This window comes from Hahella sp. NBU794, assembly GCF_050749805.1.
Taxonomy (GTDB): Bacteria; Pseudomonadota; Gammaproteobacteria; order Pseudomonadales; family Oleiphilaceae; genus Hahella.
Genome location: NZ_CP192738.1, coordinates 1565912 through 1622468 on the forward strand (window position 1 = coordinate 1565912; position 56557 = coordinate 1622468).

The window sequence follows — 56557 nt, forward strand, 5'->3', positions numbered from 1 at the left end:
GATCATGCAGCTTAAAAGCATCATGCGTCAGCCTGTCGCCGCCGCGCGTCCGGAAGAAAATCCCGGCCATCGCGAGCTGATCGAACGCATGCAGGAAATGGGTATCTTCCGTGAGCTGCAAAACGCGCTCACCGCCAAGGCGGACCCGCGCAAAGGCGCTCAAGAACAATGGCGCAACCTGATGGCGCGCCTGGCGCATGGCTTGAAGGCGGAAAATGAAGAACTGATTTATCAGCGTGGAGTCTGCGCGCTGCTGGGGCCGACCGGCTCCGGCAAAACCACCACTCTCGCCAAACTGGCGGCGCGTTTCGTGGTTCACTACGGCGCCGAAAAACTGGCGCTGGTCACCACCGATCGTTTCCGGGTGGCCAGTCAGCAGCAATTGCAGTCCTTTGGACGCTTGCTGAATGTGCCTGTGTACGTGGTGGATGAAGAGAACAGCCTGGACGATCTGCTTGACCGTCTCGCCAACAAACGTCTGGTGCTGGTGGACACCGCAGGATTGACGCCCCAGGACCCGAATTGGGAGCGTCAGCAGAAAGACCTGAAAGTGACCCGTCACCGCATCAGAAATTATCTTGTATTGTCGGCAGTTAACCAACCGCAGGTCATGAAATCCACCTATCATTACTATAAGATGTTGGGGCTTTCCGGCTGTATCATGACCAAACTGGATGAAGCGTTCAGTCTGGGTGAAGTGTTGAGCATGGCCATCCTGAACCGGCTTCCGGTCGCCTATGTCACCGACGGACAGAAAATACCCGATGACATTCATCCGGCGAAAGCGCATGCCCTGGTGGCGCGCGCGGACGCTTTGTGGCGGCGGACCCGGCGGGAGACCGAACAAACTAATAACACCAGTCGCTTCGCTGCGGAACTGGTGGTCTAAACTATTGAGTGCGGGGTCAACGCCGCGCCGTCTAATAACAGGAGATATCTACCGGTATGAGTAAAGTACATCCGGTTCAAGTTATTGCAGTCACCGGAGGAAAGGGGGGTGTCGGCAAGAGCAATGTTTCCATAAATCTGTCCCTCGCGTTAGCGGACCTGGGACGTCGCGTCGTGCTGCTGGATGCGGACCTCGGACTGGCGAATATTGATGTGTTGCTCGGCGTCACCGCCTCGCGCAATATCGGGGATGTGCTGGCGGGGGATTGCACCCTGCGGGAAGTGATGATTGAAGGACCGGGGGGGATAAAGATCGTCCCGGCGTCATCCGGCACCCAGCACCTTACTCATCTGTCTCCTCTTGAACATGCGGGTCTGATCAACGCCTTCAGCGATATCAGCGACGACCTGGACGTGCTGGTGATCGACACGGCGGCGGGTATCTCCGAACAAGTGCTTTCCTTCGTGCGCGCGGCCCAGGAAGCCCTGGTGGTGGTGTGCGACGAGCCCACCTCCATTACTGACGCCTATGCCGTCATCAAACTGCTCAACAAGAACCACGATATGTACCGTTTTCGGGTGCTCGCCAACATGGTTCGCTCCGAGCAGGAAGGGCGGCATTTGTTCGGTAAATTATCCAAGGTCACCGAACGCTTTTTGGAAGTTGCGCTACAATATGTAGGAAGCATTCCATTCGACGAAGCCGTACGCAAATCGGTGCAACGGCAACGTCCTGTGTACGAAGCCTATCCGCGCGCCAAAGCGTCGTTGGCGTACCGCCAGCTGGCGCAAAAAGTGGACAACTGGCCGTTGCCGACGGCGCCGAGAGGCAATTTGGAATTCTTTGTGGAGCGTCTGGTGCACAGTTAGACACGCGCCGGACGGAATGCGAGGGCTCGCCCGGCGGCTATATCCCGGGCGCTTGCGATAAGGCGTGATGGTTGCGCCGGACATATCCTCAAACACCCATGAGAACGTTTTTGTTGAAATCATCCGGTTTATTGCAGGCCTTGCGCGCAAATTCATGTCATTGGCGAACACTTATATGATGTATAGCGAGACGCGGGCGGAGCGCGCCGACACTTTGGTCAGGCAATACGCGCCTCTGGTCAAGCGCATCGCGCATCACCTGATCGCCCGTCTGCCCGCCAGCGTGCAGGTGGATGATTTGATTCAGGCGGGCATGATCGGACTGCTGGAAGCCGCGCAGAAATATGACGCCAGCAAAGGCGCCAAATTCGAAACCTATGCAGGCATCCGCATTCGCGGCGCCATGGTGGACGAAATTCGTAAAGGCGATTGGGTGCCGCGCTCCGTGCACCGCAACGCCCGCAATATCGCGGACGCGATACACACTATTGAAGCCCGCACCGGCCGAGATGCGTCGGATGCGGAAGTGGCGGCAGAGCTGGGCATACCCCTGGAGCAATACCACGCCAGCCTGCGCGACGCCAGTTCGGGGAAGCTGTTCAGCCTGGAAGAGCTGGGCGTTCACGGGGAGGGCGGCTCTGACGACGAAACGTTAACCACCGACAATCCCCTCAGCGACATCGAACAAAACGCCTTTCTGGAAAAATTGAGCGCCGCGATAGACGGTTTGCCGGAACGGGAGAAGCTGGTGCTGTCTCTCTACTATGACGAAGAACTCAACCTCAAGGAAATCGGCCAGGTGCTCTCAGTCAGCGAGTCCCGGGTCAGTCAGATTCATTCCCAGGCGACCTTGCGACTGCGATCCCGTCTCTCAGACTGGAAAAACAGCTAAATCAAGCCATTGCCTGCGCAGGTTAATGTTTTTTCGAAATCAGCATCCTGCGGTCATGTTTTCTAAAACAACTTGTATCAAAAAACTGGATAGTACGGCGCGACCAGCTAGACTTACTCAGTAGAGTAATGAAATCAAAGGGTTTCCAGCGTCGCCATTGTGGAGGTTACATTGGACAAGAACATGAAAATCCTCGTTGTAGATGACTTTTCAACAATGAGGCGGATTATTAAAAACCTGCTTCGGGATTTGGGCTTCACCAATACCGATGAAGCGGATGACGGGTCCACCGCGCTGCCGATGTTAAAAACCGGGAAGTTTGATTTTCTGGTCACTGACTGGAATATGCCCGGAATGACGGGAATCGAATTACTCCAGGCTGTTCGCGCTGATGATAGTCTGAAAAACCTGCCGGTGCTCATGGTGACGGCGGAAGCCAAACGGGATCAGATTGTCGCAGCGGCGCAGGCGGGTGTTAACGGGTATGTGGTGAAGCCGTTTACTGCGGCCGTGCTGAAGGAAAAGATAGAGAAAATCTTCGAGCGGATCGACTCATAATAAAACCGCAGGAATTACTATGACCAATGAACAGCAGCCACCATCCTCCTCCCAAGAGGAAATTGAGACGCGCTTGAGCGAGCAGGCGGCGAGCTTGATGGAGCACGTTAGTAAGGGGGACTTTGGCGAAGCGTTGCGGGTAATTTCCGACCTTAATGACACTCGGGACCGTACGCTGTACCACGAAGTGGGCAAGTTGACCCGTTCGTTGCACGAAGCCATACGCAATTTCAATATCGACATGGGCAATGTGAGGATGAATCAGGAGGAGGAGCTGTCGAAAATCGCTGACGCCTCTGATCGCCTTTCCTATGTGGTCGATATGACCAACAAAGCCGCCAACAAGACCATGGATATGGTGGAAGCGAGCATGCCTGTGGCGATAGAGATGAAGCAGGAGGCCCATGAGCTGAAAGAAGCCTGGGGACGACTGCGCCGTCGGGAAATGGACCCCTCTGAGTTCCGTGAGCTGTATAAGCGCATTGATAAGTTTTTGGTGGATCTGGCCGCTAACAGCGACAAGGTGTACACCAATCTGTCGGAAATATTATTGGCTCAGGACTTTCAGGATCTCACGGGACAGGTCATCAACAAGGTTACCGGTCTGGTCAAGGAAGTAGAAGTGAATCTGGTCAAACTGGTCGCCATGGCGGGCAAGGTTGACCGCATAACAGGCATTCAGCATGAGATGAAAGCCGAAGAAGAGTCTATTACAAAAGGGCACGGCCCGCAGATCCAGACCGAAGGACGCTCAGATGTCGTCGCCAGCCAGGACGACGTGGACGACCTTCTTTCCAGCCTTGGTTTCTGAGGAGCACATGAATGGGGTTTGAAGCGGACGAAGAAATCCTGCAGGACTTTCTAGTCGAAGCGGGAGAAATTCTTGAACAGCTCTCAGAGCAGTTGGTGGAACTGGAGCAGAACCCGGACGACCGCGATCTGCTGAATGCCATTTTCCGTGGGTTCCACACCGTCAAAGGCGGCGCCGGTTTCCTTCAGTTGGACGCCCTGGTGGAATGCTGCCATGTGGCGGAAAACGTCTTCGACCTGTTGCGTAACGGTCAGCTCAGTGTCGACTCCGAATTGATGGATGTCGTGCTGCAGGCGCTGGACGCCGTCAACGAAATGTTTTCCCAGGTGAAAATGCGGGAAGAACTGACCCCCGCCGCGCCCGAACTCATGGCCGCCCTGGAGCGACTGGCCAGCGGCGAATCCGCCTCTGTGGCGGAAGAAGCTGACGAGCCTGCCGAAGAAGCCGTTGAAGAGCACGAAGAAGACGCGGCTGAAGACGTTGAAGAGCCTGTGGCGTCGGCGGAAGGCGATATCACCGACGACGAATTCGAGAATCTTCTCAACGCCTTGGACGATGAAGACGGCGGCGAGAAAGCGGAGGCGTCGGAGTCGAAAGGCGAAGGCGATGAAATCACCGAAGACGAGTTCGAGAAACTGCTGGATCAACTGCATGGTCCCGGCAAGTTTGGAGGTCCTCAGGAAGGCAAGCCCGCCAAGGCTGCTCCCGAACCTGCTCCGGTTCCTCAGGAAGAAGCGGCTGAAGCCGTGTCCGCCGGCGACGGTGATGAAATCACCGACGATGAATTTGAAGCCTTGTTGGATGAACTGCACGGCAAAGGCAAGTTTGACGGCGCCGTCTCTGACGGGACTGAGCAGAAGAAGGCCCCTGCCGCGGAGAAGAAAGGCAAACCTGCGGCGAAAGCCGAGCCTGAAAAGCCTGCAAAGAAAGTAGAGAAAAAAGAGGAAGCCGCCGCTGGCGACTCCGAACTGATTACCGACGACGAATTCGAAAAACTGCTGGACGAGTTACACGGCTCCGGCAAGGGACCGAGTCCTACCGGGGGCGCCAAACCTGCCGCGGCAAAACCGGCGGAAAAGGCGGCTGTGAAAAAAGAGCCCGCCAAGAAGGAGCCGGTCAAGAAAGAGCCGCCGAAAGTCGTCAAGCCCGCCCCAGCTCCAGCCCGCGCCGAGCCGGACGAAGAACGGCGTCAGCCTGCGGCGAGCGCCGCCGCCGGGAAAGACGCCCAGGCCAGCATCGCCACGGAAACCACGGTGCGGGTGGACACCAAGCGCCTCGACGACATCATGAACATGGTCGGCGAACTGGTGCTGGTGCGTAACCGTCTCAAGCGTTTAGGCGAAGAGTTCGCCGACGAGAACATGAGTAAAGCCGTGTCCAATCTGGACGTGGTCACCAGTGACTTGCAGTCCGCCGTCATGCAGACGCGGATGCAGCCCATCAAGAAAGTATTTGGCCGTTTCCCCCGCGTGGTGAGGGATCTGGCGCGCAACCTGCGCAAAGAAGTCAATCTGGTGTTGCGTGGGGAAGATACCGACCTGGATAAGAACCTGGTCGAAGCTCTGTCCGACCCACTGGTCCACTTGGTGCGTAACGCAGTGGACCACGGTATCGAATCTCCCGAAGCGCGCGAGCAAAAAGGCAAACCGCGGGTAGGGCGTGTGGTGCTGGCGGCGGAGCAGGAAGGCGACCATATTCTGCTGTCCATCGAAGATGACGGCGCGGGTATGGACCCGGTGGTCTTGCGTCAGAAAGCAGTAGAAAAAGGCATCTACGATGTGGACGCCGCAGAGCGTCTCACCGATAACGAAGCGTATAACCTGATATTCGCGCCGGGATTCTCCACCAAGACGGAAATATCCGATGTGTCCGGGCGTGGCGTCGGGATGGACGTGGTCAAAACCAAGATCACCCAGTTGAACGGCACCATCCATATTGAATCAGAGTTGGGGCGCGGTTCGCGCATTGTAATCAAAGTGCCGTTGACCCTCGCCATCATGCCGACCTTGATGGTGATGCTGGGAGATCAGGCGTTCGCATTCCCATTGGTGAGCGTGGTGGAAATATTCCACCTTGACCTGACCCAGACCAATATCGTCGATGGGCAGGAATGTATTGTGGTGCGCGAGAATGTGTTCCCGCTCTTCCACATCAAACGCTGGCTGGTGAAGGGCGCGCAATTCGAACCTACGGAAGAGAACGGTCATGTGGTGATTGTCTCTGTCGGCACCAAGCGCGTGGGCTTTGTGGTCGATCAGCTGGTCGGCCAGGAAGAGGTGGTCATCAAACCCTTGGGCAAAATGCTGCACGGCACGCCGGGAATGGCCGGCGCCACTATCACCGGAGACGGGCGCATTGCGCTGATACTGGACATTCCCAGCATGCTTGGACGCTACGCCAAGTCCAGCAAAGTATACGGTCGGCCGACGTTCAGGAAGAGTCAGTTGGTGGCGGACTCGGATGAAACGGAGCCCGCGGCTTCCGCAGGCTGAGCGCCTGTCATAAGGCGCAGCGGCGGAGTGATTTCCAAAAACGGGAGACCGATGAATGGCCTTAAAGGTCCTGGTAGTAGATGATTCGGGATTTTTCAGACGTCGCCTTTGCGAGATCCTGAACTCCATCAGCGATGTCGATGTCGTCGGCACGGCCAGCAATGGCCGCGAAGGCGTGGACATGGCGCTTAAACTGAAGCCCGACGTCATCACCATGGACTACGAGATGCCGGTCATGGACGGCATTACTGCGGTTAGGGAAATCATGCGGACTCAGCCCACGCCGGTCTTGATGTTTTCCTCTCTTACCTACGAAGGCGCACGAGTGACCTTTGACGCCCTGGAAGCCGGCGCGGTGGATTTTCTACCGAAGAGCTTCGAGGCGATGTCCGGCGACGCCTCCAAGATCAAACGCCTGCTGCACGACCGCATTAAAGAAGTTTCGCGAGCCAAATATCGTATGTCCGGGGCCTCCGCTCCAGCGCCGGAGCCGGCCAAACCCGCGCCGCCGACGCCCGTACGCGAGCCGCCCAAGCCTGCCGCGCCGACGCCGCGCGCCGCTGAACCACGCGCCAAGGCGCCGCCGGCCAAACCGGAACCGAAGGTAGAGCCAAAACCGGAAGTGAAGGCGGCGAAAACCCGACGCACGCCGCGTCAGGACTATAAAGTGGTGCTGATCGGCACTTCCACTGGCGGTCCGGTTGCGCTGCAAAAAATTCTCACCCGCTTACCGGGCGCGTTTCCAGCGCCGCTGGTGCTGGTGCAGCATATGCCGGCCTCTTTTACGCCGGCGTTTGCTGAACGTCTGAATCGTCTGTCGCAACTGTCCGTCAAACAGGCGGAGAACGGCGAGATCCTTAAGCCCGGATGGGCCTACATCGCCCCTGGCGGCAAACAGACTTTGATCGAACGCGTCGGCGCTCAGGCTCGGGTCAAAATTCTCGACGGAGACGAGCGCTTGCACTACAAACCCTGCGTGGACGTCACTTTTGGCTCCTGCGCCAAGATGTTTCCCGGCAAAGTACTGGGCGTCATCTTGACCGGCATGGGCGCGGACGGCCGCGAAGGCTGCCGCATGCTGAAAGAAAGTGGTTCTGTGGTCTGGTCTCAGGATGAAGCGACCAGTGTGATTTACGGTATGCCGATGGCGGTGGCCACCGCCGGTCTGTCGGATGAAGTCTTAGCCCTGGATGAATTTGCGCCGCGGTTGATTGACGGTGTCGGATAATGGACTTACTCAGCATCGTGGGCGTCCTGATCGCCCTGGTGGCGATCATCGGCGGCAACCTGATCGAAGGCGGCGATGTTTCCTCCTTACTGAATCTGCCGGCGGCGCTGATCGTCATTGGCGGCACGTTCGGCGCTATCGTGCTGCAGCACTCCGGCAAGGTGTTGAAGCGTTCCTTTAAGCAGTTTCTCTGGGTTTTTCTCCCTCCCTATCTTAGTTTTGAAGACGACATCCAGAAGGTCATCTCCTGGAGCATGGTGGCGCGCAAGGAAGGGCTGTTGGGATTGGAGTCCGTGGCGGAAAAAGAGCGCGATCCGTTTTCCCGCAAAGGGCTGCAACTACTGGTGGACGGTGCCGAGCCGGAATCCATCCGCAGCATCATGGAGCTGGAGCTTAACAGCCGCGAGCAGCGTGATCTGGACGCCAGCAAAGTCTATGAAGCTATGGGCGGCTACGCGCCTACATTGGGGATTCTCGGCGCCGTGCTTGGGTTGATTCAGGTCATGAGCCATTTGGAGGACCCTTCCATGTTAGGGCCCGGCATCGCCACGGCCTTTGTCGCCACTATCTACGGGGTCGCGCTGGCCAACCTGTTCTACTTTCCCATCGCCAATAAATTGAAAGGCATTGTGCACGAGCAATCGCTGCTGCGTGAAATGATGATCGAAGGCATCGTCGCTATCGCCGAAGGAGAGAATCCCAAAGCAATAGAATTGAAGCTGAAAGGGTTTCTGTAATGAAGCCTGTTGTTACCCCTTCATGTCGATAAGCGGGAGTCGCCAGTTATGAGAAAGCGCCGCCGCAACCGGGAAGAATCCCATAACCACGAACGCTGGCTGGTGTCCTATGCGGACTTCATCACCCTGCTGTTCGCGTTTTTCGTGGTGATGTATTCGGTTTCCTCCGTCAACGAGGGCAAGTACAAAGTCCTGTCTGAAACGTTGGAAGGGGTGTTCAACGCCACGCAACGCAGCCTTAACCCTATTCAGGTTGGACAGCAGACAGCGGCGCCTCCGCAAAGTGAATCGCCTGCGATACAGCCTTTCGACAGTCCGGAAAGCCAGCCCGGCGAAACCACGGAAGAGCAGGAAGGGGAGCGCTTGCGGGAAATCGCCAATCGGTTTAACTACCGGCTAAAAGGGTTGATTGGACAAGGCATGGTGTCCATCAACGAGAATGACAACTGGATCGAGCTGTCCCTGCGTAACAATCTGCTGTTCAACAGTGGCGACGCCGTGCCGGTGGACGCTGCGTTCAATCTGATCGACGGCATCGCCGGCATCCTCAAAGACTACCCCAACGCCATTCTGGTGGAGGGCTTCACTGACAACGTGCCTATTCGCAGTTCGATTTATCCTTCCAACTGGGAGCTTTCCTCGGCGCGTTCTGCGGCGGTGGCGCGCTTGCTGATTATCGGCGGCGTTGACCCAAGACGTCTGGCGGCGGTGGGATACGGCGAATATCAGCCGGTCGCCCGTAACGATACCACCGAGGGGCGGCAAAGAAACCGTCGAGTGGTTTTGTTGGTGGCCAAGGACGCCAAAGTGCGTCTCACCATGCGGCGCTGACCAGGTCAGGGCAGGCGCGCAGTTTTCCCGCCAATTGACGGTTTATCCTGCTGAAACAGGCCGCGAGATCCCGGCGTTGGCATATATCGTGCAATCCCCTCATGGCGAAACAGGGAGAGACGGATTGCGGCGCTGACTTGCCGACGCTGCGCATAAGGATTGTCATTAATGTCCGTCACTGTGAGCTTCTATACTGTCATTAGGAACTCTGTTGCGACATGACGAATATGCGCCGCAGAGACGCTGTGACGCGCTGTCGTCACCTATCTGAACATCAACGCGGGGAGTATCGACCGTGCGAATCTGGACCGTCGCGAATCAAAAAGGAGGCGTGGGTAAAACCACAACCGCCGTCGCCCTCGGCGGGATTCTGGCGCAACAAGGCAAGCGGGTGCTGTTGCTGGACCTTGATCCGCACGGCTCGCTGACGTCTTATTTCAAATATGACCCGGACAGTATCCGCGGCAGCGTATACGACTTATTCATGCATGAGGGCAAAGTGCCGGCGGATTTGCCGCGCACTCTGATCCGCGACACCAGCCACCCCAATCTTAAGCTGTTGCCGGCGTCTACGGCGCAAGCCACGCTGGAGCGGAAAATGGTGGGTGTGGAAGGCATGGGATTAATCATTTCCAAGGCGCTGGCGCACTTGTGGGACGACTTCGATTACGCCTTTCTGGATAACACGCCGGTGCTTGGCGTATTGCTCATCAATGCGCTGGCGGCCTGCCAGCATATTCTGATTCCGGTGCAGACGGAATTTCTGGCGCTGAAGGGGCTGGAACGCATGCTGCACACCCTTGGCATGGTGATGAAGAGTCAGAAGAATCCGCTTTCCTATACTGTCATTCCCACGATGTTCGACCGTCGCACGCAGGCGTCGGTGCAGACCTTCCGCACGCTGCGACATCAGTATGGCGATGTGGTCTGGCGCTATGCGATTCCCGTGGACACCAAATTCCGCGACGCCAGCCGGGCGGGCGTGATTCCTTCCATGTACGACGCCGCCACCCATGGCGTGCGCGGCTATGAAAAACTGTTGCATGACCTGTTGGAAGCCAACGTGGGGTTCAATCCGCCGACTCAGGCCCAGGCGGGCGGCGCGGCTTAACTAAAGGGCGGCGGAGGTCGCCGCAGGCATTAAAGGATACTTGTTGAGTAATGGCAGATAAGCAGTTCGCCGATCCTGATAACTACGATAAGGCAGTCCTCGATTACATTGACGACCTGCTGCGCCCCCCTGCGCCTGAGCCGAAGCCGGCGCCAGACAAGGATAACGAGCCTTCTGACGTTGATTTGTCGGCGCAGGAGGACAAGTCCGTCACTACGGCTGCGTCTGCGGCGGAGTCTGACCTCAAAGAGGCCTCAAGCCAGACCGGTGTGCGTAAGCAACCCTCGACCACAGTGAATGACCCACAGCAGGCTCAGTCACAACCCACAAAACCGCAACCAACGAAATCGCCGCCGGAGATGCCTGAGACCGAACGCGCTATAGCCGCACCGCGTCATAAAGCGGTTTCGCCAGGGAAGGAGGTGGACATGAACACGGCGGAGAAAGAAAGCGCCTCGACGCATTCCGCAGCGGAGGCGTTACTGGAACAAGGGCGCATGACTCTGGCGCGCCAACGTATGCTCGCCCGGCAGGCGGAGCAGGCGCGTCTGGCTTTGCAGGAACCGCCCAGGCTGGTGATGCCGATGCCCAAGGTGGCTCCGCCGTCGCCAGCGCCAGTGGAGACGGAAAAAAAACCGTCGGTGGCGGAGCGAAGCGCGGCGTTACGGGAGAAGTTAAAGCAATGGCGTGTCTCGGAATCGACAGAAGAAGAGCCGGAACCGCAGTCGCTGGCGCGTCAAAAAGTTGAAGCGAGGCGTCAAGAACGTGACGCGCCGACGGCGGTGGAGCCGGAAGCAGCGCAGCAGGAGGAGGTTGACGTTGAGGCTGGCTCCGGCGGCGCGCCGGATGGATGGGCCGCTAACGGCAGGCCGGTGTGGGCGCAGGAGCGTTTCGAGTGCCTTCTGTTTAACGTGGCGGGTCTGAAATTGGCGGTGCCGCTGATTTCTCTTGGCGGCGTGCATGCGATGGATCATGAAACCACGCCGCTGTTCGGTATGCCCTCCTGGTTCGTCGGGCTGATACCTGTAGCAGGAATGAATGTGAGAGTTGTGGATACAGCGCAATGGGTCATGCCTGACCGCTATAAGTCGCAATACCGCGAAAATATCCGCTACATCATTCGCTTGCATGATTCTGAGTGGGGGCTTGGCTGCGATTTCATCGCGGAAGCATTTACTCTGGACCCGGATCAAGTGCGCTGGCGCAGCGAACGTTCTAAGCGTCCATGGCTGGCCGGCACAGTGGTGACGCATATGTGTGCGCTGCTGGATGTGGATGGACTGGAGCAACAATTGAATCAGTCGTCCGCCAAAGCTGGCAAAAAAAGCTGACGCGGAGCCGACGACGGACCTGGGGCGGTTGGCAAAATCGGCTGGCATAGATCCTGCGTTGTTCTATATTAATTAAGTACAAACGCTAGAAATTTGACGCTCAGCGTCGGGAGAAAGAGGTTAAACGCTATGGCATCCTATTCAGGGCAGGGCCAAAGTTCAGAAGATCCGATTCTGCAATACGTGACCTTCAAGTTGGATCATGAAACTTACGGCATCAATGTTATGCAGATCCAGGAGGTGTTGCGCTATACGGAAATCGCCCCGGTGCCTGGCGCGCCGGACTACGTTCTCGGCATCATCAATCTGCGCGGCAATGTCGTCACGGTCATCGACACCCGCAAGCGGTTTGGCTTGTCGGAAGCGGAGGTGAGCGATCACACCCGGATTGTGGTGATAGAGGTGGATAATCAAGTCGTGGGCATTCTGGTGGACTCTGTGGCGGAAGTGGTTTATCTGCGGCAGTCGGAAATGGAAACCGCTCCAAATGTCGGCAACGAGGAAAGCGCCAAGTTCATTCAAGGCGTCTGCAACAAGAATGGAGAACTGATTATTCTGGTTGAATTCGAAAAAATGATGTCAGAAGAAGAGTGGTCCGAGGTGGCGTCCTTGTGATCAGTCTCACCCAATAAGCTGGCGCGGGAGGATAAGTTATGAATCCGCAATTCATGAGTTGGGAGCTGCTTGTGTCCCTGTGTTTCGGGCTGGTCGTCGCCATTGCCTGTTTCACTCTCTGTCGGATGCAGGCCAAGCGCATTGTACGTCTGGAAATCGAGGTCGGGCAGATGCGGGATAAGCTCAATATGCTCTCCGACAGTGGCATTGGCGTGGGCCGAAAGGTGGTTTCCATTGATCAGCGTCTGAAAGCCGCTGAACTCAAGCAAAAAGAACTGCAAACCATGGACGTGCAAAAGGTGTCTTACAATGAAGCGGCCCGCCTGTTGTCGTTGGGCGCGGAAGTGGAGGATTTGGTGAAAGCCTGCGGCCTGACCAGGGCGGAGGCGGATCTGATCAAAGCGCTGCATTCCAGCCAGACTGGAGCGCAGAGACCGGCTCGGCATTGACCCGAACCGATTCCGCCTGACCAGAGGGCGGGCGAACAGGTTTATCTATTAAAACGCAAACCCGGCTGTGGCGCTGTCGCCGCAGCCGGGTTTGTCGTTATAGAGTCTCTTTGGTTTCTTTTTCTTGTTTCAATAACGCCACCGCCAGTTTGACGTCCTCGGACAGTGAGCTGTCCTCGCCTTTCTTGTGCACTGGCAACACCATGAAATGAACGCTGCCGTCCGCGTTGGTCACACTGGTGGCGATGATGGCGTCGCCCTCAGTCGCTGCGCCATAGTAATCGGCGATAATATCCGACGGCTTCTCCGTCAGGCCGCCAAGCCGCTCGGCTTCTGTGTTGTCGAAAAGAAGAATCTCTCCGGACTGGGAAAGCTTCTGCAGCAGCCTTTCTGTTTGCGGATCGAACGGGAAATTACTGGTGTCGACATAGCGCAACCCTTCCGCTTCGATAAAGTCGTACAGCTCAGCGCTAAGCGATGTGGACGCCTGCGATACCCAGGGGCCCGTGTCCTGAACCGGCTCTTCCGCCTCGGGAGCCGCTTCGGCCTCCGCCTGTGGCGCGGCTTCCTCCATAAACTCGGGAGAAACGCTCGTCAGCGTTGCGTCCTGGTTGTCCGCCTGGATTTCCGTCGCCGTGGTTTGCGATGCGGAGTTCGCGTCAGCGTCGTCGCCGCTTTCGTGGTAGATAAAAACGCCCGCCGCCAGACATAAGGGCGCGCCCCATAAAACCAATTTTTTTACTGACATAATGATCACCTTCTACTTGTCATGTCCGCTGGAAGTGGCTCCCCTTGGGGGGAGCCGTCAGCCTGTTGGGGTCCGTTAGTGGTACAGGCCGTCCTTCCATGAGATAGACACGACGCGATTGGCTTTGGTCCACTCGCTGTAGTCGTGGTAGCCCTTCCAGCTGAAATTGGAGTGGAAAGAGCACCAGTCGCGAGCGAAGTGGTAATGAGTCTTCTGCCAGTTCGCTTCCAGCTTCAAGCGCGTGTAGTCGACGCCGTCGTTCAAATCGTATTTGCGGTACAACACCACCGCTTCCGGTTTGAAGTCTGACGTCATCACTGTCGGCAATTCGCTGGTCGGGATGAGGTTGTTGATGCCGCAGCCCCAGAACAGATAAGTCCATGCGTAGAGCAGGTTATCTTTCGGCGGCGTACGGTGTTTGATGGTCTGGCTGACGATATTCCAGGTTACGCCTTCGTTGCCCTGGTCAAAATCGGTCACCGTCTTGAACTCGTCCTGATTGTAGGTAATCCGTGTGCTCCAGGAGACGCCGCCATTAATGCTTGGCGATTCCTCGTTGAGCGTAAAGCCCAGGTTGAAGTCCGTTGATTCGCTCACCTGAGCACTGGAGATAGTGTTGGAGGGAGCGTGACTCAGGTGGCGCAGTCTGGAGCCGTCCTGATATCCCACTTTTAGCTGGAACGCGGTCGGCACCGTATAACGGTAGTCCGCGCTGGTTCCTGACTCATACAGAGTCTGACGGGAAGGCACGTTGGTCATATCGAACCCCGAGCCTCCGTTGAGCACCAGTTTTACTTCCTTGATCCCTTCAGGATAGTGCGACTGGTTCCAGGCGTTTTGTACGGTGTAAACGAGCCGGATACGTTTGCTCCTGGCGTCGCTGTCATCCAATTCGTACAAAGTGCTGGTGTAAGATTGAATAGTGTCTCCCGCATGGGCGAGGCCGGCTGTGAGACACAGTCCGGTTAACACTTTTGCATACAGCTTTGCGGTTCTCATACTTATTTTACCTCGCGTCAGCTTTTACTATTTTTGTTGTTGGCCTATGCAGATTGAATTAAGAAAAATCAAAAAGAACAGGCTTCTGTATCGTATAAGTAGGTTTTTTGACCTGCAATTGGCTCATGATAAGTTGTCATGTTGAGCCCTGATGATGGCGCGAAAAGATAACCCTTAAACTAACCGCCAAAGGCGAAATAAGCGCGGAAACGACGTTTTTGAGAGAAGGGAATAAGGCTCTACGCCATGTGTGGCATGGTATTTAGCCGCTTAACTATTGCGTGAAGAGAAAGGGCGGCGTGAGTGCGCCGCCCCTGAAGAAAGCTGAACGTTATTTGGTCTCTTCTGGCGCCGTGTTGGGTGTGGCGGCGGTATCCGCTTTTTTCGCACGAGGAGTTTTGGCGCTACTTGGTTTTTTGGGCGCTGCTGCTTTAGCAGGTTTGCTCGCAGAGGTCTTGGCCGCGCCGGCTTTGGTCGCTGGAGTTTTACGCGCAGGACTTTTAGCGGGCGTTTTCTTGGCGGCTGGCTTTTTGGCTGTGGTGGTCGCTGCTGTTGAACCCGTTTTCTTGGCGGTGGTTTTTGCCGCCGCGGGTTTGCTGGCGGGCGCTTTTTTCGCCGCTGGCTTGCGGGTGGCGGTTTTGGTTGTAGAGGCTTTTTTCGCGGTGGACGTTTTCGCTGGTGCTTTTGCCGTCAACGCCGCAACCGGCGCGGGTTTTTTGAGTGAGGCCAGGCCCAGACGGTCCATGAACTGTTCCTGCAGCGCATTGATTTCGTTGACCACTTTCTGATATTCAGCCTGGATTTTCTTGAGTTCTTTTTCTCGCAGCTCTTCCAGTTCTTTAATCAGTTTCATCACCGGCTCTTTAATCTGCTTTTGAATTTCTTCCGCTTGCTTATAGAAATCCGCAAGAATCGCCTGTATCTGCTCAGTGGCTTTATGCAGTTCTTTGGAAACCACATCTCCTAACTTTTCGATGTTCTTTTTGACGATGCCCTTCTCTTTTTTTGCCATTGTGTTACTCCAGTGTGATAAGCCAAGCGTTATATATTTTTCGTTGAAACCGGCAGGCAGTCGATGCATCCGGAATCCCTTTCGCGACAGGTTATTTCTCTATCGTTCAGCACAAGAAATAACCTGATAATGTCCTGCAACTATTATGGGAAATATTTGAATATTCAACCTAATTCCAGGACTAATCGCTGTTTTTTTGACCTTTAACGACGCTCATAACAAATTTCTCTATCTCGGTGATGATAAAGACGCTGGAGCCCACGAGGGCGATGGCGAGCCAATCCGACAGCGATAAGGCGGTGGAACTGAACAGGCGTTGCATTGGCGGCGCATAGGTGAAAAGCAGTTGGAAAAGAAGCAGGATGGCGACGGAGTAGAGCGCCATCCGGTTACTGGTTAGCTGGCGCCAGGAGGTGATGTTTTCCATAAGCATGCGCGTATTGAAAAGATAAAAAATCTCAAACATCACCAGCGTATTGACCGCCACCGTACGCGCGTGTTCCAGAGATGCGCCGGCGGATTGCGTCCATCCAAACAGACCGAAAGATCCGAGCACCATAATCAATGACACACTGAGCACCCGCCATAACAGCAGCGGGTCGAGCAGCGACTCGCCGGGCCGTCGGGGAGGGCGCGCCATGATATTGCGCTCCGCCGGTTCGAAAGACAGCGCCAGCGCCAGGGTCACCGCAGTGATCATGTTGATCCAGAGAATCTGCACTGGCGTAATCGGCATGGCGACGCCAAGCACGACGGCGGCGAGTATCATCAAGGCTTCGCCGCAACTGGTAGGCAACACAAAGACAATCGCCTTTTTGAAGTTGTCGAAGATGCGGCGGCCTTCCTCCACAGCGGCGGTGATCGTGGAGAAGTTGTCGTCCAGCAGAATAATCTGAGCGGCCTCCTTGGCGACCTCGGTTCCCTGACGTCCCATGGCGACGCCGATGCCCGCCCGCTTCAGCGCAGGCGCGTCGTTGACCCCATCGCCAGTCATGGCCACGATTTCTCCCGACTGTTGCAACGCTTCCACCAGCCGCAATTTGTGCAATGGCGTGGTGCGGGCGAAGATGTTGCAACGCTGCGCCGCCGCTTTCAACGCTTCGTCATCCAGGTTGTCGATGTCTGCGCCAGTGATGACGCCATCGCCGACTGGAAGATGAATGGATTCAGCGATGGCCTGCGCGGTTTTAGGGTTATCGCCAGTGATCATTTTGACCACGATGCCCGCCTGCAAGGTTTTCTCCAGCGCAGGAGCGGTTTCCTCCCGTGGTGGATCGATCATCGCGACGGCGCCGAGAAACTGGATGTTCGCCAGCGGTAACTGGGTAGGCAGTGCGGCAATGGCGTCCGGCGTCGCGATGTAAGCGAAGGCCAGCAGGCGTTGTCCTTGCGCAGCGCGTTGATTGAAGCGCATGTTCCAGCGCTGAGTTTCTTCTTCGGACAGCGTTGTCGAACAGAGTTGCAGAACTCTTTCCGGGGCGCCTTTAATGCAGATGAAGTGGCTGCCGTTACTATCGTGGTGGAGCGTCGCCATGAACAGGTTGTCGGCGCTAAATGGCAGCACATCCAGCCTGGGGTGGTCTTTGCGGGCTTGCGCGCTGTCCCAGCCGGCTTTGGCGGCGAAGGTCACCAGAGCCGCCTCAGTAGGGTCTCCCTGAGGCGTCCAGATATCATCCTGTTTATGAATGTCGGCGTCGTTACAGAGCAACGCCGTCAGACTCAGGCGCGCCAGTTCGGGGTGACTCTGCGCGCTGACCAGACGCTCATCAAAGGTGATTTCTCCATGTGGATCGTAGCCAGCTCCGGAAACTTCCATGCTGTTTTCGCCGGCATCGAGACTGACCACCGTCATTTCATTTTTCGTCAGAGTGCCGGTCTTATCGGTGCAGATAACGGTTACGGCTCCCAGTGTCTCCACCGCAGGCATCCGTCGTACGATCGCGTTGCGCTTCGCCATCATCTGGACGCCGAGGGCCAGTGTGATCGTGAGGATCGCAGGGAGACCTTCCGGGATCGCCGCGACGGCCAATCCCACCGCCGCCAGGAACATGTCCGCTGCGCTGTAGTCGCGTAACCAGTACCCCGTCATGAAACACACGGCAGAAAGCAAAAGAATCCACCAGGATAGTTTTGCGCTGAATTCCGCCATCTGTTTCAGCAGTGGCGTTTCAATGGCGTTGACCTGGCGCAGCAGGGCGCTGATCTTGCCGAACTCTGTATTTTCTCCAGTGGCGACTACCACGCCATGTCCCTGGCCGCGAGTCACCAGGGAGCCCGCATACGCCATGCAGGTGCGACCGGCCAGTTCCGTATCCGGCGGGGTAGGCTGCGTTTGCTTGCTAACCGCTTCCGACTCGCCTGTCAGCACGGCTTCACTGATATGTAAATCGCTGGTCTGAATGAGGCGCATGTCGGTGGGAGCGCGATCGCCAGCTTGCAGGAGCACGACGTCGCCAGGAACCAGGACGCTGGCCGGGAGAGATTGCAGACGCCCGTCCCGGCGCACACTGACGGTAAAGGTCACCATGCGCCTGATAGCCTGTAAAGCCTTTTCGGCGCGACCTTCTTGTAGGTAGCCGATCAGCCCATTAATGATCACCACCATCAAGATCACACTGGCGTCCAGCCAATGACGCATGATCAGGGTAATGGCGGCGGACAGCAGCAGGACGTAAATGAGCGGGTTGTTGAACTGGCGCAGCAGCCTTTGCCAGGCGCTTTCCCCTGACTGTTCCGCGATGATGTTTTCGCCATGACGGCGCAATCGCTCTTCCGCCTCGCTGGAGCTAAGGCCATCTGCACTGGTCTTCATAGCGGCCAGCGTTTTCTCGATGGGCGATGCATGCCAGCAGTCCGGCGGCGTCACATGCGGGAGGCCGGAAATGATCTCGCCTGGAGCAGGCGAGGGGCGTTGAGGAATATGAAGTCCGTTCACAGTATCGCCTTAATCAGTCAATGCGTAGAGATCAAAATTTGCGCCGAGACAGAGCGAACAATTTTTTTCATCGATCGCTGGAGTAGCTTATACAGGCTGATAGCCATGTATGACGGCGTTGTGTCAGTCACTATGCATAGAGCGGGCTGGCGAATACCTGTCAGGGATCAAATTTTCCCATAAGTATGGGATTGTTACCTTTGTCATCCTTCCCTACAATTGGCGGCGAAATCACTTCGTCAGCGAGGAAACCATGCGCCAGGAAACGTCCGCTCTGATCGACGAGATATATCAATTGACCTTGGATATGAGCAAGTATTCTCCCGAGTTGGAGAAAGATAAAGCCGAACTGGAGTCGAAGCAGGAAGAGGTTCGGATTTTATGGGAGCAGCTTGCAGAGTTGGTTTGCGCCGAGCACGTTTGATCCACGTCGGCTGAATTAAATCATCTCAGGTTGAAAAATTAGGGCGGTGAAGACCGCCCTCAAAACGCTATGGTTACATGACCTAACGTAATGTGGCTTTAGCGGTTGTCAGAACAGTTTGTCAGTTTGACCCCCGTTGCAGGGTATTTCACACATAAACCCTGAGAGCGCCAACTAGGGAAATCCCCAGTTGCACTTGAGCAGCTCAGTGGTTTAAGCCGCTACCGCCTTTTGCATCATTCATCCTGTTGTGTATAGCTGGTCCCGCCCAGATTGAACATGCCGATGTCTTTACGGCCGTTGTTCGGGAAAAAGAAGAACCCCATGCGCTCTTTGCGGCCATCGTCGAAGCTGAATTCAGCCTGATACCCTGTCAGGCGGTAAACACCTGAATGCTGTGAGTCGCTTTTGGCGACCATAGTCTGACTGACGCCGCCAGCGGACTTGTTCAGTTCGAAGCGACCATTACGATGCAAGGTGATGTCCCTCGCGATAAACACTTGGCTACTAAGTCCGCTGACGCTCTGCGCGCCAAATGTTCCTAACATTTTCCAGGTTCCTTCCAGGGGTTCGTCAGCGTCGGCGGGGAAGACGGGATAAATATCTTCCGGCTTGATTTCCCGGGGCTTCCCGTTCGGGAGTTGAAACAGGTATCCCGTCCCTTGCGCTCGCCAATGCCCCCAGTCTTGCTTCCGAGCCTGTTTGCAGGCGGGTATGTCGAGATCTGTGATCGCCGCGTCCATGTCCCGATACAGCTCGCCGTTTTTGAATAAAGTGTAAGGCTGAAAATGGATCAACATCATGCTGCCGTTGTAGCGGTGCTCACGGACGGCGAAGATTTTTTCTACGTCGCTGCTATCAGGGCCGGCGTCAGTAGAAATGCAGGACAAAGCGCTTTGTGAAAGCAGGACGGGATGCGCAGACTGTGGCTGTATTGTTTGATTATATCCGGGTGAATTGGTTGGCGGTTGTTTATGAGAGGCATCTGTAATGGCTGCGTACAGTTCAGGGTGCATTCGCATTGGATTGAAACGAACGTCTTCAAGCACGTCTGAGTATGTATCACAGAGTAAGTCTTGATGCTCATTCAGCTTTGCGAGCAATTTCTCCTCTACCTGCAACAGACTGCCGTCAATGGCTGGAGTGCGCTGTTTCAGGCTGTTTACGGATGCTTCAATCAGGTCCGCCTGATTTCGCTTACGCCAGGATTGGTAATGCGACGAGTTGGCCTTGACACCACAAAGACGGCGCAGAATGTCCATGGTTAGCACGGGGGTATAAAGCGTCATCACGGTTTTCACGCTGGGAGACGTCGACGCAAAAGCAGAAGAGGCCCCAGGCGGGCTGCTCAGAAACAGAAGCACGCCGAGCAGCATCGAAAAAGGAGCGGATTGGGCGTGGCCCCTGATGTTAATTCTTGTCGAAGTCATTGAACCTGGCTGGAGCATCATCAAGTAGTGGGCTGGTAAAGCTAACTAATTGAAGGGCAATAGATAAACTAGGGTTTCTCCCAGGTGTTTTCCTTTTGATTAAATCGTTTACCGTAATGCCTCGCATCAAAGCTCTGGCGTGTCGGCGAATGTAATTGAGGTGAGCTGTTTTTGTTGTCGCTGCGTTTCTATTGCAACTCTTCGCCGGGCTAGCGTCAGCCTAATGAGGAGACTTTAAATGAGAGTTCCTGGAATTCTATATTCCATTTTTTTACCGTTGTTGTGTCTTTGGGGACATACCGCTAAGGCATCCGGTGATGCACTGGATGATATCGCCGGCTCAATGAACTCCGCGTTTGAAATGGCGCTGAGTGAGACTGACAATACGGCTTCAGCCGCTGGCGGCGATAATGGGGCTGTGCCTGAAAAGGGCGCTTTCTTCACCCCATCAAAAGAAGTCAGTGCTGAGATCAAAGAAAAAATGATCACAGAAATGCTGAAAAAAGTTCCCGCCGATAAAGAGGCTGAACTGCGTGCGGCATTCGCCGAGATCGACATCATGCAGTTGATGGGCGATGCGGTGAAGAAAGACGGTTATCAGGCTAATGATTTGGCTCTGGCCATGGCGGCCTGGGTCACCACATCCTTTAGCATTCTCAATGATCAGGAAACCAACGACGCTGAAGATCGAGCAGTATGGAAGCAGTTTCGACAGGTGATTGCGACAAATCCTTCACTTGCCGGACTATCCGATCGGGATAAGCAAGTTACGGCGGAGACGCTGTACTGGTATTCCGCATTCGCCGCCAACGACTATCAGCAAGCCAAAGCGGGGACACCCGGGTGGAAGCTGGATGAGGTCAAAGACTATGTGAAACGTGATCTCAAGGCGCGCAAAATTCACCCCGAGCTGGTTACGATTTCCGCTGAAGGCGGTTTGGTTGCTCGTAAGTAATTTCGCCGTGCAGGGACGCACAGCCTTCTGTTCTTTTACTCATAGCCCAGAGAGAGTCTGACCAGATCCTGTACGTTACGAGCCCCCAATTTGCTCGCCATGTTGGCGCGATGCAGTTCCACGGTTTTCACGCTAATGCCAAGGATATCCGCAATGGTTTTATTCAGTTTTCCGGCGCACACATGGGTCAACACCTGGCGTTCCCTGGGGGATAAGCGTCCCAGCTTTTCCTTGGCCGCCTGTGGGTTGCGCAATGCGGACCCGGGTTCTGAAATAGCGCTTTTCACGGTTTCCACCAGAATGGAATTTTCGAAAGGCTTTTCCAGAAAGTTCGCTGCGCCCATGCGCATGGCGCTGACGGCTAAAGTGACGTCTGCGTGTCCGGTTATGAGAACGACGGGAATGGAAATACGACGTGCGCGTAGTTCCTCCATCAGCTCCAATCCATTCATGTCAGGCATGCGTAGATCGGTCACGACGCATTTGTCGCTCAATGGAATGCCTGCGTTTTCCAGTTGCTGAAGTCTCGCCAAAAGGCCTGTGGCCCGGTTGAAGTCTTCTACCTGTAAGCCGGCCGCTTCCAGCATCCAGACGGTGGAGCGGCGAAAGTCTTCGTTATCGTCTACTAATAAAATTTGTGCTGCGTTCATGCTTGTCTCTTCGAAAAGATGTATCCACAAAAATAATCTGCAGGGCCGCGTTTCTAACGGCTTGCCGTCACTTAGTCAGGAGGGCGTACAGGCGTCGCAGTTGCGGCTAGAGGCAAAGTGAAAGAGAAGACAGAGCCGCCATCGGGGTTATCCTTAAACTCCAGTGTTCCGTGATGAAGTTCGATAAAGGACTTGCTGATAGCGAGGCCTGCACCCATGCCATCAGGTTTGGTCGTGAAGAAGGGAGTGAACAGGCGATTGCGGAAATGTTGGGGAATGCCGCAGCCTTTATCTGTCACGCTGACTGTAACCCGGTCCTGGGAAATGACTTGGGCGTCCACAATGAGTTCACGTTCTTGGATTGGCGTGTCGCGCATGGCGTCCAGCGCGTTGCGAATCAAATTTCCCAGGGTTTGCTCGATCATGATTCTATCCACGCAGACATTGGGGATGTCCGCCGCTATCAGCAGGCGGGTCTTCACTTGGCGTCGATGAGTTTCGAGTTGAAGAAGCTCCAGCACGCCGCTGGCCAGCTGGCGCAAAGAAATTTCATCTGCGCGCGGCTCTCTCGACGTTACGAATTTTCGTATGCGGGCAACCACGGCCGCCGCCTGATGAGCCTGTCGAATCGCAAGCTGCACGGCTTCTTCCGGCTTATCGACGCCAGTATGCTTTTCAAGCAATAGCTTGGCGGCGTTAAGGTAATTGAGAATTGCGCCGATAGGCTGATTCAGTTCATGGGTCAAGGCTGTCGCCATCTCGCCAATCGACATGCTTTTGGAGGCTTGCTGCAACTGGGCGTGCATGTCTTCAGGTCTTAGCAGTAGTAGCGACGGCTCTTCCACTTTCTGCACCGATAACAATAATTTCACGCCTTCGGCATCATGAAACGGCGCGCTATTTAGCGTATAAAAATCGCCGGTTTCCGGGTGATGCGCTTGCAGCGAAAACGCGTCGCCTTTTAAGTGCGCCTCTTTGCTTTCAACAGGTTGAAATAGCTGCAGAAATGAGTCGCGATGCGACGTCAGGCGAGATTGCGTTTTTTGGTCGCCACTAAACTCACGTAGAAATAAAGTGTTACAGGCGATGAATTCACCTTGGCGAGAATGCACGGCGGCAGGATAGGGGAGAGCGTTCAAGAGTGGATATTTTGCACCGCCATGGGAGGCGTTGGCGGCTTTGGATTCCTTGTACGCAATGATGTCAGGCTGATACGCATTGGCTGCAAGCCTGTTTTTTAACATAAGCATCTTTCTGTCCTCCCTGCACTGTCAGATACCTGGATTAAACCTCGCATTCCCTAATTCTGATGAGCGAGAATGCCGCTTAATCCGAACGTCAAACTGGCGGTTATCCTAAATGCCTTGCGCGACGAGGCGCAATCATATATTCGGACTATTACCATTTGGTTATCTCTTGTGTTTGCAATAAAAATCTACTCATTGAGCCTTTATTTTCATGTGGTTACTGTGTTTGGATGAATCTTGTGTGACGCTATTGACCTGATCTTAAAACTGTATGAATATACAGAGGCTAATTTTAGGAGGCGACAAAATGGCCGTAGTGACCCTGTATATGAGTGACAGAGACCCATCACAACAGATGTTTAAATCCAAGAAAGAAGCTGACGATCATGACAAAAAGCTTGAGCTCGCCGAAGGCGTGTCTCATTTCCTGGCGCAACGCCTGACTTCTTTGAATGAAGGTTTGGCGGAAGAAATTGGCATGCTGGTCGCTAATCACAAGGAAGCGTTCGCAACCGCGTTCAAAGGCAAGGTTGACGTCTTGTTTGAAGAGTCGCCAGAGCCTGCTCCCAGCGCAGAAGAAGAGACTAAAGAGAGCGCCAAGGTTAAAGACAGCGGCAAAGTGCGGGCGATAGCCGGCAAGGGCTGATGAGAAGGGACGTTGTCAGCGTCCCTTGGGTGTAAACAGTCTAAAGCTGAATGTTTTGCGTCACCACCGCCGGTGTTTGTTGCATGATGATGTCGCCTGCGCGAATGGAGGCTGTCACCACGCTTTGGCGGCGCAAGACTTCATAGTCGTCAGGTCCGTCCAGCAGGATGAAGTTGGCGGGTTTGCCGACTTCTACGCCGTAACGATCTTGGATGTTCAGCACTTTGGCGCTGTTATGACTGATCAGGTCCAGCGCATTGCGGTAGTCGTCGTAGCCCATCATATGGCATATGTGCAGCGCGAAGTCCAAGGTGCGCAGCAGATTGCCATTGCCCAGGGAGTACCATGGGTCCTGAATGGAGTCTTGACCGAGGCCGACATTGAGGCCCGCTTCTAACAGCTCTTTCACCCGAGTGACGCCGCGACGTTTGGGGAAGTTGTCGAACCTGCCTTGCAAATGAATGCTTTCTGTTGGGCAAGATACAAAGTTTATCTGTGACATTTTCAGCAGGCGAAACAGGCGGCTACAGTAAGCGTTGTCGTAGGAGTGCATCGCCGTGGTGTGGCTGGCGGTTACCCGATGCCCCATATCGCGCTTCAATGCTTCCGCCGCCAGTACTTCCAGGAACCTGGAGCCGGGATCGTCTATTTCGTCGCAGTGCACGTCGACAAGGCGGTCGTATTTTTCCGCCAGATCCATAAGGATTTTGACTGACTCCACGCCATAGTCGCGGGTGAACTCGAAATGAGGAATGCCGCCAACCACATCGACGCCCATCTCGACGGCTTTTTCCATCAATTGAACGCCATTGGGATAGGAAAGAATGCCTTCCTGTGGAAACGCCACCAGCTGCAGCTCAATCCAGGGCGCTACTTCCTGTTTGATCTCAAGCAGGGCTTCCAGCGCCGTCAATGTTGGATCGGTGACATCTACATGAGAGCGTACGGCCTGCACGCCGTATTGGGTCAGCATTTTCAGGGTGCGGCGCGTACGCTGCTTAACGTCTTCATGGGTCACCATGGCTTTGCGCTCAGACCAGCGCTCTATGCCCTCAAATAATGTGCCGCTCATGTTCCAACTAGGCTCGCCCGCGGTGCCTGTCGCGTCCAGATGGATATGGGGCTCTACAAAGGGGGCGCTGACAAGACGCTCGCCAGCGTCCAGCAAAATTTCCACGTCCGACTGCGGAAGCTCCGCCATGGGCAATATGGCGCTGATCTGGCCCTGGTTAATCTGAATGGCGTATAAACCGTCCTGGCCGCGTAAACGGACGTTGGTGACGTATTTCATTGAGGGACTCACCTGATTATTTATTCTGAAGCGGACATTTTCCGTAAATGACCTGCAACTGTCGACAGCTTCCAGCAATATCAGGGGTTAGCAATATCAAATGACAGGCGTGAGAGGTTGTAATGATGGGACGTATGAGAGGGACAAAAAAAGGGCCCTGATGCAGGGCCCAATGGGGTATAGAGTTAGACGGCTTCCTTTTGATTGCTGTCGGCGGCGATTTGGGCGTGTCTGCCCACGGTCGACAACAGCGCCTGCAGGGTAGCGGTGGTGGTGTCTTCCGCCAAAGCGGCGGCGCTGAATGGCGCGCCGTTGATCATGACTTTGATGCAGGCGAGGGCGTTGGCGTCTGTGCCTTCGCCAAGCGCGAATTCATCGTAAGCCTCTACGGCGATGCTAATGCGGTAGCGACTCTCCAACGCGGCGGCCACCGCCTCCACGCCGCCATGACCTTGGCCGCGGATGCCGGAGATAATGGCGTCGTCGCCGAATTCAATTTGCACCTGCACGGCTTCGTCAGTTCTATGCATATCGTAGGTGCGCAACCGCCATCCTTTGGGCGTGCTCAGGTAGCGCTCCTCAAACAAGCGATGGATGGTGCGGGAGTCAATTTCACCGCCTTCGGACTCCGCTTCATGCTGTACGACTTTGGCGAATTCGATCTGCAACCAGCGCGGCAAACTGATGTTGTAGTCGCGCTCCAGTACATGGGCGACGCCGCCTTTGCCGGACTGGCTGTTGATGCGAACCACTTCTTCGTAGCGTCTGCCCAGGTCGAAAGGATCGATAGGCAGGTACGCGACGTTCCAGATGTCGTCCTCTTTACGTTTATGCAGACACTTGCGAATCGCATCCTGGTGGCTGCCTGAGAACGCGGTGAAGACCAGGTCGCCAGCGTAAGGATGGCGCGGGTGCGTGCTGATCTCAGTGCAAGCTTCGACGGTATCGATAATCTCTGACATATCGGACAGATCCAGCATGGGATCAATGCCCTGGGAATACAGGTTCATGGCCATGGTGACCAGATCCATGTTGCCGGTGCGCTCACCGTTGCCCAGCAGGGTTCCCTCGACTCTGTCAGCGCCCGCCATTACCGCCAGTTCCGCCGCCGCTACGCCGCAGCCACGGTCGTTGTGAGTGTGCACGCTGACAATAACGTGTTCCCGTTGATGGATGTTATCGCACATCCATTCGATCTGGTCGGCGAATACGTTAGGCGTCGCCATCTCAACCGTCGCGGGAAGGTTGATGATGACTTTGCGGCCGTTTTCTGGTCGCCATACAGCGTTCACGGCGTTGACGACTTCGACGGCGAAATCCAGCTCTGTGCCGGTAAAGCTCTCCGGTGAGTACTCAAAACTCCACTGGGTTTCCGGATGCTTTTCAGCGTGCGCCAGCACTTCCTGGGCTCCGCTTACCGCAATGGCTTTGATGCCTTCGCGATCCAGCCCGAATACCTGCTCGCGCTGTACGGTGGAGGTGGAGTTATAAACATGAACGATCGCTTGTTTGACGCCCTGCAGCGCTTCATAAGTACGTGCGATCAGCTCGGGACGCGCCTGCGTCAGAACCTGAATAGTGACATCGTCCGGAATGCGATTTTCTTCGATCAGCTTGCGGCAGAAATCAAAGTCAGGCTGGCTGGCTGCGGGGAAGCCGATTTCGATTTCCTTAAACCCACATTTCACCAAGAGGTCGAACAGTCGCTGCTTTTGACTAACATTCATTGGCTTGATCAAAGCCTGGTTGCCGTCGCGCAGGTCAACTGCGCACCAGATGGGCGCTTGTTCGATAACCTGATCCGGCCAGCGGCGGTCCGCCTTACGGATAGGAGTGAATGGACGATATTTGCGGTGGTCGAAAGCCATGGAAATCAGCCTCGTAAGTCTTCCTGTTCGAATTGAGCGGGCGTTAGTGTTTCCCGCATCCATTTAGGTTTTGAGCGCAATGGCTCTGGTTCGCTTGAGCTTGTGGCCCGTTATGCCGCCTCGCCTTGTGAGCCAGGCCGGCTGACGTCTCGTAATAAGGTGGGTGCGCCTTAAAGAGATGTGCAGTCAGGAAAGCAATAATACCGAGAATGACGCGCAATGAGTTTGCGTAGTTGATTTGATTTTAATAAAAATTGATAGATAATTTTAAAAATAAACATCTTTGTGAAATTTAATATCCAAATGAAAGAGAAGCTTGTCAAAATCGATCGAATTGATCGCAAAATCTTGGAATGTCTGCAAAAAGATGGCGGGCTATCCAACCAGGAATTGGCGGAAAAAGTGGGATTATCGCCGTCGCCTTGTCTGCGTCGCGTGCGTGCGTTGGAAGAGGCGGGCATTATTCTGCGCCGGGTAACATTATTGGAGCGCAAGAAGCTGGGGCTGTCTTTGACGGTGATTATCCAGATCAGCATGGATCGCCATACGCCGGAACGCTTCGAAGAGTTTGAAAATCAGGTTAAAGAGTCCCCGGAAGTTCAGGAATGCTATTTGATAACCGGGCAGGAGGCGGACTATATGCTAAAGGTGGTGGTGCCGGACATGGATGCATACCAGGTGTTCCTTTTGAACAAGATCACCCGTATTCCCGGGGTAAGCGGAGTGCACTCCAGCTTTGTGCTGCGCAGGGTGGTGGACAACACGGAATTGCCGCTGGGCTATTTATAGAACCTCCGTTTACGATTCGCTCACGAAAAAGTTTCTCGGCTAATACGCATGGCTTATTAATCATTCTGTTTTACACTAATAGTTAGCTAGCTAATTAATTTGAATCCTCTAACAAGCGGAATATCATGAGCGAGTTATTTTCCTTCACATTGGCGCGTCTGAACCGACGCTGGCGCAAATTGCTGGATGATCGGCTCAGTGATTTGGGGCTGACTCAATCACGCTGGGTGACGCTGCTTTATCTGCAAAGGCTGGGCGGCGACCTGACTCAGAAGGAGCTGGCGAACGCTCTGTCCATTGAATCGCCGACACTGGTGCGGCTGCTGCACGGCCTGGAAGAGTCCGGTTTGGTGACCCGCACCGGGTGTGGGCAGGATGGACGGGCCAAGCGCATTCGCCTGACTCCTGCGGCGGAAGGCTATCTTGAAACGGTGAATGAACGCGCCGCCGCATTGCGGAGCGAGATGCTTGCCGGCGTTTCGCCGCAGGATCTCGAACTGTGCCTGCAGGTTTTTGCGCGGATAGAAAAGAATGCATCGGAAATAAACTGACTGACGCCTCGCCGATTGAATTACGCATCACTCACGTTTGCAAGGGGATTCCGAAGACTGATTACGGAGCATTTACATGTCTGATACGTTGTTGCAGGCTCTCTTTGATCGTCATGGACCCGCCTATCGCTGGCTGGCCATGCTCACTGTCATGATGGGGACGGTCTCCGCCGTATTGACGTCGACTATCGTCAATGTGGCCTTGCCGGACATCATGAACCACTTTTCCATAGGTCAGGGCGTCGCCCACTGGCTTTCCACCGGCTTTCTCGCCGCCATGACTACAACCATGCTGACCACCGCCTGGTTGACGCAACGCTTTGGACTGCGTCACGCGTTGGGTTTCGCCATGTTGCTGTTCGCGGGCGCTTCTGTGCTGGGCGGCTTGGGGCCGAATGCGGAGTCTGTGATCCTGGCGCGGGTTCTACAGGGAGCCGCCGCGGGTATGTTGCAGCCGATTGCGATGCATGTGTTGTTCAGGGTATTTCCCCGCAATGAGCGTGGACGCGCTATTGGCATATATGGCATGGGCGTGATTCTGGCTCCAGCCTTGGGGCCGGTGTTGGGCGGCGTCATCGTGGATCAGCTTGACTGGCGTTATATCTTCTTTGCGCCGTTGCCTATTACCATGGCGGGATTTCTGATGGCGCTACGCTATATGCCACACAGGGAGCCGGAGGTTGAGCAGCACGGCTTTGATTGGACCAGCTTCTTTTATCTCTGCCTGTTTATCGGGTGCGCGCTGGATGGATTGACCCGGTTGCAACACGGCCTGGTGCAACCCCTCTGGCAGTCTATGGGAGCCCTGTTGGCGGTGTCTTCGCTCATCTTGTTCGTACGACGGCAGCGACATAGTCGAAGCCCTCTGCTGGAGCTTGCGTTGTTGCGCGTCCCCAGCTTTCGCAGCGCATTTCTGGTGGCGTTAGGGCTGGGCATGGCCCTGTTCGGATCTACCTACATCATTCCTCTTTTTGTTCAGACTGCGTTGAACTATAGCGCGACGGAGGCGGGCATGATGATGGCTCCGGCCGGCATTGCGCTGGGCATACTGTTTCCCTTCAGCGGACGGGCGGCGGATAAAGGCGCGCCTCATCGGCTGGTGATCGCGGGGCTCGCTTTGTTTGCCGGGGCCAGTCTGCTATGGGTGTTTATCGGCCTTACGCCGTCGTTTTTCTATCTGGCTGCGCTGGTGTTGGTGGGACGCGTTGGACTGGCGTTGATGATGCCGGCGCTCAGCACCGGCGGTTTGGTGGAAGTCAGCGATGCGCAGCTGGGGCAGGCGTCGGGGATGATTAACTTCGCCAGACAATTTGGCGGCGCGATGGGCATCAATATCCTGGCGGTCATGCTGGAATGGGGAAGTGAAGCGGGCGATGGGCGTCACGTCGCATCCATGCTGAGCTACACCGAAGCCTTTGTTCTGCTGGGCGTTATCGCCATCGCGGCTTTGTGGCCGGCGGCGCGCATCGGAAAGACAGACGCCTCGGTGCAAGCCGCGCCGGAAAGCGCCTGAACAGGCCTAGGCGCCGATCAAGGCCTGCCCGCACACTCTTATGGTCGCGCCAGTGATTCCATAGGCTCCAGGCGTAGCGAGAAATGCGATCAGCGCCGCGACGTCCTCGGGTTGACCGCCTTGTGACAACGAGTTCAGGCGGCGACCGGCTTCCCGCATCATTAAGGGCATTTGCGCCGTCATATCGGTTTCAATAAAAGCGGGCGCGACGGCGTTTACTGTTACCCCTTTGGAGGCCAGCTGAGGCGCCAGCGCCGCCACGTAACCAATCAGCGCCGCTTTACTGGCCGCATAGTTGGTCTGCCCAAAATTGCCTGCGACGCCGCTGATAGATGACAGGCAGATAATGCGCCCCATACCCCGTAACGCTTTTGCGTTCAGCAGAGCGTCGTTGATGGCGACGACAGCCCGAAAATTAACATCCAGCACGCTGCGCCAAGTCTCTTCCGACATCTTCGCCAGGGTTTTGTCGCGAGTGATTCCGGCGTTGTGCACGATAATGTCGATTCCGCCATATTGCTCCAGAAAGTATTGCGCCAAGGTTTGCGGAGCATCCGGGACGGTAATGTCCATGGGCAGTGGAACGCCGTTAATATCAGCGGCGAAGCTTGTCAGGACCCTGCTGGCGGAAGGGATGTCCAGACACACCACCGTTGCGCCTTCCTCTGCGAGCCGGCGTGCGGTCGCCGCGCCGATGCCTCGGGACGCGCCTGTCACCAGGGCGACCTTGTTCTGCAGTGGTCGGTAGGGCGTTGACAGCGCCTGAGAAGACGGCGCTTTCACCGCGGCGCTAAGCCTGATCGCCTGACCGTCCACGTAAGCGCTAGTTGGGGAGCAGAAAAACGCGAGCGGCCCTGTCAGGCGATCTTCCTGACCAGGCTCCAGATAAAGCAAATTGGCGGTGGCCCCGCGCTTACCCAGCTCTTTGCCGAGAGAGCGGGTGAATCCTTCTACCGCTTTGGCGCATGCCGCCGCCATTGGGTCGTCCATTTGCTCGGGCGTTGACGCCAACAAAAGTGCACGTCCGTGTCGGGGAAATTGCGCCATCAGGGGATGGAAGAAACGGTATAGCGCATCCAGGTCCTCACTGCTGCGGCAGCCGGTGGCGTCGAATAGGGCGATGATCGGCGCTGCTTCAGTTGTCTGCATATCCTCGTATACTTGCGCGCCAAGTGCTTGTAGTCGGGCGCGTACGATATCCAGGGCTCCGCTTTCGGTGACGCCGCCGATCAGCGCAGTAGCGCCTTGCAGGGGACTGTCGGGGATCGCCTGCGTGGAGCGCTGAAGAGCAACCGGTGCGGGCAGTCCCAGTTTCTTTAGCAGTTTGTAAGCGCCTGGATGAGTGGCGAGCGTGAGCAGTAGATCGGACATGACGATTTCCTTTTTCGTAATGACGGAGTGGGCGACTCTTATTCTGCGTAGATTTAAAAGTGGTGGCGAAAACGCTCTTTTCTTCACAGAAAATCGGCGTACGGCGGCTAAAGCCTATATTCTTCGCCGCAACAAGGCTAGGATATAACTCCTTTTCATGTCAGTAAGGGCAGTGCATTGAATCAGGAGCAGAAACTTGAGTCTGTCGCGACCAGAACGCCACAGGGACGCAAGGCGGTTATCTCGCGGGAAGATGTAATTTCAGCTGCATTGAAGCTGGCCGGGCCGCATCGCAGCGTGTCCACGTTAAGTCTGCGTGAAGTCGCCCGGGAAGCGGGCATTGCGCCCAACAGTTTTTACCGGCATTTCAGAGATATTGATGAATTGGCGGTGGCGCTGATAGAACGCGCCGGAACCTCTCTCAGGAAAATCATTGGTGAAGCCCGCAATCGCGCGCGCTCGGACACCAGTGTGGTGCGCTCTTCCGTCGAAGCCTTTGTCGAGCAGCTGAGCGCCGATGAAAAGTTTCTGCATATCTTGCTTAGGGAAGGCAACGTCGGTTCCGACGCATTTAAATACGCGGTAGAACGCCAACTGTGCTTCTTTGAAGAAGAGCTTTGCGTAGATTTAGTGCGCCTCGCTAAATCCAAAGGCACGGGCATCATGCAACCGGAGCTGGTGTCCAAGGCGGTCACCCGGTTGGTGTTCGCGGTGGCCGCCACCGCACTGGATCTCCCTATCGAAAAGCATGCCGAGATCAGCGATCAACTGGAGCGTATGATCCGAATGATTATCGTTGGCTCGCAAGTCCTGGCGGAAATCGAACCGAACCCCGCCGTCGTCGCCACGGAATTGGCCAGCGTGAGGGCGTCTCTGGAGCGTCCTGAACTCTGAGTGGGGGCGCTTAATGCGCTTCCGCTGTCCTCAGTTCCAGCTTTAACCAATCCTGCCCATCTCGGCGTCCGTCGTCGATAGCGTTGAAATAGCGTTTGTAGAACGTCAGTAGTTTGTCCGGGGAGGGAACAGGGCCGCCGTCCTCATGCTCTATGCGCATCGCGGTGGTGATCAGTTTTCTGATGTCCGGCGCTTGTCTGCGAATAACCTCCAATAGCCACCTCATTTCCGCAAATGCGTTGCCAAGACCCTTGGGTCGTTGCAGGCGTCGATACAGAATGATCGTCAGCACGTCTTCTTCCTGGCGATAGGTTATTTCGGCATGTTGAAAACAGGCCGTTTCGCCAATAGGGCGGGTTCCAGGCAAGAGGGAATATGGGCGTGTAGGGATGCCCTCGCGGGCCAGTATATTCGAGAGCGGATACATATCGTCACCTTCGGCGGTTCAGGTTAACCCTGTTATTGTTGTTGGGTAACCGTTGCGCTACGAAGGTTGCGGCGATTAATTCGACGTCTCACTGATATGTGGTGCTGAGACGCAGTCAGGGGCGATTTTTATATTTATTAACTTATCTATCTACTTATTCATGCACGTCTGTGGGGCGAAGTTGGGCATATTGGGCCCTAATCCACCGTAGGGATTGAATCCCTCCTGTCTGATATCGCATTTGGGTGGGCAATGGTCGCTTTTCATGGCGGTTTTCATCGCGATTTTGCGGTATTCCTGGCTCGCCACCACATGGCCTTTGCTGAGCAGTATTTCGCTGTGCAGCTCGTACAGCCGGGCGCCCAGCTCATGCTGGTGATAACGCTCTGTCAGAATTTCCGCACAGTTCAGGGCGTGAAGAGCATCTTCAGTGCGACCGAGCTGATAATACATCTCCGCCAGTATGCGCCAATCGTGGCTGGCGTCGCGCTCATCCGAGCAGTGATCGATGGCGGACAGAATGGCTTTGACGCCTTTATCCGTCTCTCCCAGTGACTTCAGCGCCAACGCCAGCATGCGATAGGTCTTACATTTGCACTTGGTGTCCTGTAGAAACGGCTCTGCGAGCAGAAGCAGCTGTTTGGCCTGTTTGAAGTGCTGATCCTGAATCAGCCGCTCCGCCGCCGCCAACAATTCCGGCAATGCCTGATCGCTGCCTGATTTAGCGAGATGGATAGCGTACTGCACCGGGTCGCGATCACGAATCCACTCCGCCGCCATGGCGTGACGTTCGCGGCGAACCTGTTCCGGCATGGACTGGTAGACGGCTTCCCGCAACAGATTGTGAGTGAAGAACCAGCGTTCGCCATGGGGATGCAGAACACCCAGGCTAAGTAGCGTCGCGAAACGCTCCAGGGGGCCGTTCATCAGCTCTTCCAACTGCGGTTGCGTAAACCCATCCTGGCTGACGGAAATCAGCTCTAGCGCGCACTTGAGTCGGGCGGACAAGCGCTCGGTTTTGGCGGCGATAATATTGGTGATGCTAAAGGGCAATTCGTCGCCCAAATGCTCGTGATTGAGTAAATCGATTAAGAATGACGGATGCCCCTGCGCCTTTAAAACACAGTGCTCCCGCCACTCCTCGCTGGCTGCGCCATGGCCGTGCGCCAGCTCTCTCGCCTGAGGTTGCGTGAGAGGGAACAGCCGGATGGTTTTGACGTCATGCTGGTCGAAGCCGGCGATGAAATCTGTGTAGCTGCTGGTGATCAGCAAGAGCGGACAGTAAGGCGTCAGGTTCGCCAAAGCCTCTAGAGTGAGGCGCATGTCCTCGTCAAGCTGATGTATTTCTTCTATCACCACGATCAGCTCCCGTTGCCCCAGCAGCGCAATCAGCAGGGTCTCAAGGGCCTGTTGGCAACTCTTCTGGAACAGGTAAGGCGACATACTCGCCACCATCCAGTCGTTGGGATGCGGGTCGTTACGTTTGACTCCGAACAGATGATAGATGAACGGATACCAGTGGCTATCGATACAGAAGTTGACCAACAGGTTCAGCAGCTTGTTTTCGTCCACCTCTTGTAAGTTCGCCAACCGGCGGATCAACTCTGCGCCTGGATGCAGCTTGGACTTGTCATCACAGGTGTTGCGCAGAATGACGCGGCTGAGATTCTGTTTGGCGGCGTCTTCCACGAAGGCCAACGCCAAGTGGGTTTTGCCGATGCCCGCCACGCCGCTGATATTGCACCAGGCGCCTTCGCCCTCTGCTTTTAGCTGGGTCAGCAGGGACTGGAAATACGCCCGTTCCTGATCGCGACCGATGGTATGCAACACTGGCGGCGCGGATTCGGTCAGCGCATACCATGGTCCGGGCGCGTAGGCCGGATTGGATTTATAGACAAAGCTGTATTCCAGGCGACTGCAATGAAACAACTCGCTGTGCACCAGGACCACGCCGGACAATTGCTGCTTGGCGAAGCGCTCAATGCCAAGGCGTTCGCTCATCGGCAGGCGCGCCTGACAGTGCAGGGCGCCGTGATGGCTGAATTCGGCCTGGATGGGCTTCACCAACGCGACGATATCGGGATGGCGTCGGGCGATGGCGCGGATGACCCGCATCGCATAAGCGGTTGGCTTCTGGTGAGCGTTTGCGGCGCCCAGCAGTAGCACATGGAATGACGGTGAAGAATAGTGCACGGCGACGTCCAGCTCATCCATCATGGGAGCGAGACTTCTGAGGTCCAACTCGCCCGCCAGACATAACCCAAGCACTTTCCTGTGAATGGGAGTGGCTACTGGATCATTGCTCTCACGCTGAACTACCGCTGGCGCTTCTGTGGGGGAGGCGGGCGTCTCTGGCTCAGAGGCGTCCTCCGTCACGATCAGCTCTTCCACTGGCACGTTGTAGAAGCGTGACAGGTTATGAGCCGTGCGCAGCAATACATAGCGCTGCAATTCCGCCCGTTTCAGGGAAGAAACGGATACGTAAAGTCTCTGCTGTTGGCATTCGTCAGCGACCTGTTCCTGACTCAGTCCCAGGCCTTGTCTAAGCTCCAACAAGCGGTTTCGATGCAAACGGACCCTGCCGGGTCTGCAACTCTGGCGCATATTGTTATCCTTTACTACGTTGAGCGCTGACGACTGCTGTTCGGTCTCTCTCCGAATCACCTCAAACGCTTCCTGTTTTTGTGAGCTTGAAATTCCCATACATCATTGTTTTTCAGGGACTTTTATCCTGGCTTCCGAGCTTTTTATGAATACGCTTTCATTCGGAAGTTATCAGGGTAAGCGACACGAGAACAACAAAAACGTCATTGACTTTTCAGCTGTTCTCTTTCAATAAAAACTATCAATATTTTTCAGAGTTGCGCCTCGAAATGCGCCTGTATGAGGCGCTGATAACGCTTAGCTTTCCGCTATTTTTTTCTATCTGTTTTGCAGAAGGCGGAATGTGGCTGTTCCAGTGTAAAGCGACGCGAGTAATAGAGTTCCAGACATCAACGTCGCACAGAGATCGTATGAATGCGCTCCCTGTTATAGTTCGAAACAACAGACCTTCTTTGTGTAACGAAACCTAACAGTACATCAAGTTACTTAGGATACAAAAGGCGAAAAATACGTTTTTATACGAAGTCGGCCTTACATTCCGTTACAAAGCCATAGGATTATCCCTCAGAGAGATTATTTAAATGCTTAATTTGGCCTATGCAAATAGTCCACTGGTTAGGCCATTTAAGTCTATCGTACTAACCATTTATCTATACGGCCCAGAAACTTCGCGGGGTTTCACGTTACTTAAGAAATATATTAATAATATGGCGGTAATGTTTTTTCTTATTCAATTACAAAAAGTTAAAAGCATGCCGGTTTTAATTGAAGTTTGGTTTCGCCGATATGTTATCTAACTCTGACCGGCAGTCATTTATATCTTTGCGCGCGTATATCCGATTAAGTTCATTATGTCAGGTTCACTTTTTATTGATTAAATGAACCGTCAGTGTCAGATCGGTTCAGTTCAAGGGATCAGATGCATCTGCGTCGAATCTGACGCTTATCTGAAACTGGTTCAAAAGGCCGTGTGACCGACCATCGTTTCCATCAACCCCCCGTCAACAAAAGGAATGGGAACGATGGAAATAAAATACGATGAGACCAATCAGTTAGTTAGTCAGGCCAGAAGCGGTTGCCCGAATTCATTGGATATGCTTTTTCGTGAACAGCGTCCCAAATTGCACAGATTTATTCGCAACAGGGTATCGCGCCAGGAGGATATCGAAGATTTAGTGCAGGATACCTTCCTTTGGGCGCAGCAGGGGCTCAGCTCTTTTGAAGGGAAATCCCGCTTCTCCACCTGGATTTTGGGCATCGCCAATAACCTGATTCGCAATCACTACAACCGCTCTCCGGAGTACAAATATGACTTTGTTTCCGATGATGTGCTGGATCAGGCTCACAATGAATCCGACACGCCGGAGGCCAGTCTGCAGCAGGAGCATCGCATCAAGCAGCTGGAATACAGCATCCGCATGCTGCCGAAAGACGTGCAGCAGATTGTTGAGTGGGTGGCGATTGAAAACTATCCCTATCAACGCGTCGCAGATGAACTGGGCATTACTGTTCCCAGTGTGAAAAGCCGCTTGTTCCGGGCGCGCACGTCGCTGAAGGAGTCAGTCATGCCGCTGATGTAAGCGCTACGTCAAGGGCGCAGAGTGATCCTGCGATCATGGGCGCGGGATCACTCCGTAAGACTTAACTCAATTTCTTGACTGCTTTTTCATAATCTTTCTGCACGCCATCCTTGAAGTCGTAAAGGAACTGGCGGAATGCGCTCAAGGCTTCTTTTTTCAGGTCGTCCGCTGTCGCAGATGAGCTTTCCTGCGGTCCCTGAGCCATTTTTTCGCATGCGACAAAGAATTCATCCCGCGCCTTTTCGGCCTTTTCCATATGTTCTTTTAGCGCGTGAGGCTGACAGGTTGCAAATAGCTCATCCACCTGTTTTCGCACCTTGCTGGAGGGATTCGCCATATTGGTCAACATGGTGTCCATGTGTCCATCAAACTTTTTCGTGAGCTCTTCCCAGCCATCGCCCGTGCGAGGCGTTTCCGCTATAGTCTTACGGCTTACCAGGCCGTCAAACTGGGTTTTGAAGTAATTGAGGTTGTCTTTGCCAATGAACTCTTTGATGGGGCGTTCGTGGGTTGCGGCAACGCTGCCGCCTACCTCCAGCGTTACCGTGTCTGTAGGAATCGTCGCTTTACCGCCGACCTTCAGCTCGCCGCCGACCAGCACCCTCCCGAAACTCATGCCGCCGTCTTTCAGTTCAAAGTAGGCTGAAACTGTGGCGGCTCCAGAACCCGTCGCTGCGCCTGAAGCTGATTCCGCCGCGTTGGAAAGTATCTCCGTGACTTCCGCGTCTTCTAATCCTGGCGCCTTTTTACTGGCGAGCTCTTTGATTTTCTCAATAGCATCCGGGCTTACGCTGCCCTTGATGGTGATTTTTATGTCGTGAAAAGCGCCGTTGTAGTTGATATTTGCGTTATTGCGCATTTTACGACGGGTATGCTCAATGGTGGCTGTCGCAGTTGAGGCGATGTCCAGGGTGAGGGTGGTTTTGTGGCTTCTTTCCTTAGGCTGGCTGTACTCCAGTGCACGAATTTGCGCGAAGTCGTTTTTGCTGAACTTCATTTGCGGCGTTTCAAGGTGTTTGCTGATGGTTTCAAACGCCATGATGGCTTCCGGCGCCTCTTCACGCGCCTTCGCCAGCGTGGTTTCCGGCGGTTCCCCCGCTTCCTCTCGATAGGTTTTGACGAACTCGTTGAAAATATTGGCGTGGCGAACGGTCAAGCCTTCCACCAGAGACGCTCTGCCTTTTACGCCGACTTCTTTCTCCATCTCTCTTTTGATTGCGGATTCAAGATGCTTGGGGCCCATGCCAACTACTTTGCGCAGATTATGCTCTACGCGCCCGAAGCCTTTGGTCAACGTATCATGTGAGCGTGTGTTCCCTTCGTACTGCAGTAATTTGTCAAAGTTTTCCAGGGCCATATCTTTGAGCTGGTCGCGAACCAGATCGATGGCGGGCCGCTCCTCGGAGCTTGCAATAGAACTGGTTTCGCTGATGACGGAAGGGCTGCCCTGGCTGGCGGTGTAAAAGGATTCTCCGCTTACAACGGTTGGGCTGCGATTGACGATTACTTCGTTGTCGCTCAGCGCATCCATGGAGTTCAGCGACTCCGAGCTGGCTCTACCGGAAAGGCTGCCCGGGGAAGGGGGCTCTTGCATCGCCGTATGAAAGCTTTCTTCGGAGGCGGCGGAAGGGCTGCGATTCAGAGACCTTCCGAATAATTCGAGGTTTTCTGCAGTGAGAGGCAGAGCGTTGACCGGGTTTTGAGTATGAGTTTCTTCTGAGATTGTGGAAGCGTTTTCAATATGGGATATGTGCTCTTTAAGCGCGCCAAGTCGCTCAAAAAAGTCATCCTGGGCGCGATGTTCAAACTTTTCCGTACGGGATTTGAGTAGATCCTCGTCTTCCATCATCTTTTTGGTTAGCGAGGTCTCACCTTTGACGTGAATGTGAGTATGTTTGTGTTCATAACTGACTTTCACATCCGCGGCCTTGAATCCAAGCTTACCGAAGCCGCCGTAGGAAAGAGAATTGACTTTGTAAGCCGCAGAGGCGGGTATGCTGCGCGGTTCCGGCAGGGCTAGCTCGACTGATCCGTTACGCCAGTCTCGCAACTCGTCTAAATTGGACGCGCCTTCGCCGTGAGCTCTCAGGAAGTCCTGCAATTTCAGCTTCATTTGATCGCTTTGAGTGAGAATATCGCTATCGCTGGCCACGGCTTTCTTGAGCGCTTTGGCTGACTTCGCCGCCCCAGGAGAACTCAGAGTGAGATCCAGCACGCTGTTAGTGAAGTGATCGACAAAGTCGCTGACGTTATCGAACCCTCTGCCTGAGGTGCGGGACAGATTGACTGTCGCCCCGACGGATGGACCCGCCTCAATGATTGGCAGCTTGATTTCAAATCCGAACTTGCCTGCATCGGTTCTCTCCCGCAGCACGCCAAGCGCTTGTGAGGTTTGCGCTGTCTCTTTGTGACTGAGGTTGACTGTTGCTTTGAGCGGCGTGTGCAGAATATTCACGCCCAGATCCATTTCCACCGCCAGATTGTTGCTTGCGCCGGAATTGTTGAGGTATTTCAGTTTATCCAGCACCTCTTCTTTTATTTTTTCGCGCTCCTGCTGGACGATGCGGTTGGCGACATGTTTGGCGAGAGGCTTGGTGACTTCGGCGGTTTCTACGCTGAACCTGGAGGGTATGAGCTGGTTGACCTCCTTTAACGCGAAGTTCATCTGGTTCAACGCTTCCAGGTGATCCGTGGCGGTCTGGATTTCCCGGGGAGGGTTGAACTTCTCGTTAAAGACCCTGAGTTGCGACTCATCAAGCTTACTGGTCAAGATGTCCTGTAACGCTTGCGTGAGTTTGCCGATTTCTTTGGGCGTGGAGAGATCCAGGCCTGGGTCCGGCGTTTTACCCATGAATTCTTGCAGATTAAGCTTTTCGAAAAGGTTCTTAACAATGGCTTCATTGCCGGCGGAGGACTTTGGTTGCTCCAGTACTTCTGCGAGATTTTTTCGCTCCAGGTCCTGAATGATAATTTCGCTATAGCGTTCTATTTTGGTCTGCGGGTAGCCGGTCAGGTTTAGGTCATGATTTTCCGCCCAGGCCTTGAATTTCTCCGGCGTCGTTAGCGTCGGCGCAGATTCGGGAGACGCGGGGCGGATGCTGTTTTCCCCGAGCCGTCCTGGGACAGAGTGAGTATTTTGCGATGATATCTGCTCAGGTACGACATTCTGGGGGACGGATGCGGAGGGACGGTTGACTTCCATTTCCTGCTCCTTTAACCCTGAATCCACTGATTGTTGACCTGAGAGTCATCGCCAACCTGCTTGCGCGGGGGCGTTGGTTCAGGGCCTTTTTCCGCGAAGGCTTTCACCGTTTCAATATGTTGGAGGAGGCGTTGGCTCAACACGCCGGGAAGCGCAATAACGCTGAACGGATACTTGTCCATCAACCAGAGCCAGCCGGAATCGTTGTCCAGAGAGAGGGTTCCTCCCTCCGTTCCCTGCCAGAACAAATTTGCGCCCAGCAACATTTTCAATAGGGCGTTCTGCTTTTGTAGCGTCTCAGGTTCTTCGCTGTCGTCAGGGAGTTTGAACAGAGGGGAGAAAATGATCAGATGCTCGTCTGCCGCATGCCACTGCAGATTCACAACCAGGGTGTCGTTGACTTCCAGGGAGAGGTAACCGTGTTCGTCCAGTTGCAGTGAATCTTCTAACTGCAGCTGTTTCGCCAGGTCGGCGATCAGAGTATCGATATTCATAAAAGCGGCCTTTCGCAAGTAATGCCGGACCGCTGTTGCATCAAATACCTGCGGACCCGACCTGTCGTGGGTTAGATATTCCGTTTGGAGTTACAACTGCTTCCGCAAGGTGAGTAACCACTGCGCCGGTGAAGTTGCGCGGAGAGCAGGAAAAAGTGGTCGTGTAAAAATTTTCGCAACCGTTCGCAATTAGCCGTTACCAATCCGATAGACCTAAGGCATCAGGCGAAACGGGACGGAACTATGAGCACGACACTCAACAAACTGATTGCAGAGTTTGCGAAGAAATACGGCATGCCGGATCTGGAGCAGACTCCGGAAGGCCATTTTGAATGGTATGTGGACGCCAATCCGGTGCGGTTTTTTGAGTCCGCCGGCAAGATCTACGTCGCCGCCCAGGTGCGCAAGCTACCGGATGAAAAGCGAGAGCGCGGCGAGTGCGTCAGAACCGCATTGAAGGCGGCGCTGGCCAATGCCGACTCCCATCGTGAATCCCTCTATATCGACGTCAATCAGGATGCGTTGTGTCTGTATCGCTGTATGGCGTCGAAAGAATTGTCCCTGTTTGATTTCGAAAAACTGCTGGAGTCTTTCATGCACGCATTGGATTGCATGACTGAGATCACCGGCGCTATTGGCGGCTACGCTCGTCGCGATATTCCTGTGCTGGCCCCGCATACCCGGTTCTGAATGGGATGACTCCGGAATAATCAGGCGCATGGATGCGCCTGCGCGGCGGCCAGCCGCGGGAGACAAGGCCTGTCGTTGTAGACAAATAAAAGGAAGCTATTTGTCTTCCTGAAAAACAGTAACTAAAGACATTGATGGAAGTAAGGCATGAAATTTAAAGGCTTAATCGCTCTGTTGCTGATATTGGTTTGCTCCGGCGCATTCGCCGCCGAACCCCGCTGGAATAATTCGCCTTATGAGTTGTACGCCAACGGTGAATCGCTGACGGACGTATTGAAGAACTTCGCCGCCAGTTACGGTATTCCGGTAACGGTTAGCTCCCGCATCGCGGGGACGGTTAACGGCAGCTTCAAAGGGGAGTCGCCGCGTCAGTTCCTGGACATCTTGGGTAAGTCCTTTGAGTTTGAGTGGTACTACGACGGCTCGACGCTGCACTTTTTCCGCGGCGATGAGATTGTCAGCCGCATCATCACGCTGACCAACATCAAAACGTCGCAACTACGCAGTGCGGTGGAGAAAGTCGGCATCTGGGATGAACGCTTCAGTTGGAAGGAAATGCCGGACAAAGGCATGGTCTATATCTCCGGCCCGTCCTCCATGGTGGACCTGATTCAGGAAACCGCCTCCGTGCTGGAAAGCCAGGTGGTGACCATGCCTCGCCGCGATCAGTACTCCATGCAGATGTTCCGCCTGCGCTACGCCACGGCGGCGGATCGCGTGCAAAGCTATCGCGGTAAAGAGGTGGTGGTTCCCGGTATGGCTTCAGTGCTGCGGGGCGCGTTGGCCGCAGGGCAGGGTAAAAGCGGAGAAACCAGCATTGGCGGGCCTGTTGGCGTTCTGGAAGGCAAGAGGACGTCCAGCCCGGTGACTTCGGATATGCCCGGAACCGGCGAGCGCGCCTGGGTGGAGGCGGATGGCCGCACTAACTCCATCATCGTGTACGACCGTCTGGAGCGCATGCCCATGTACAAGGCGCTGGTGCGCAATCTGGACCAGCCCTCTGAACAGGTGGAAGTGAATGTCTCCATTATCAGCGTCAGCGCCACCAACCTGAAAGAGCTGGGAGTGAGCTGGCAGGCCCGCGATCGGAAGCTGGGCGAATTCGGCTACGGCGGCATCGACAAGCAGACTCCTGCGCCGGGCAAAAACCAACTGGCGATCCTGGGGGGCGCCGACGCGACCTTCTCCACGGTCTTGGATTCCGGCCTGGATTACTTCATCGCCAAGGTGAACGCCTTGGTGGAGGACGGCGATGCGCAGGTGGTGTCGAGACCATCCGTCGTCACCAGCGAGCATTTGGAGGCGGTTCTGGACGATAGCACTACCTTCCATGTGCGCGTGCAGGGGAATGAACAGGTCGACCTGTTTCCTGTCACGGTGGGCTCGGTCCTGCGTGTGACGCCGCATATTCAGCGTGGCGAGGAGCAGAAAGGCATCAACCTGGAAGTCACTATCGAAGACGGTCAGCAAACCGGCGAAGAGGTGGATCGCATTCCCGTTATCAAGACCAGCAGCATCAATACGCAAACCGTGGTGGGGCTGGGGCAGAGTCTGCTGATCGGCGGCTTCTTCCAGGATTATGAGAGCGAGTCCGTCGGCGGCGTGCCGTTGCTCAAGGATATCCCGCTGTTAGGCATGCTGTTCCGCACTACGAACCATAACCGCAAGAAGATGGTCAAGCTGTTCCTGATGACGCCGAAGGTCATTGATATCCCTACCGGCGGACTGGCTTCTAACGGTCGCAAGATCTACGGCTACGCCTTCCAGGTGGGCAGCTCCAACAAAGAGGGCGCGGTGGCGATTCGTGAGTACTTCGACTCGCGTGGTTTCCCTACTCAGATGGAAGTCGAGAAAAACGGAGAAAAGCCAATTTATTCCGTCGCCATCGGAAACTATTCCCGCTGCGATGACACTCAAAGAGTAGCGAAGGCGTTCCCTGACGCATTGAAGGGCGACGCCAACATGATCAACAGCTGCCACCCGCTGACCCGTTAATGCAACGGGCGCGGCGGAGCGGCGAAATGAATGAGCGATTCAACGGTTAAGTGACTGCAAGCAGTGAACTGACCGGCAACAGGTAAATAACTGGTAAGAGCGCGTATGTCTGACTGGAAGCTGAAAATTCTCTCCGGAGCTCACGCAGGAAGCGAACTGGATCTGGTCGTCGGCAAGTATGTGTGTGGCGGCGACGATAACGATGATCTGGTGTTTCAGGAGCCTAACCTGCTCGCGGCGCACTTTTCACTGCAAGTCGAAGAACAGCAAATACGCCTGACTCTGCTGCAGGAGGGTAGCCGCTTGTTACTGAATGGCGAAGTGTCCGAGCAACGAGATTTGGTGGTGGAAGAGGTGACTCCGGTCGCTGTCGATGACTTCCAGTTCGCCGTCGCTAACGGTCCGGCGGAATGGCCGCAACCGGTGGTCCCCGCAGCGCCAGCGGCGCAGACTAAGCCCGCGTCTGGCGCAGCTGCTGCGGATGCTCCCGCCAGTGCGCCAACAACGCCGCTGCCCAGCCGCAGCTGGTCGGAAACCTTCAATCGCATGAAGGTGGGGTTGGGCGTAATGGGCGCCTGCGCCGGTCTGCTGATGATGCTGGCGGTAGGTTCCATGTCCAATGCGGAGAAATCCAAAGAAGGCGTTGTCGCCGCTGACCGCGCCAACCTGCAAAGCGAGCTGTCGCAAACACTGGGATTGCCCAATGTGAAAGTGCTCGCGCTTGCGGATGGGATGAGCTGGTTGGTGGAAGGCTACGTGAACGACGCTGGAGAGTTAAATCGCCTGGCGCGCTGGCTGGAGTCTAAAAATCTGCAGGCCACGCTCAAGGTGAAAGTGACCGATGAGCTGATTAAAGGCGCCGAAATTGCGCTGACCGCCCTTGGCTACTCCAACGTGTCTGTGTTCAAGGGGGACCGCCCCGGCTTTCTGGTGCTGAAAGGCAATGTGGACGATGACGTCGCGTGGAAAAAGAACCGCGGTCGTCTGCAGGTGGATGTGCCTGGCGTGATCGGGTTCGAAGATATGGTCACTGCGGACACCAAGATGGCGCTGGCGCCGTTGCCCAATCTGGTGGTGAAAGGCATTTACATGGGCAAAACCCCGTTCTTCGTACTCAGCAACGGGGAGAAGTACTTCGTCGGCAGCCAGCTTAATTACGGCTATCGGGTGGAGGAAATCACCCCCCATATGTTGCAGCTCCGCAGAGGAGACAAACTGATCCAATATCGATTAGGAGTGGACTAGGCATGTTAAATCCGATGTTAAGAAATCAACCCGTAGACACCGAAATCAATGCGGAAAATATCAGTAAGGACTCCGGCGGAGTCATGCTGAGAAACGTGATCAATGAATTAACCAATGCGTCCGCCAGCGTGCGGCGCAAACTGAATTCCGGTCTGAATCAGGACGACTTCAAACGGCACAATGCTTTTAAGGAAAGCATTGATCGCGCCATCGTCGTGCTGGAGCAGACCTGGTCCAAACTTCAGCGTTAGGCGACTGATCCGCCACGTGTTGAAGACGGCCTGAAAACGAAGGAAGGCCAATTGTTTATTAATTTTTAAGAGGAACTGAATATGGCAGACGTAAGTAGCTTGGGTGGAATGACCTTGGACGGCGCAGGTGGAATTGACGTTCCATCAAGTCCAGATGCAATGCTGGACATGATGAAAGGCATGTACGAAGAAGCGGAAAAGAACGCTCTGAAAAGAGAACTGATGTCGCTGATTCACAAGCTGATCATGGACGCCATCAAGAAAATCGGTCAGGCGGCTTAATAGCCACTCGATTGCTCGGGCCCGGCTTTATTTTGGGCCCGGTTATCCCCGCCGCAGGCTTTCTGGTGAGAGCGGCGGCGGGAATATCAGGAACACTGAGAGGATTTGCTTATGTTATATCCTGAAAATCTCATCAAGCGGGTGTCGGAAATCGGCGTCCTGGCTTGTGAGCAGGGCAGGTTACAGGACGCTGAAGTTATTTTCGGCGGCGTGGCGGCGATCGCCGACGATGTAACCAGCCATACTGCCGCAGGGCTGGGTATGGCGGCGACCAAGATCGCCGGCGGCGATTTTGAAAGCGGCGTCAAGCTGTTGTCCGATAATCTGGCCGCGCTGGACTACGAAAACATGGACGCGCTGGCGTTGCTGGTATTCGCCATGAAACGGTCTGGACGCGAGCGGGATGCGGAAGACCTGATACCTCGCCTGACCTCCAATCCTGACTTCAAAGGCTCCCTGGCGGAAGAAATTCTGCTGGCGGCTGAGGGGTAAGCAATGGACGCAGCAATAGCCGCCGTCGCGCCGGATCAGGCGCTTCAGAAAGACTTTGCGCAGCCGGTCAGCTCCGGCGCCAACGCTCATGAAATCGCCCGCTTTACTGAGGTGATGGAAGCGGGGCGCCCGCATGCGGCAAGCAATGTGCAGGTGGTGCATCAAACCTATGCGACGCAGAACGCGGAAAAACCGTTCATCAGCTTAGGCGACACCATTCTGAACAAGCTGCAGGCCATGGGGAAAGGCTATCAGGAGCGTATTCATGCGTTGGAGCAACGTATGAATCAGCCTGTCAGCTCGCCGGCGGAAGCCAACAAGCTGTTCTTTGAAGTCAGTCAGATTTCCATTCAACAGCAGATGGCGTTGGCGGTGACCAGTAAGGTCAACAAGAATGCGGAAAGCCTGTTAAGAGCGCAATAGACTGAAGGGTATGCTATGAAAAAGCGACAGATTTGGCGGTCCGGACTGTGTTTGCTGTTACTGCTGCTGGGCGGTTGTAAAACCGAGCTGTACAGCGGTTTGAGCCAGCAGGAAGGCAATGAGATGTATGCGATTCTCCGTTCCACGGGCTTTAACGTGGAGATGGAAGTGCTCGGCGCCGGTAAAGACCAGAACGTGCGTCTGAAGCTGCCCGAGCAGCAGGTGGCTCGCGCCATCAGCGTGTTGCAGAGACAGGGCTATCCTAAGCAGCATTTCGCCACCATGGGGGATATTTTTGCTAAAGACGGCCTGATTTCTTCGCCCACTGAAGAGAAAGCGCGCTTCATCTACGCCATTTCCCAGGAGTTGTCGCACACATTGTCGAACATCGACGGCGTGTTGGTGGCGAGGGTGCATGTGGTGATGCAGGAAGGGGATAAATTCGACAAGAATCCCAAGCCCAGCACCGCCTCGGTATTTATTAAATACGTCGAGGATGCGCCGATCGAAACCCTGACGCCGAAGATTAAAGCGCTGGTCTCTAACAGTATTCTCGGCCTGGATTACGACCAAGTCTCCGTCGCTTTGTTTCCATCGAGCCTGAAGCGGATTACGTCTCCTGAGGAAGTGTCCAATGGCGGCATGATGTATCTGTGGGCGGGTATCGGCGCGCTGCTGGTGCTGCTGATTGTCGGCGCCTTGTACTACGCGGTGAGAGCGGGTTGGATTCCACGTAAAATCCAGACTCCGGCCATCCAGAAACTGGCATGATCGACCTTATTCCCACCTCGGCCCGCTACCGTAACCTGATGTTGCGACAGGTCCACGATTTTTATCGCTATCCGGCGGACTATCTGGATTCCAGCTGGCTGAGCGACGACCCGCATTGGGAAGCGATTGAGCGCCTGTGGCGGCGGCCGGACAGCCGCAAGATTATGTCCGACTATATTCTGCAGCGTTGCGGGCTGGCTAAAACAATGGATTGCGACTTCGCCGCCTCTTATCAGAGACTGCCACTGCTGGCGGGTGAGGCATTGCAACGCATGATCATGCTGGGGGGCGCCTTAGCCTACTCGGCGCGCATTCCCAAGCGTGCGGAAGCGGTGGCGGCGCCGGCGGAACTGCATCGCTTCGCGGTGTCGAAAGCGCCGTTTCTGGCCAGAAATGCGCCGACCTTTTGTATAGATCTCGGAATTGCGGACTGGATGGATCAGGAAGCAGTGTCCCAGGGGCTGCGCTCCGCAGGCCTGAATATGCTGGCCTGTGCGCTGAACGGCGTTCCCCAATCCGTCGTCAAACGCCTGGCGTTGAAATTACCTCATGCAGTTAGCGGCATGTGCGACGCGGCATTCATGCGACAGGCTGCGCCGGAGCAGATCCAGGAAGCGCAACGCCTCATGCTTAAACTCTACCGGGAGATTGACCCATCATGCTTTCTGTTATTCGATTGAACGACTCCCAGGCTGACTTTGGCCCCGCAGGCGTACTCAAGTCAGAGGATTATCGCCAGCTAAGAGATGCTGAGCAGACCATACTTGAGGCGCGGCATTCGGCTGACATGATCATGCAGCAGGCGCGGGAAGCCTATGAGGAAGAGAAAAAGCGAGGCTTCGAGGAAGGCCTACGCGAGGCGCGTCATAAGCAAGTGGAGCTGATGCTCGCTAACGCCGCGCAAATCATTCACTCCTATCAGGAAATCGAGCAGACGCTGACTAATCTGGTGATTGAATCCGTGCGCAAGATCCTCAACGAATTCGACAAAGAAGAGCTTGCCTATCAGGTCGTGCGTAAAGCGCTCTATCACATTGGCGAAGGCGCACAGGTGACGGTCAAGATCGCCACCGACGTGGCGGCGCCGGTGCGCGCCAAGATCAAGGAGGCGCTGGAGTTCTATCCAGGCCTGGAAAAATTTGAAGTCATCGCAGACCCCAATCTGGGCGACGGCGATTGCCAGATCGAAAGCAACTTCGGCGTCATCCGCGCCAATGTGGATGACCAAATGGAAGCTCTGACTCAGGCGATGAACAGTCGGATATTGGAAAGTCAGACTTTGTAAGTCTCTCGGCGTAAATTCACGTATTTTTCTCCCCGACAGCGTCGCCAAACTCGCGACGCTGCATTAGAATCCTGCAGCAATAATCATAAATATCCGCACATGTTCCGAGCGTACAGGGTTGTATAACCTGCCGGCGATTGCGCCTGCGTTGTTTTCCACTTAATGCAATGGTTTGTTATGGAAATCAGGATTGATGATCTAAGCGGCCCTGAAGTGGCTGAGTTGTTACAGGAACATCTTCGGGGAATGGCGGAGAATTCGCCGCCGGAGAGCATTCATGCGTTGGATCTGTCGGGTCTGAAAAAGCCTGAGGTCACCTTCTGGACTGTCTGGGACGGCGCTGAGTTGATGGGGTGCGGCGCACTCAAAGAACTGGACGCTGGGCACGGTGAGTTGAAGTCCATGCGCACGGCGACCGCGCACCTTCGGAAAGGCGTCGCTTCGCATTTATTGCGTCATATTCTGGAAGAAGCGCGTCAGCGTAATTACCGTCGCTTAAGCCTGGAAACCGGCTCTATGGCGGCCTTTCGACCCGCCCACCAGCTCTACGCGCACTATGGTTTTACTCTGTGCGGCCCGTTTGCGGGCTACATCGAAGACCCCAATAGTCTGTTCATGACTATCGAGTTGTAGGTGTTGTAGGTGAAGCCGAGCCGTTGTAATAGCGGCTCGTTCTCTACCTGAGCGGCGGACGATGACGTTCGCTTCTCACACGAGCCATTAAGGCGTTTCCAATAAGTGCTGAGCCAGATCTGCGATCAGCCGGTAAGAATCTTTGGAATAGCCGCCGCTGGTCATAATGACCGTTGGAATCTTGTGTGTGGCCAGCATGTCCAGAACGAAATGGTCCCGCGCTTTCACCCCGTTATAATCAACGCTCAGGCCACCTAGTTTGTCGCCTTTTAATATATCCGTTCCTGCATTGTAAAAGGCCAGCTTGGGCTGTTTGACATGGGCAAAGAGGCGGGGGAGTTCTTCTCTTAGGATATCCAGGTAGCCCTCGGTTTCCGTGCCGGCGCGCAAGGGAAGCATAAACGGAAACTCATCTGCATCGCCCGGATGTAGTCCCGGATACGTCTGAAAGTTATACATATCAAAGTTGTGGACCATTGCGTCGGAGGCGATGTAGCTTTCGAATCCGTTACCCCGGTGCGCGTCCAGATCGATCATCAGCACCTCATCGGCGCTGTTCAGGCGTTTTTCCGCTCGCAGCAATTGGATCGCCAGCGCTGCATCCGAGAAGAAACAAAAGCCCTCGCCACGATCTCTGAAGGCATGGTGGAAACCGCCTCCCAAGTTGAAAACAATAGCCTGGTCATCAATGGCTGTGCGAGCGGCGGCGAGGGTTCCCGCCACGGCGTATTTGGCGGGAATGAGCAGGCCCTTTTGTAATAGCGAGGCGGGCAGCCATTTCACCAGTGAACTTTCCACCACTCGGCTGATGGCGGCTGAGTGACTCAGGGACGCCAGATATTCGTAAGAGTGCGCAAGCCCCAGAGTTTCCAGTGAAACCGGCGCGTCGATCTGGAGCCTGTATTTGGCGAGCTCGTCCCCGAAGCGTTGCAGGAGGACGCCCCAGGCCCGACTGTATTTTTTGACGTCAAATGGATGCAGCGCCGCTATGCCCGGGAGGTGGAAATCGTAGTGCGGCGAATAAGCGAGCAGTGAATTCACGAGTAAAAGGAGCGTTCTTGTTGGTCTTGGGCGCTCATTCTACCGCCCAGACAGCCAAGCGTCGCTCATTCTTCTTTCATATATTTTTCCAGCAAATACTCGCCCATTTCCTCGCGTGTTTGCGCCAGGGCGTTCCAGAGTGTTTCAGAATCCTGGCTGCGTTCATCGTAGAATTTGTGTGAGATGACCAAATACCAATCGGAGACCAGGAAGGGCTCCGGCAGCGTGGTGATGGCGTCGCTGAGCCCCATGTTTCTCGCCAGCGTGCGGCCGATGGCCTGGTCGATGACATAGCCGTCGAGTCGGTTGCGGGTGAGCAGTTCAAAGCCGGTTTCCGGCGTCGGGTTGCTGGGCGCCAGAATTCCCATTACCTCCAGTTTTTGATAGGCGACGTAGCCTACCGGCGCGGAGACGCCGTATTTAACGCCCTGGAAGATCCCATCGGTGTACTGGAGCTTGCTGTTATTGGGGACGAAGATGGGATAGATGGAGCTCCACAGGCGTCGGCTGGCGTCCAGCTCGCCATTGATGTATGGATAGACGCCCCAGGCTTCCCTTTCTTTTAGCCAGATTGCGGCGAAGAGCGCATCCAGGCGGTTTTCTTCCAGATCGCGAATGCAGCGCTTCCAGGGGCGTCGATAAAACTTATACAGCAAGCCGACTCGTTCGGCGGCGTTATGAATCAGCTCAGGCAGAACGCCAGCCCGGTCGCGCAAGGCGTCCGCATCGGAAAGAGAATAGGGCGGCATGGGATCTGATTCATAACAGATCCGGATTGGCGGCGGCTCCGCCAGTGCGGTTGGCGTCCACAATCCTTGTAACAGCAGCAGACCAATAGCCAGGACGGTGGACTTGGGCATGACGCAGCTACATCAGTGAGGTTGGTAAATTAAGTTTAGAAGGAATCCTGCAAAGCGCCCAATGGATAGGGCGCTAAAATGTGCATTCAGCGGTTTTAGGGGACCTCTGAAAAACTATCTGCGGCGTTTTTTCACCGACTTTTTCCTTGCGCTGGCGGCCTCGCCAACGTTTTTCAGAGGTTTCTTGGCTATTGTAGAAATCAGCGTCGCTGTTTCTGCTGATCGAGACTGTCTACCCACTGCAGCACCGCCGCAACGGCTTCGAACAGATCAGGAGGCACGTAGTCGTTGACCTGAGCCCGTTTCCACAGACCACGGGCGAGCGGCACGTTTTCCATCATGGGAATGCCTTCTTCTTCTGCGATCTTGCGGATGACTTTTGCCATTTGATCCGCGCCTTTCACGATGACTTTGGGCACGTCCTCCACGCCTTTTTCATAATAAATGCCGACCGCCAAGTGGGTGGGGTTGGTGACGATGGCGGAGCACTTCTTCACCTGAGCCGGGACGGAGGTGTTCATCATTTCCCGGTGAATCTGTTTGCGCTTGCCCTTGATTTCCGGGCTGCCCTCCATCTGTTTGTACTCCCGCTTGACCTCGTCCTTACTCATTTTCTGCTGTTTGATAAACTGTTGCTTCTGAATGAAGAAATCCGCCGCTGCGAGAGCGATGAAAGTAATGGCGGAATACAGAATGAGCTGCTTCAGCAGCGTCCCGACAAAGTTTGGGATGCACTCGACTTCACAGTAGTGCAGCCGGGCGGAGTCATTGAGGTTTTCCTTGATCAGCATATAGACCAGATAGGACAACACACCCACTTTGATCAGCGATTTGATGAACTCGATCAGGTTTTTGACGGAGAAGATTTTCTTGAAGCCTTCAACCGGATTGAGCTTCTTGAGGTCGGGCTTCAGTGATTCCACGGCGAACAACGCGCCTACTTGCAGAAAGTTGGCCAGAATAGCGGAGACCATGACCACGCCGATGGGCATTAGCGTCAGATAAATCAGCTCATGCAGCACATTGTCGACCACCATGGGCAGCGCCTCCAGAAATGGCCTGTCCATGTATTGCGCGGGCAGTTCGATCAGAATGCTCAAGTGCGAGAGATAGGTGTCGGAGGTGGCCAGCAACAACAGAAACATCGCGCAGATAGTGGCGGTGGACACCACGTCTTTACTATGGGCGACCTGGCCTTTTTTTCGGGCGTCGCGGAGCTTTTTGGGGGTGGGCTTTTCGGTCTTTTCATCGCTCATGCGTCATGACCCCCATAGCACGTTGAGCTGTTTGAACAGATCAAAGGTGCGTAGATAACGCTCGTCGAAAATGCGCATCAACACGCCCACATAGAAAGTGAGCATGACCATGCACACCAGGCTTTTTACCGGCATGGACAGGAAGAAAACGTTTAGCTGGGGGGCGAAGCGGCTGACCAGACCGAGGCCGAACTCCGCCAGAAACATACAGGCGATCAGCGGGGCGGCGAACAAGACGACGATACTCATGAAGTAATCCAGCTGGGCGAAGAAAAAGCCCGCTGCCGACAGCTCGATCCTTGGGAAAAATGAGAAGATCGGCCAGGCGTGATAGCTGGCGTAAATAGCGCCCATCAGGGTGAGGAAGTTGCCTCCCAGGAAAAACAGGGTGGTGAAGGTCTGTACGAACAGAATGCCGACAGGGGAGGCTTGAGAACCGGTCAACGGGTTCATGGCGCTGGCCATGGTGGAGCCGCGCTGGTTGTCGATAAAGAACCCCACCGCCTCCAGCGCCCAGAACGGCAGCGCCGCCAGCCAGCCCAGGCAGAATCCAATGATCATTTCCTTGAAAATAATAAGTGCATACATCAGCGGCGCCATGGTTTCCGGCTTGTAACCTTCGTCCACCACGGGGAACAGAAACAGAGACAGACTGAGCACCACGCCGTTGCGGATCAATGTGCCGCCGAAGAAGCTTTTGCTCAGGAACGGCATGACTGACATGGCCGCCAGCAGACGCGGCACGGTGAACATGAACAGCGTCAGCGTGTCGCTCATCAAATGGGTCATCATGAGGGGCCGATCAACTCGATGTGGTCAAGGATGTTCATGGAAAAGTGGTAGATTTCAATGCCCAGCCAGCGCGCGGTGAGCATGATGGTGATAGATACCGCGATCAGCTTGATGGCGAAGGAGAGGGTCTGATCCTGAATCTGGGTTAGCGACTGCACCAGACTCACCAGCGTGCCCACCACCGCCGCGACGATGACGGTGGGCATTGACAGCACCAGCACCAACATCAGCAGCTGACTGGCGTAATGAATGACTTCCGCTTCGCTCATTGGTAACTCAACACCAGGCCATGGGTTAATCGGGTCCAGCCGTCCAGAAGCACGAACAGGAGTAATTTAAAGGGCAGCGAGATCGTCATCGGCGACACCATCATCATCCCCATGGCCAGCAGGATGTTGGAGACGATCAAGTCGATGGCGATAAAGGGCAGATACAGCAGAAAGCCGATTTCAAAGGCGGATTTCAACTCGCTGATGGTGAATGAAGGCACCAGCACCAGCATGCTGTTGGTGTCCAGGCGCGCTGCGTACTCTTTGGGCCACAGGGTCGCCGCACTTTCCATGAAGAAGCCGCGCTCCTTTTCCGAAGAGTGTTTGGTCAGAAAGTCGGACATGGGCTCGATGGCGCTGTTGGCCAGTTCCTTGAGCGACTCCGCGTGGCTCAGGTCAAAGCCTTTTTCTTTCACGGTGTCCGCAATCTGATAGCCCACCGGCGCCATGATGTAGATCGACAACACAATGGCCAGCCCGTACAACGCCATGTTCGGTGGAATCTGCTGTATGCCGAGAGCGTTGCGCAGCAGACTGAACACCACGGCGAGCTTGATAAAGGAAGTGGTCATGATGGCGATGAACGGGATCAGCGACAGCAGGACCAGTGTCCCGATAAGAGGAATCGCCTGTATATCAGTCATGCCCGCCGACCTCGCTGTCGCCGGTCAACCGTACTACGCGCGCCCCCAGACGCCCATCGATTTCCACCAGCTCGCAGCGGGCTACGGTTTGTCCGTTCACTTTCATCGCCACCGGCGCTTCCAGGCTCAGGCCGAGATCAAAGGCGGCGCCTTCGGTCATTTGCGACAGCTCGGCCAGAGTCAGATTGAGAGAGCCGAGATGAAACTCCAGCTTCAATTCCAGGTTGCCCAGGTCGGATGGGGCGTCGAGAGGTTCGGAAATGTGTTGTGTTTCTGAAGTCATGGGCGTCACCAGTACTAATTTGTGATCATCTAAGCGGGCGCGGCAGGCGCCGTATCCAGGCAGGCGCAGCGTCACCAGATCTGCGGACGCGCCTGGCGGCAGCATCAGCACGTCTCCGGGCTCCAGGCCTTTGAAGTCATTGAGAGACATCCGACGTTCCGCCAGCAGCAATTGCGCCGACGCCGTTGGCGTGATCGGCGCTGGCGCTGGTTCAGCGGGCAGGGTGGCGAGCAATGCGGCGATGCGCTCGGCAAGATGCGGTGGCGGCGTCAGCAGCCCCAGTCCGGTATTGCCGGCGGCGCTTATTTGCATGCCGATGCGGACGCCAGCCAGAACCATGGTGCTGTCCTGGCTGATCTCATCCAGTTCCAGCTCAGTCTGTAAGACAAAGGAAAGCGCCTGCAGAGGGCCATTCAGTTGCGCCGCCAGTAAGGCTGATAGAAGGGCCTCCGGATAGATGGCGGCGTCCTGATGCTCACCCAGCAGCGCGCTGATGGCGCGGATGTCCAAATGCAGATGACCGCGACGCCCCTCGGCGTAAAAGGCGATGCTGGCGTAAGTCTCCAGCATCTCCAGTCGGCGCAGATTGAACTGGGCGGTATGCTCAGGCAATTGCGCCGCAAACGGGCGGCGGCGGGCGCAGATCAGGTTATCCAGATTCACCTGCGTTCGCCCCAGCCGGGGTAGCTTCAGCGACTTAATCATTGCTGCTGGCCTTTGGCGCGGCGCACTGGCGCTTTACCGTATGGACTGGCTTTTTTGCTTTCTTGAATCCTGACCTCGAAACGTTCATTCGGCAGCTTGCTCCTCAGGGATGTGCTCATCTCTCCCTTTAGTGACACCAGGAAGGCCTGAGTTTCAGGATTGGGAGTATTAAAGCTCAGCTGAATGTCGCCATGTTTGCGCATAATGGCGATTTCCGTGCCTTTCAGCGGTCCGGAACTCAGCATTAAACGCAGCTCTTCCGGCTGCCCAGAGCCTGGTTTGCTGACCAGAACGCGACTCACGATCTGATCGACGATCTTCTGCATTTCCGCCACTTTCTCCTGCGTGGAGACCTTGCTGGTCTCCGTTGCGCTGGTGTTGGCGACGGGATCGCGGGATTGGTTCTGTTGCGCCGGCTGCACCTGGAAGCTTTCCACCTGCCCTTCGCGACGCTCCTGTGGTTGCTCCGTTTTCTCTTTGTTTTTCTGCGGCGTCGAGGGCTTCTCGCGGCGCTCCTGATGATCGGAGGAGGCGGAGCCCTTGCTCGTCACTTTGTTGGCGGGAAGGCTGCCTGGACGCTGAAACTCGCCGGCGTGCAGCTCAGGTTTGCCTGTTTCCACTTTGCTGTGAACGCCGCCTTCCTGTCTCTTCGGCCCCGTCTTGCCATCCGCCTGAAGCGCATTGACGTCGATGGGGGAGGTCTTAGAATGGGGCGTCGGTTGAGTCCTGCTGGCGTGCTCAGTGGTAAGTCCGGGCTGATCCGTCTTCTGACTTACCTGATGAGGATCGGACGCTGTCGCTTTATGAGATTTAGCGCCCTCTGCGCCCGGGACTGCCGTTTTTATAACGGATGACTGGCGCTCGGATGAATTGGGATCGCCCTGTTGAGCGCCCGACTTCGCGGTGGGTTCAAGCGCTTGGCCTGTTTTATCCACCTTCTTCGGCGTTGACGTCGAGTGCTCAGAGGGACCGTTTACAGGCTGGCGTGTTGAGCTTTTGTTTTGCGGCAGCTCGGATTTGTCATGGGATTGAGGCTTGCTTTGCCCATCCGGATTGGCCTGTGATGATGCCTGTTGTGGACGGATATGATCGACCTTGTCTTGAGTTTCAGCTTTAGATTGAAGATCGCCTTTTGCCGGCGTATCTGTCTTGTTCTCTGACTTCGGTTGAGCAGGCTCCGACTTGTTCGTCACCTCAGGTTTGGGCTGAGTATCCGCCTTGTTTTCCGGCTTTGGTTGCACAGGATCGCGGTTTGGCTGAGTGGGCTCAGTTTTAGCTTGGCCGTCGGTTTTAGGTGGCGTGTTCTCAGTCTTGGATTGAGCTGGCTCTGACTTATTCGTCACCTCAGGTTTGGGCTGAGTGTCTGCTTTGTTTTCTGGCTTCGGTTGAGCGGGATCGCGGTTAAGCTGAGTGGGCTCAGTTTTAGCCTGTACATCCGTTTTAGGCGGTGTGTTCTCGGATTTTGTCTGAGCCGGCTCTGACTTATTCGTCACCTCAGGCTTAGGCTGGGTGTCCGCTTTGTTTTCCAGCTTCGGTTGCGAAGGATCGCGGTTAAGCTGAGTGGGCTCAGTTTTAGCCTGTACATCCGTTTTAGGCGGTGTGTTCTCGGATTTTGTCTGAGCCGGCTCTGACTTATTCGCCACCTCAGGCTTAGGCTGGGTGTCCGCTTTGTTTTCCAGCTTCGGTTGCGAAGGATCGCGGTTAGGCTGTGTTGGGTCAGTTTTAGCTTGGACGTCCGTTTTAGGCGGTGTGTTCTCGGATTTTGTTTGAGCAGGCTCTGACTTATTCGTCACCTCAGGCTTAGGCTGGGTATCTGCTTTGTTTTCCGGCTTTGGTTGCGCAGGATCGCGGTTAGGCTGAGTGGGTTCAGTTTTAGCCTGGACATCCGTTTTAGGCGGTGTGTTCTCAGGTTTAGTTTGAGCAGGTTCGGACTTGTTCGTCACCTCAGGCTTGGACTGAGTGTCGGCTTTGTTTTCCGGCTTCGGCTGAGCGGGGTCGCGGTTAGGCTGAGTAGGCTCTGTTTTAGCTTGGACATCCGTTTTTGGTGGCGTGTTCTCAGGTTTGGTTTGAGCAGGTTCTGACTTGTTTGTTACCTCAGGTTTGGGCTGGGTGTCCGCTTTGTTTTCCGGCTTCGGCTGCGCAGGATCACGGTTTGGCTGAGTGGGCTCAGTTTTAGCTTGGACGTCCGTTTTAGGCG

General features: G+C 55.1%; 54 protein-coding genes (2 of these 54 cut by a window edge). 32 read left to right on the top strand and 22 right to left on the bottom strand.

Features of this window, described 5'->3' with window-relative positions:
- From flhF to ACQYWX_RS07140, 13 genes are all read left to right on the top strand, one after another.
- A protein-coding gene (gene flhF / locus ACQYWX_RS07080) for a flagellar biosynthesis protein FlhF (RefSeq protein ID WP_431688332.1) crosses the window boundary here: on the top strand, positions 1-889 show its 3' portion. It extends 410 nt beyond the left edge of the window; only the last 889 of its 1299 coding nucleotides appear in the window; its start codon lies off the left edge, out of view; the stop codon is at positions 887-889.
- A gap of 56 nt (positions 890-945) precedes the next feature.
- Positions 946-1758, top strand: coding sequence for a MinD/ParA family protein (locus ACQYWX_RS07085; RefSeq protein WP_127969110.1), 813 nt, complete (start codon positions 946-948; stop codon positions 1756-1758).
- A 178-nt stretch (positions 1759-1936) separates the two neighbouring features.
- Positions 1937-2650 carry an RNA polymerase sigma factor FliA gene (locus ACQYWX_RS07090; protein WP_431689502.1) on the top strand — a complete coding sequence of 238 codons (714 nt, stop codon included), beginning with the start codon at positions 1937-1939 and terminating at the stop codon, positions 2648-2650.
- Positions 2651-2833: 183 nt separating this feature from the next.
- Positions 2834-3208 (top strand): chemotaxis response regulator CheY, encoded by a 375-nt coding sequence (gene cheY / locus ACQYWX_RS07095; protein ID WP_431689503.1) that lies wholly within the window; start codon positions 2834-2836, stop codon positions 3206-3208.
- A 19-nt stretch (positions 3209-3227) separates the two neighbouring features.
- The gene (locus tag ACQYWX_RS07100) at positions 3228-4019 is read left to right on the top strand and encodes a protein phosphatase CheZ (protein ID WP_216734942.1); all 792 of its coding nucleotides are present in this window, start codon (positions 3228-3230) and stop codon (positions 4017-4019) included.
- Between the two features lie 11 nt (positions 4020-4030).
- On the top strand, positions 4031-6511 hold the full coding sequence (locus tag ACQYWX_RS07105) for a chemotaxis protein CheA (protein WP_431688333.1): 2481 nt from the start codon (positions 4031-4033) through the stop codon (positions 6509-6511).
- 55 nt (positions 6512-6566) lie between these two features.
- On the top strand, positions 6567-7739 hold the full coding sequence (locus tag ACQYWX_RS07110; protein WP_431688334.1) for a protein-glutamate methylesterase/protein-glutamine glutaminase: 1173 nt from the start codon (positions 6567-6569) through the stop codon (positions 7737-7739).
- The gene (locus tag ACQYWX_RS07115; RefSeq protein ID WP_279503226.1) at positions 7739-8476 is read left to right on the top strand and encodes a flagellar motor protein; all 738 of its coding nucleotides are present in this window, start codon (positions 7739-7741) and stop codon (positions 8474-8476) included. Before ACQYWX_RS07110 ends, ACQYWX_RS07115 begins: the two co-directional genes overlap by 1 nt.
- A gap of 48 nt (positions 8477-8524) precedes the next feature.
- Entirely contained in the window at positions 8525-9307 is a 783-nt protein-coding gene (motD, locus tag ACQYWX_RS07120; RefSeq protein ID WP_216734938.1) for a flagellar motor protein MotD, read from the top strand.
- A gap of 295 nt (positions 9308-9602) precedes the next feature.
- On the top strand, positions 9603-10418 hold the full coding sequence (locus ACQYWX_RS07125) for a ParA family protein (protein ID WP_279503228.1): 816 nt from the start codon (positions 9603-9605) through the stop codon (positions 10416-10418).
- Positions 10419-10468: 50 nt separating this feature from the next.
- Complete coding sequence (locus ACQYWX_RS07130; protein WP_431688335.1) at positions 10469-11749, top strand: chemotaxis protein CheW; 1281 nt, start codon at positions 10469-10471, stop codon at positions 11747-11749.
- A 129-nt stretch (positions 11750-11878) separates the two neighbouring features.
- Positions 11879-12364, top strand: coding sequence for a chemotaxis protein CheW (locus ACQYWX_RS07135; protein WP_011398905.1), 486 nt, complete (start codon positions 11879-11881; stop codon positions 12362-12364).
- Positions 12365-12402: 38 nt separating this feature from the next.
- The gene (locus ACQYWX_RS07140; protein WP_279503230.1) at positions 12403-12813 is read left to right on the top strand and encodes a DUF2802 domain-containing protein; all 411 of its coding nucleotides are present in this window, start codon (positions 12403-12405) and stop codon (positions 12811-12813) included.
- A gap of 97 nt (positions 12814-12910) precedes the next feature.
- On the opposite strand, the gene ACQYWX_RS07145 is transcribed toward ACQYWX_RS07140, so the two are convergent.
- The 4 genes from ACQYWX_RS07145 to ACQYWX_RS07160 form a co-directional block, all read right to left on the bottom strand.
- Positions 12911-13561 (bottom strand): hypothetical protein, encoded by a 651-nt coding sequence (locus ACQYWX_RS07145; protein ID WP_431688336.1) that lies wholly within the window; start codon positions 13559-13561, stop codon positions 12911-12913.
- Positions 13562-13636: 75 nt separating this feature from the next.
- Positions 13637-14560, bottom strand: a complete 924-nt coding sequence (locus ACQYWX_RS07150) for a leukocidin family pore-forming toxin (RefSeq protein ID WP_127969121.1) — start codon at positions 14558-14560, stop codon at positions 13637-13639.
- 331 nt (positions 14561-14891) lie between these two features.
- A complete protein-coding gene (locus tag ACQYWX_RS07155) occupies positions 14892-15572 on the bottom strand; it encodes a hypothetical protein (RefSeq protein WP_279503232.1) in 681 nt (226 codons plus the stop codon).
- A gap of 181 nt (positions 15573-15753) precedes the next feature.
- On the bottom strand, positions 15754-18507 hold the full coding sequence (locus ACQYWX_RS07160; RefSeq protein WP_431688337.1) for a cation-translocating P-type ATPase: 2754 nt from the start codon (positions 18505-18507) through the stop codon (positions 15754-15756).
- Between the two features lie 109 nt (positions 18508-18616).
- On the opposite strand from ACQYWX_RS07160, the gene ACQYWX_RS07165 reads away from it, so the two are divergent.
- A complete protein-coding gene (locus ACQYWX_RS07165) occupies positions 18617-18931 on the top strand; it encodes a hypothetical protein (RefSeq protein WP_127969123.1) in 315 nt (104 codons plus the stop codon).
- 236 nt (positions 18932-19167) lie between these two features.
- Here the strand turns inward: ACQYWX_RS07165 and ACQYWX_RS07170 are convergent, their stop codons facing one another.
- Positions 19168-20361 carry a hypothetical protein gene (locus ACQYWX_RS07170; RefSeq protein ID WP_431688338.1) on the bottom strand — a complete coding sequence of 398 codons (1194 nt, stop codon included), beginning with the start codon at positions 20359-20361 and terminating at the stop codon, positions 19168-19170.
- A gap of 238 nt (positions 20362-20599) precedes the next feature.
- On the opposite strand from ACQYWX_RS07170, the gene ACQYWX_RS07175 reads away from it, so the two are divergent.
- A complete protein-coding gene (locus ACQYWX_RS07175) occupies positions 20600-21316 on the top strand; it encodes a DUF6683 family protein (RefSeq protein WP_431688339.1) in 717 nt (238 codons plus the stop codon).
- Positions 21317-21351: 35 nt separating this feature from the next.
- Here the strand turns inward: ACQYWX_RS07175 and ACQYWX_RS07180 are convergent, their stop codons facing one another.
- Complete coding sequence (locus tag ACQYWX_RS07180; protein WP_431688340.1) at positions 21352-21966, bottom strand: response regulator transcription factor; 615 nt, start codon at positions 21964-21966, stop codon at positions 21352-21354.
- 71 nt (positions 21967-22037) lie between these two features.
- Positions 22038-23216 carry an ATP-binding protein gene (locus ACQYWX_RS07185; RefSeq protein WP_431688341.1) on the bottom strand — a complete coding sequence of 393 codons (1179 nt, stop codon included), beginning with the start codon at positions 23214-23216 and terminating at the stop codon, positions 22038-22040.
- 304 nt (positions 23217-23520) lie between these two features.
- Here ACQYWX_RS07185 and ACQYWX_RS07190 point away from each other — a divergent pair, with 304 nt between their 5' ends.
- Positions 23521-23859 (top strand): YebG family protein, encoded by a 339-nt coding sequence (locus tag ACQYWX_RS07190; RefSeq protein WP_279503239.1) that lies wholly within the window; start codon positions 23521-23523, stop codon positions 23857-23859.
- A gap of 40 nt (positions 23860-23899) precedes the next feature.
- Here ACQYWX_RS07190 and codA read toward each other — a convergent pair whose 3' ends face one another.
- The gene (codA, locus tag ACQYWX_RS07195; RefSeq protein ID WP_216734926.1) at positions 23900-25150 is read right to left on the bottom strand and encodes a cytosine deaminase; all 1251 of its coding nucleotides are present in this window, start codon (positions 25148-25150) and stop codon (positions 23900-23902) included.
- A gap of 185 nt (positions 25151-25335) precedes the next feature.
- Positions 25336-27018, bottom strand: coding sequence for a 2-isopropylmalate synthase (leuA, locus tag ACQYWX_RS07200; protein ID WP_431688342.1), 1683 nt, complete (start codon positions 27016-27018; stop codon positions 25336-25338).
- Positions 27019-27321: 303 nt separating this feature from the next.
- On the opposite strand from leuA, the gene ACQYWX_RS07205 reads away from it, so the two are divergent.
- The 3 genes from ACQYWX_RS07205 to ACQYWX_RS07215 all read left to right on the top strand — a co-directional run bounded on the left by ACQYWX_RS07205 (position 27322) and on the right by ACQYWX_RS07215 (position 29871).
- Positions 27322-27807, top strand: coding sequence for an Lrp/AsnC family transcriptional regulator (locus tag ACQYWX_RS07205; protein ID WP_011398889.1), 486 nt, complete (start codon positions 27322-27324; stop codon positions 27805-27807).
- Between the two features lie 125 nt (positions 27808-27932).
- Positions 27933-28358, top strand: coding sequence for a transcriptional regulator SlyA (gene slyA, locus ACQYWX_RS07210; protein WP_216734923.1), 426 nt, complete (start codon positions 27933-27935; stop codon positions 28356-28358).
- A gap of 76 nt (positions 28359-28434) precedes the next feature.
- Positions 28435-29871, top strand: coding sequence for a DHA2 family efflux MFS transporter permease subunit (locus tag ACQYWX_RS07215; protein WP_431688343.1), 1437 nt, complete (start codon positions 28435-28437; stop codon positions 29869-29871).
- Between the two features lie 6 nt (positions 29872-29877).
- Here the strand turns inward: ACQYWX_RS07215 and ACQYWX_RS07220 are convergent, their stop codons facing one another.
- Positions 29878-31242: a 3-oxoacyl-ACP reductase gene (locus ACQYWX_RS07220; RefSeq protein ID WP_431688344.1), complete on the bottom strand. Its 1365-nt coding sequence runs from the start codon at positions 31240-31242 to the stop codon at positions 29878-29880.
- 177 nt (positions 31243-31419) lie between these two features.
- Between ACQYWX_RS07220 and fabR the strand changes: the two genes are divergently transcribed.
- Positions 31420-32136, top strand: coding sequence for an HTH-type transcriptional repressor FabR (fabR, locus tag ACQYWX_RS07225; protein ID WP_216734920.1), 717 nt, complete (start codon positions 31420-31422; stop codon positions 32134-32136).
- Between the two features lie 10 nt (positions 32137-32146).
- On the opposite strand, the gene ACQYWX_RS07230 is transcribed toward fabR, so the two are convergent.
- Together ACQYWX_RS07230 and ACQYWX_RS07235 are read right to left on the bottom strand one after the other, a co-directional pair.
- The gene (locus tag ACQYWX_RS07230; RefSeq protein ID WP_431688345.1) at positions 32147-32563 is read right to left on the bottom strand and encodes a hypothetical protein; all 417 of its coding nucleotides are present in this window, start codon (positions 32561-32563) and stop codon (positions 32147-32149) included.
- A 150-nt stretch (positions 32564-32713) separates the two neighbouring features.
- Entirely contained in the window at positions 32714-35167 is a 2454-nt protein-coding gene (locus ACQYWX_RS07235; RefSeq protein ID WP_431688346.1) for an ATP-binding protein, read from the bottom strand.
- 1022 nt (positions 35168-36189) lie between these two features.
- On the opposite strand from ACQYWX_RS07235, the gene ACQYWX_RS07240 reads away from it, so the two are divergent.
- Entirely contained in the window at positions 36190-36747 is a 558-nt protein-coding gene (locus tag ACQYWX_RS07240) for an RNA polymerase sigma factor (protein WP_279503244.1), read from the top strand.
- 61 nt (positions 36748-36808) lie between these two features.
- Here the strand turns inward: ACQYWX_RS07240 and ACQYWX_RS07245 are convergent, their stop codons facing one another.
- Both ACQYWX_RS07245 and ACQYWX_RS07250 read right to left on the bottom strand, forming a co-directional pair.
- A complete protein-coding gene (locus ACQYWX_RS07245; RefSeq protein ID WP_431688347.1) occupies positions 36809-39949 on the bottom strand; it encodes a hypothetical protein in 3141 nt (1046 codons plus the stop codon).
- Between the two features lie 11 nt (positions 39950-39960).
- On the bottom strand, positions 39961-40443 hold the full coding sequence (locus tag ACQYWX_RS07250; RefSeq protein ID WP_279503246.1) for a type III secretion system chaperone: 483 nt from the start codon (positions 40441-40443) through the stop codon (positions 39961-39963).
- Positions 40444-40686: 243 nt separating this feature from the next.
- On the opposite strand from ACQYWX_RS07250, the gene ACQYWX_RS07255 reads away from it, so the two are divergent.
- From ACQYWX_RS07255 to ACQYWX_RS07305, 11 genes are all read left to right on the top strand, one after another.
- Positions 40687-41133 carry a CesT family type III secretion system chaperone gene (locus ACQYWX_RS07255; protein WP_216734914.1) on the top strand — a complete coding sequence of 149 codons (447 nt, stop codon included), beginning with the start codon at positions 40687-40689 and terminating at the stop codon, positions 41131-41133.
- 147 nt (positions 41134-41280) lie between these two features.
- The gene (sctC, locus tag ACQYWX_RS07260) at positions 41281-43128 is read left to right on the top strand and encodes a type III secretion system outer membrane ring subunit SctC (protein WP_431688348.1); all 1848 of its coding nucleotides are present in this window, start codon (positions 41281-41283) and stop codon (positions 43126-43128) included.
- Positions 43129-43233: 105 nt separating this feature from the next.
- On the top strand, positions 43234-44373 hold the full coding sequence (gene sctD / locus ACQYWX_RS07265) for a type III secretion system inner membrane ring subunit SctD (protein ID WP_431688349.1): 1140 nt from the start codon (positions 43234-43236) through the stop codon (positions 44371-44373).
- 2 nt (positions 44374-44375) lie between these two features.
- Positions 44376-44624 (top strand): hypothetical protein, encoded by a 249-nt coding sequence (locus tag ACQYWX_RS07270; protein WP_011398874.1) that lies wholly within the window; start codon positions 44376-44378, stop codon positions 44622-44624.
- Between the two features lie 81 nt (positions 44625-44705).
- Entirely contained in the window at positions 44706-44906 is a 201-nt protein-coding gene (locus ACQYWX_RS07275) for a hypothetical protein (protein ID WP_279503247.1), read from the top strand.
- A 111-nt stretch (positions 44907-45017) separates the two neighbouring features.
- The gene (locus ACQYWX_RS07280) at positions 45018-45398 is read left to right on the top strand and encodes a hypothetical protein (RefSeq protein WP_279503248.1); all 381 of its coding nucleotides are present in this window, start codon (positions 45018-45020) and stop codon (positions 45396-45398) included.
- A 3-nt stretch (positions 45399-45401) separates the two neighbouring features.
- Entirely contained in the window at positions 45402-45821 is a 420-nt protein-coding gene (locus tag ACQYWX_RS07285; protein ID WP_279503249.1) for a hypothetical protein, read from the top strand.
- Between the two features lie 15 nt (positions 45822-45836).
- Positions 45837-46592 carry a type III secretion system inner membrane ring lipoprotein SctJ gene (gene sctJ, locus ACQYWX_RS07290; protein WP_431688350.1) on the top strand — a complete coding sequence of 252 codons (756 nt, stop codon included), beginning with the start codon at positions 45837-45839 and terminating at the stop codon, positions 46590-46592.
- Positions 46589-47272, top strand: coding sequence for a SctK family type III secretion system sorting platform protein (locus ACQYWX_RS07295; RefSeq protein WP_431688351.1), 684 nt, complete (start codon positions 46589-46591; stop codon positions 47270-47272). Before sctJ ends, ACQYWX_RS07295 begins: the two co-directional genes overlap by 4 nt.
- Complete coding sequence (locus tag ACQYWX_RS07300) at positions 47251-47877, top strand: HrpE/YscL family type III secretion apparatus protein (protein WP_127969147.1); 627 nt, start codon at positions 47251-47253, stop codon at positions 47875-47877. The genes ACQYWX_RS07295 and ACQYWX_RS07300 overlap by 22 nt, the downstream gene beginning before the upstream one ends.
- Positions 47878-48054: 177 nt before the next feature.
- On the top strand, positions 48055-48510 hold the full coding sequence (locus ACQYWX_RS07305; protein WP_431688352.1) for a GNAT family N-acetyltransferase: 456 nt from the start codon (positions 48055-48057) through the stop codon (positions 48508-48510).
- An 87-nt stretch (positions 48511-48597) separates the two neighbouring features.
- On the opposite strand, the gene ACQYWX_RS07310 is transcribed toward ACQYWX_RS07305, so the two are convergent.
- The 8 genes from ACQYWX_RS07310 to ACQYWX_RS07345 all read right to left on the bottom strand — a co-directional run.
- Positions 48598-49551, bottom strand: coding sequence for a histone deacetylase family protein (locus ACQYWX_RS07310; protein ID WP_431688353.1), 954 nt, complete (start codon positions 49549-49551; stop codon positions 48598-48600).
- 65 nt (positions 49552-49616) lie between these two features.
- Positions 49617-50411 carry a substrate-binding periplasmic protein gene (locus ACQYWX_RS07315; RefSeq protein WP_279503257.1) on the bottom strand — a complete coding sequence of 265 codons (795 nt, stop codon included), beginning with the start codon at positions 50409-50411 and terminating at the stop codon, positions 49617-49619.
- A gap of 200 nt (positions 50412-50611) precedes the next feature.
- Positions 50612-51667 (bottom strand): type III secretion system export apparatus subunit SctU, encoded by a 1056-nt coding sequence (gene sctU / locus ACQYWX_RS07320; RefSeq protein WP_216734902.1) that lies wholly within the window; start codon positions 51665-51667, stop codon positions 50612-50614.
- Positions 51668-51670: 3 nt separating this feature from the next.
- Positions 51671-52459 (bottom strand): type III secretion system export apparatus subunit SctT, encoded by a 789-nt coding sequence (sctT, locus tag ACQYWX_RS07325; protein ID WP_216734901.1) that lies wholly within the window; start codon positions 52457-52459, stop codon positions 51671-51673.
- The gene (gene sctS / locus ACQYWX_RS07330; protein ID WP_011398858.1) at positions 52456-52728 is read right to left on the bottom strand and encodes a type III secretion system export apparatus subunit SctS; all 273 of its coding nucleotides are present in this window, start codon (positions 52726-52728) and stop codon (positions 52456-52458) included. Before sctS ends, sctT begins: the two co-directional genes overlap by 4 nt.
- Positions 52725-53372, bottom strand: a complete 648-nt coding sequence (gene sctR / locus ACQYWX_RS07335; RefSeq protein WP_216734900.1) for a type III secretion system export apparatus subunit SctR — start codon at positions 53370-53372, stop codon at positions 52725-52727. Before sctR ends, sctS begins: the two co-directional genes overlap by 4 nt.
- Complete coding sequence (locus tag ACQYWX_RS07340; RefSeq protein ID WP_431688354.1) at positions 53365-54360, bottom strand: FliM/FliN family flagellar motor switch protein; 996 nt, start codon at positions 54358-54360, stop codon at positions 53365-53367. The genes sctR and ACQYWX_RS07340 overlap by 8 nt, the downstream gene beginning before the upstream one ends.
- A protein-coding gene (locus ACQYWX_RS07345) for a hypothetical protein (RefSeq protein ID WP_431688355.1) crosses the window boundary here: on the bottom strand, positions 54357-56557 show its final stretch. 2245 nt of this gene lie beyond the right edge of the window; only the last 2201 of its 4446 coding nucleotides appear in the window; the start codon falls outside the window, past its right edge; its stop codon occupies positions 54357-54359. The genes ACQYWX_RS07340 and ACQYWX_RS07345 overlap by 4 nt, the downstream gene beginning before the upstream one ends.

What these genes read in the sequence shown, in the direction of transcription:
- ACQYWX_RS07085 (WP_127969110.1), top strand. Translation starts at nt 946, where the DNA reads ATGAGTAAAGTACATCCGGTTCAAGTTATTGCAGTCACCGGAGGAAAG.
- ACQYWX_RS07090 (WP_431689502.1), top strand. Translation starts at nt 1,937, where the DNA reads ATGTATAGCGAGACGCGGGCGGAGCGCGCCGACACTTTGGTCAGGCAA.
- cheY (WP_431689503.1), top strand. Translation starts at nt 2,834, where the DNA reads ATGAAAATCCTCGTTGTAGATGACTTTTCAACAATGAGGCGGATTATT.
- ACQYWX_RS07100 (WP_216734942.1), top strand. Translation starts at nt 3,228, where the DNA reads ATGACCAATGAACAGCAGCCACCATCCTCCTCCCAAGAGGAAATTGAG.
- ACQYWX_RS07105 (WP_431688333.1), top strand. Translation starts at nt 4,031, where the DNA reads ATGGGGTTTGAAGCGGACGAAGAAATCCTGCAGGACTTTCTAGTCGAA.
- ACQYWX_RS07110 (WP_431688334.1), top strand. Translation starts at nt 6,567, where the DNA reads ATGGCCTTAAAGGTCCTGGTAGTAGATGATTCGGGATTTTTCAGACGT.
- ACQYWX_RS07115 (WP_279503226.1), top strand. Translation starts at nt 7,739, where the DNA reads ATGGACTTACTCAGCATCGTGGGCGTCCTGATCGCCCTGGTGGCGATC.
- motD (WP_216734938.1), top strand. Translation starts at nt 8,525, where the DNA reads ATGAGAAAGCGCCGCCGCAACCGGGAAGAATCCCATAACCACGAACGC.
- ACQYWX_RS07130 (WP_431688335.1), top strand. Translation starts at nt 10,469, where the DNA reads ATGGCAGATAAGCAGTTCGCCGATCCTGATAACTACGATAAGGCAGTC.
- ACQYWX_RS07135 (WP_011398905.1), top strand. Translation starts at nt 11,879, where the DNA reads ATGGCATCCTATTCAGGGCAGGGCCAAAGTTCAGAAGATCCGATTCTG.
- ACQYWX_RS07140 (WP_279503230.1), top strand. Translation starts at nt 12,403, where the DNA reads ATGAATCCGCAATTCATGAGTTGGGAGCTGCTTGTGTCCCTGTGTTTC.
- ACQYWX_RS07145 (WP_431688336.1), bottom strand. Translation starts at nt 13,561, where the DNA reads ATGTCAGTAAAAAAATTGGTTTTATGGGGCGCGCCCTTATGTCTGGCG.
- ACQYWX_RS07150 (WP_127969121.1), bottom strand. Translation starts at nt 14,560, where the DNA reads ATGAGAACCGCAAAGCTGTATGCAAAAGTGTTAACCGGACTGTGTCTC.
- ACQYWX_RS07155 (WP_279503232.1), bottom strand. Translation starts at nt 15,572, where the DNA reads ATGGCAAAAAAAGAGAAGGGCATCGTCAAAAAGAACATCGAAAAGTTA.
- ACQYWX_RS07165 (WP_127969123.1), top strand. Translation starts at nt 18,617, where the DNA reads ATGACGGCGTTGTGTCAGTCACTATGCATAGAGCGGGCTGGCGAATAC.
- ACQYWX_RS07170 (WP_431688338.1), bottom strand. Translation starts at nt 20,361, where the DNA reads ATGACTTCGACAAGAATTAACATCAGGGGCCACGCCCAATCCGCTCCT.
- ACQYWX_RS07175 (WP_431688339.1), top strand. Translation starts at nt 20,600, where the DNA reads ATGAGAGTTCCTGGAATTCTATATTCCATTTTTTTACCGTTGTTGTGT.
- ACQYWX_RS07180 (WP_431688340.1), bottom strand. Translation starts at nt 21,966, where the DNA reads ATGAACGCAGCACAAATTTTATTAGTAGACGATAACGAAGACTTTCGC.
- ACQYWX_RS07185 (WP_431688341.1), bottom strand. Translation starts at nt 23,216, where the DNA reads ATGCTTATGTTAAAAAACAGGCTTGCAGCCAATGCGTATCAGCCTGAC.
- ACQYWX_RS07190 (WP_279503239.1), top strand. Translation starts at nt 23,521, where the DNA reads ATGGCCGTAGTGACCCTGTATATGAGTGACAGAGACCCATCACAACAG.
- codA (WP_216734926.1), bottom strand. Translation starts at nt 25,150, where the DNA reads ATGAAATACGTCACCAACGTCCGTTTACGCGGCCAGGACGGTTTATAC.
- leuA (WP_431688342.1), bottom strand. Translation starts at nt 27,018, where the DNA reads ATGGCTTTCGACCACCGCAAATATCGTCCATTCACTCCTATCCGTAAG.
- ACQYWX_RS07205 (WP_011398889.1), top strand. Translation starts at nt 27,322, where the DNA reads ATGAAAGAGAAGCTTGTCAAAATCGATCGAATTGATCGCAAAATCTTG.
- slyA (WP_216734923.1), top strand. Translation starts at nt 27,933, where the DNA reads ATGAGCGAGTTATTTTCCTTCACATTGGCGCGTCTGAACCGACGCTGG.
- ACQYWX_RS07215 (WP_431688343.1), top strand. Translation starts at nt 28,435, where the DNA reads ATGTCTGATACGTTGTTGCAGGCTCTCTTTGATCGTCATGGACCCGCC.
- ACQYWX_RS07220 (WP_431688344.1), bottom strand. Translation starts at nt 31,242, where the DNA reads ATGTCCGATCTACTGCTCACGCTCGCCACTCATCCAGGCGCTTACAAA.
- ACQYWX_RS07230 (WP_431688345.1), bottom strand. Translation starts at nt 32,563, where the DNA reads ATGTATCCGCTCTCGAATATACTGGCCCGCGAGGGCATCCCTACACGC.
- ACQYWX_RS07235 (WP_431688346.1), bottom strand. Translation starts at nt 35,167, where the DNA reads ATGCGCCAGAGTTGCAGACCCGGCAGGGTCCGTTTGCATCGAAACCGC.
- ACQYWX_RS07240 (WP_279503244.1), top strand. Translation starts at nt 36,190, where the DNA reads ATGGAAATAAAATACGATGAGACCAATCAGTTAGTTAGTCAGGCCAGA.
- ACQYWX_RS07245 (WP_431688347.1), bottom strand. Translation starts at nt 39,949, where the DNA reads ATGGAAGTCAACCGTCCCTCCGCATCCGTCCCCCAGAATGTCGTACCT.
- ACQYWX_RS07250 (WP_279503246.1), bottom strand. Translation starts at nt 40,443, where the DNA reads ATGAATATCGATACTCTGATCGCCGACCTGGCGAAACAGCTGCAGTTA.
- ACQYWX_RS07255 (WP_216734914.1), top strand. Translation starts at nt 40,687, where the DNA reads ATGAGCACGACACTCAACAAACTGATTGCAGAGTTTGCGAAGAAATAC.
- sctC (WP_431688348.1), top strand. Translation starts at nt 41,281, where the DNA reads ATGAAATTTAAAGGCTTAATCGCTCTGTTGCTGATATTGGTTTGCTCC.
- sctD (WP_431688349.1), top strand. Translation starts at nt 43,234, where the DNA reads ATGTCTGACTGGAAGCTGAAAATTCTCTCCGGAGCTCACGCAGGAAGC.
- ACQYWX_RS07270 (WP_011398874.1), top strand. Translation starts at nt 44,376, where the DNA reads ATGTTAAATCCGATGTTAAGAAATCAACCCGTAGACACCGAAATCAAT.
- ACQYWX_RS07275 (WP_279503247.1), top strand. Translation starts at nt 44,706, where the DNA reads ATGGCAGACGTAAGTAGCTTGGGTGGAATGACCTTGGACGGCGCAGGT.
- ACQYWX_RS07280 (WP_279503248.1), top strand. Translation starts at nt 45,018, where the DNA reads ATGTTATATCCTGAAAATCTCATCAAGCGGGTGTCGGAAATCGGCGTC.
- ACQYWX_RS07285 (WP_279503249.1), top strand. Translation starts at nt 45,402, where the DNA reads ATGGACGCAGCAATAGCCGCCGTCGCGCCGGATCAGGCGCTTCAGAAA.
- sctJ (WP_431688350.1), top strand. Translation starts at nt 45,837, where the DNA reads ATGAAAAAGCGACAGATTTGGCGGTCCGGACTGTGTTTGCTGTTACTG.
- ACQYWX_RS07295 (WP_431688351.1), top strand. Translation starts at nt 46,589, where the DNA reads ATGATCGACCTTATTCCCACCTCGGCCCGCTACCGTAACCTGATGTTG.
- ACQYWX_RS07300 (WP_127969147.1), top strand. Translation starts at nt 47,251, where the DNA reads ATGCTTTCTGTTATTCGATTGAACGACTCCCAGGCTGACTTTGGCCCC.
- ACQYWX_RS07305 (WP_431688352.1), top strand. Translation starts at nt 48,055, where the DNA reads ATGGAAATCAGGATTGATGATCTAAGCGGCCCTGAAGTGGCTGAGTTG.
- ACQYWX_RS07315 (WP_279503257.1), bottom strand. Translation starts at nt 50,411, where the DNA reads ATGCCCAAGTCCACCGTCCTGGCTATTGGTCTGCTGCTGTTACAAGGA.
- sctU (WP_216734902.1), bottom strand. Translation starts at nt 51,667, where the DNA reads ATGAGCGATGAAAAGACCGAAAAGCCCACCCCCAAAAAGCTCCGCGAC.
- sctT (WP_216734901.1), bottom strand. Translation starts at nt 52,459, where the DNA reads ATGATGACCCATTTGATGAGCGACACGCTGACGCTGTTCATGTTCACC.
- sctS (WP_011398858.1), bottom strand. Translation starts at nt 52,728, where the DNA reads ATGAGCGAAGCGGAAGTCATTCATTACGCCAGTCAGCTGCTGATGTTG.
- sctR (WP_216734900.1), bottom strand. Translation starts at nt 53,372, where the DNA reads ATGACTGATATACAGGCGATTCCTCTTATCGGGACACTGGTCCTGCTG.
- ACQYWX_RS07340 (WP_431688354.1), bottom strand. Translation starts at nt 54,360, where the DNA reads ATGATTAAGTCGCTGAAGCTACCCCGGCTGGGGCGAACGCAGGTGAAT.